This window comes from Paraburkholderia edwinii, from assembly GCF_019428685.1.
In the GTDB taxonomy this organism is placed as follows: Bacteria; Pseudomonadota; Gammaproteobacteria; order Burkholderiales; family Burkholderiaceae; genus Paraburkholderia; species Paraburkholderia edwinii.
On record NZ_CP080095.1, the window covers coordinates 4,539,096 to 4,593,978 of the forward strand.

A 54,883-nucleotide genomic window follows, 5' to 3' on the forward strand; every position below is an offset into this window, starting at 1 on the left:
AATCGTCGGCGAGTTCGTGCAACGCGTTTTCGATCTGGCGCGCCGGCAATTCGGCAAGCGGCCCCGTCGACGTCGCCCAGACCGAGTAGTCAATGCGCGTGCTCGGCTCCTTGTCGGATGCGCCGTCGTCCGAGCGCAGCGCGACGTCGATCTGGCCACGCAGCGAACCCACCCCGCCCGCGCGCGCCTTGAAGTTCAGCGTGCGGTGCGGCTTGTCGGCTGCCGTGCCGTTGTCGCTCGCAACGTGAGCGCGCACTTCGTAGTGCGCACGTAATGGCCCAAGCGGCACGGTCAGCGTCAGCGCGTATTCGCCGCCCGCGAGACGCGTGAACGACTCGCAGTTGTCGAGACTCGCGCGCAGCAACGCGAGATCCTGCATCGCGTCCCAGACTTCAGACTGTGCAAGCGGAATTCTTAGCGCGTTCGTTAGTTCCATGGCCGCCTCCCGATAAGCTCGTCACCGCGGGATCAGGATGTCTGATCGATGCGGTCGACGCGCGACGCGTAAAACGCCAGATAGCCTTTGATATCTTCGGCTCCGTTGATCGGGGCCTCGTAACTCCATGCGGCGTTTTCCACGATTCCGTCCTCAGTGCGCAAATGAAAATACGATGCGTCACCTTTGTGCGGACATCGGGACGTGTGATTCGAACGTTCGAGGCGCGCCATGTTGACGTCGGCGCGCGGGAAGTAGAAGGTGTCCGGCGCGCCGGATTCGGCGACCGTCAGTGCAGCCTGGGTATCGGCGAAGGTGACGCCTTGATGGATCACCCGAACCCGGTGCGGATTGCGCGAGATGTTGACCAGCGGCCCGCACGACGCGGCACCATGCGGAGCCGGCTCGCCGGCCGCGCCATTGCGCGCGCCGCCGCGCTGCTGCGTGGCGTCGCGGCCCTGGCCGCCGTTGGTCGGAACACCGCTCATGTCACCCGCTCCGGATTGAATCTGATCTCGCTTGCCGCTGCGGCTGCTCTCACTGCTGCGGCGTAATAAGGCAACGCCCAGTGCAGTTGCAGCAAGTCGCGGACCTTTCACGCAACACACGTCTGCAAAGCAAAAAGCCACGGACCGCAGGCCCGTGGCTCAATTATCGATCAAACCGTCGCCGGTTGCGCGCGTTCCCGCACACTAGCAACAATTCGCTTCAGTTCGCTTGCATCGGTGCTTGCATCCTGTTTTCAACCGTCGACTGGCGCCTGACAGCCACGCAGGCGCCGCGCGCTTTGCTTACTGGCTTCGCCAGTAGAAAGCCGCCTTGGCGGTGCCCTTCGCCGGCACGGTGACGGTCTTCGTCTGCGCGTCGTCTTTATACGACGCCTGCACTGTGTAACGCCCCGGGCGCAATTTGACGAGCATATATGGGCCGCGCGACGTCGTATCGAGCACGTCGCCGCTATGCGCGTCGGAGATCTTCACGCGGACGTCGGCCAGATAGTCGGAACCCGGGCCGGTAAAGCGCAGCGATAGTGGCCAGCTATGCTCTGCCGAGCGCAGCGCGTGCGATTCGTCGAGGCCGACGCCGCCCGAGGTGAACGACACGTCGCCTTGCTGCTGGATCTGCGGCAGCCCGCCGCCGTTGACGTTGCCGGCGCTCGTGTTGTCCGTCGTGGTGCCGCCAGTGACACCGCTTGCATTCTGCGCAAATGCGCTCGAGACCAACCCTGCAGACAATGCCGTCGCGGCAACCACGGACGCGACTGCGGCCATGCGACGATGAAAATGGCGCGGAGAATGCTTCATTGGTCAGCTCCTTTTTCGGGCTTCCCCGAACAGTGGAAATCTAACCAGAGCAGCAAATGGCATACCCGCTTGCCGCTCCTTTTTACCGATCGGCGGGCCGCCGGACACGCGCTGGACCTGCGTGCCCGACAGCGGCGCACCCCCGCCGATCCGCTCGCCCGATCAGCCGAGATCGACCGGCACGAAGATTTGCGCGTTGTCGCGCTGGATCAGCAGCGCCAGGCTGTTACCGGCTTGCGACACCGCCTGCTTCAGCTGGTCGACGTTCGACACCGGACGGCCGTTCACCGCGAGGATCACGTCGCCGGGCTGGATGCCGGCGCTGGCCGCCGCGCCACCCGCCTGCTGCACGAGCAAGCCATGCGTAATCGACTCACCGCTCTTCTCCTGCGGCGTGAGCGGACGCACTGCGACGCCGAGACGCCCTTGCACCTGCGACGACGACTCATCGTTCGACGCGACCTTCGTATCCGACAGCGAGCCGATCGTCACCTTGATGTCCTTCGACGCCTTGTCGCGCCACACCGTCACGTCCGCGCTCGTGCCGGGCTTCAGGTTCGCGATCTGCGCCGGCAGATCCGACGAGTCGGTAACCGGTGAGCCGTTGACCGCGGTAATCACGTCGCCGGGCTGCAGACCGGCCTTCGCCGCCGGGCCGTCCTTGTCGACCGAGCTGACGAGCGCGCCTTGCGGTTGCTTCATTCCGAACGAATCGGCGAGCGTCTGATTCATGCCCTGCACCGCGACACCGAGTCGACCACGGCTCACATGGCCGGTCTTCACGAGATCGTCCTTGACCTTCATCGCCTCGTTGATCGGGATTGCGAACGAAAGACCCTGGAAGCCGCCCGTCTGCGAGTAGATCATCGAGTTGATGCCGATCACTTCGCCTTGCAGATTGAAAAGCGGGCCGCCCGAGTTACCCGGGTTCACCGGCACATCGGTCTGGATAAACGGCGTGTAGTTCTCGTTCGGCAGCGAGCGCGATTTTGCGCTGATGATGCCCGACGTCACCGTGTTCTCGAAGCCGTACGGCGAACCGATCGCGACGACCCACTGGCCGACCTTGCTTGCGCGCGGGTCGCCGATCTTGACGGTCGGCAGATCCTTCGCATCGATCTTCAGCACCGCGACGTCCGACTGCTTGTCCGCGCCGACGACCTTCGCGTGATATTCGCGCTTGTCGGTCAGCTTCACGGTCACCACGTTCGCGCCATCGACCACGTGCGCGTTGGTCAGGATGTAGCCGTCGCTGCTGATGATGAAACCCGAACCGAGGCTCGAGCTCGGCGTATCGGGCGAGTCGCCGCCGTCGTCGCCGCCGGGGCCTTGCATGCCCGGCACATTGCCGAAGAAGTGCTTGTAGAACTGGTAGAACGGATCGCTCGGATCGATCGGCAGCTGGTTACCACCGCCGCTGCCGCCACCACGCAATGCGGTACGCTTCACGACATGCTTCGCGCTGATATTGACCACCGCGGGCCCGTACGTTTCGACGAGGCCGGAGAAATCGGGAATACCGGTTTTGGCGGCCGCTTCGGCCGGCATCATCGCGGCGGCCTGGGCCGGCTGAATGACCTGAGGCGCCTGCATATTGTGGCGCCCGGCCACATAGCCCGCGGACAGCGCAACCGCGACAGCCACGGCAACCGCACTGCGGGAAAGCATTTTGACGTTCATCGTTCTTACTCCAGACAGGGAGAATGATTTCTCGATGTGTCGCAGAGTAAGCGGTGTCTCTTAAAACAATCTTAAACAGACTGTTTCGGAAAATCGCCGTAAAACAAGGCGCTTTTAAAACGTCACCGTGACGAGCAGCCCGCCCGCTTTCGAGTCGCCGAGTGTGACGACTGCGTGATGCTGAAGCGCGATGCGCCGCACGATCGCAAGACCGAGACCGCTGCCTGCGATGTCGGTGCGCACGCGATTCGCGCCTTCTCCCACGCGATAAAAACGATCGAATACGCGCGTGCGTTCTTCAAGCGGAATGCCCGGTCCGCTATCCCCGATCTTGACGACCGGATGTCCGTCTTTCATGAATACGCAAACATCGACGCGTCCGCCGCTCGGCGTGTATTTCGTTGCGTTGTCGATCAGGTTGTTGAAGAGCACGCGCAGCGCTTCAGGGTCGCCGCGCACATGCGCGGTTTCGTTGCGCTCGATGCCGAGATCGACGCCGCGCTTGCCGGCAAGCGGCGTGTAAGCCATCACGCAATCGTGCAATAGCGCATCGAGATCGACCGGCTTCGCCGCTTCGCGGCCATCCGGTTCCGCGCGCGCGAGTGCGAGCAGCTGTTCGGCAAGGCGCGTCGCGCGCGTGACGCCCGCCTGCAGATCGACGAGCGCTTCGCTGCGCTCGGCATCGTCGTGGGCGCGCGCGACGAGTTGCGCCTGGATCTGCACGGCCGCAAGCGGCGTGCGCAATTCGTGCGCGGCATCGGCGACGAACGCCTTTTGTGTATCGAGCGCGGCGGCAAGCCGTTCGAGCAGCCCGTTCAAAGCGCGCACGAGCGGCCGCACTTCGAGCGGCAGACGCGCATCGGGTAATGGATCGAGCGCTTCGGGGTGACGGGTATCGAGCGCGCCCGTCACGCGGCGCAACGGCGCGAGCCCACGGCCGACCACGGCCCACACGGCAACACCGAGCAGCGGCAGCAGCACGATCAGCGGCCATAGCGTGCGCAGCGCGACGTTGGCCGCGAGCCGGTTGCGCACCGACAGCGGCTGCGCCAGCTGCACCACGTTGTCGCCGACAATCGCGCCGTACACACGCCAGTCGCCGCGCTCGGTGCGCTCGGTCGAGAAGCCGAGTTCGGCGCGCGGCGCGAGCGGCGCGCGCGGATGCGAGTAATACATCAGCACGCCATTGCGATTCCAGATTTGCAGCACGATGCCTTCGTCGCCGGTATCGCGCGAACTCAGAATCTGCGAGAACGGTTCGGCGGGCAGCGCCGCCGCGATCTCCTGCAATTGATAGTCGAACAGTTCGTTCGCTTCGGCGAGTGCCTGACGGTAAATGAGCCAGCCCGCGATGCCGACGCCGAGCAGCACGATTGCAAGCAGCCAGAACAACAATTGACGGCGAATCGAACGCATCGTGTCAGGCTTCCTTCGCGATCATGTAGCCCAGGCCGCGTACGTTGCGAATCAGGTCCGCGCCGAGCTTCTTGCGCAGCGCATGGATATACACCTCGACCGTGTTGCTGCCGATTTCCTCGCCCCAGCCGTACATTTTTTCTTCGAGCTGACTTTTCGACAGCACCGCGCCCGGCCGCGCGAGCAGCGCGGCAAGCAAGGCGAATTCGCGCGCCGACAGCGCGACCGGCGCGCCATCGAGTGTGACCTGATGCGAAGCCGGGTCGAGCGTAAGCGCGCCGTGGCGGATCGTCGAATCGCTGCGGCCCGACTGGCGGCGGATCAGCGCACGCATGCGCGCGCCCAGTTCATCGAGGTCGAACGGCTTCACGAGATAGTCGTCGGCGCCCGCGTCGAGACCTTTCACGCGGTCGGCCACCGCATCGCGCGCGGTGACGATCAGCACCGGCACCGACAGGCCGCGCTTGCGCACCGTGCGCAATACGTCGAGGCCGTCGCGCTTCGGCAACCCGAGGTCGAGCAGCATGAGGTCGTACGGCTCGCCCGTCACGGCGTTGAGCGCGGCTTCGCCGTCCTGCACCCAGTCGACTGCGAAGCCTTCGCCGCGCAGCGCTTTGCGTACGCCTTCGGCAATCATCCGGTCGTCTTCGACAAGCAGTATGCGCATGGCTTTCGTAATCCGCGGTGGAGATGCTGCATTCTAGCGCCCGCTTACGAAAGCTCGCGACGAGCGGCTTTTTTGCGCAGCGACACGGCAACTCTCTACAATGAGCGCTTTTGCGCGGCACGTGCCGGTGCGATGCGCTGCGATTCGATCGGGCCGCGCGTGATCGCGACGCCATCGCGAGCGCGCTTGCAAGCAGGAATACGCAAAAAGCGGCATGCGCACGGACAAGCCGCCCGGACGTAGTTGCATTTGCGCTTCATCCGCGCACATCGCGCTTGCGCTCACGTTGCTGGCCGCACACAATCCTCGGCGTGGGCGTCGCGCGCCGCTGCAAGAACTGAATACGAAAGCTTTTCCTAAGATCGACCGTACATGACGCCCGCTTCACCTTCTGCCCTCTCCGAGCGCTCCCGTAGCTCCCGCCGCCCTGCCCGCGTTTCTTCGTACGCACGATTTTTGTCACGTAGCACAGCCGTTCTGTTCGCGTGCGCGGCACTCGTCTGCGCAGCACCCGCGGAAGCGCGCAAAAAAACCGAGCATCCGTCGGTCAACGTGACGACCGTGCTGCCGCCCGCGGTCATGGCGGGCCTGCAGCGCGCGCATGTGCCGCTTTCGTCGGTCAGCGTGGTCGTCGAAAAAGTCGGCGACCGCACGCCGATGCTCGCGCTAAACGCCGGCAAGCCGATGATGCCCGCCTCCACGATGAAGCTCGTCACGACCTACGCGGGCCTGTCGATGCTCGGCGCCGATTACCGCTGGCGCACGACCGCCTACGCGGACGGCAATATCGATCCGAACGGCGTGCTGCACGGCAATCTGTACATTCAAGGCACCGGCGACCCGAAGCTCGTGCCCGAAGAACTGATCGATCTGGTGCAGAAGATTCACGGCGCAGGCATCACCGGCATCGATGGCGCGCTCGTGCTCGACAAGCGTTTCTTCGATCCGTCGACGCGCGATCTGCCCGCCTTCGACGACGACACCGAGGCGCCGTACAACGTCGGCCCGGACCCGCTGCTTTATGCATTCAAGTCACTGTCGTTCACACTGACGCCGTCGCCGGACGGCAGCGTCGCGATCGACGTGTTGCCGGCGCTCGCGCAACTGCAGATCGACAATCACCTGCACGCAACCGGCGGCCCGTGCCGCGGCACGTTGAACGCGCTCAATCCGGTGGTGACGCCTGAAGCAAGCGGCATCGTCACTGCATCGTTCGACGGCAACTACCCGCTGCGCTGCGGCGACCGCACGATTAACGTCGCAACGCTCGATCATTCGGCGTTTTTTGCAGGCGGCTTCCTCGCGTTGTGGAAGCAGACCGGCGGCACGTTCAACGGCACGACGCGCGAAGGCGCGGTGCCGGTCGGCGCGCGGCTCGTTGCCACGCATCTGAGCCCGACGTTGTCGGATATCGTTCACGACATCAACAAGTTCAGCAATAACACGATGGCGCGCAACCTGTTCCTGACCATTGGCGGCGTCGAGAGCAAGCCGCCCGCGACGCCCGCGAAGTCGATCCGCGCCATTCAATCGTTCATGCAGGGCAGCGGGCTGCCAACCCAGTATCTGACGCTCGAGAACGGCTCGGGCTTATCGCGCAACGAGCAGGTCACGGCCCTCTCGCTTGCCGATGTGCTGCAGTCGGCCAATGCGAGCCCGGTCGCGCAGGTGTTCGTCGATTCGCTGCCGATTGTCGGCGTCGACGGCACGATGCGGCATCGGTTGACGCGTGAGCCTGTCAACGGCAATGCGCATATCAAGACCGGCACGCTGCGCGATGTGCGCGCGATTGCCGGTTACGTGGCCTCCGCCGATGGTTTCAGCTATGTCGTCGTGAGCCTGATCAACGATCCGCGTGCGGAGGCCGCGCGCGCCGCGCACGACAGCCTGCTCGAATGGGTCTATCAGGGACCGCAGGCTGCATTGACCGAATCGCTCGCCGAACCCGTTTCCGCGCCGGTCACCGAACCGCGTCGCAACAAGCTAAGGAAAAACCCGAAGCGCGGCGCGCATTGAGGAATCCTTCTAGCAATGCGTACGCGCGCGCCGCCGCGAAGCGTGTACGCTGTCGGGCAGCGCTTATCGCGGCGCCAGTCGTCACGCTTGTTGCCCCCTTGTCGTCACGCATTGCCGCGATCAAGCGCATATGAAAATCAAACTACAACGATCGCGCCAGCGGCGGCATGTGACGATGTGACGGCATGCGGTCGCGCGCGCCTCGGAGGGAGACGTCAATGCCATTCAAACCAGCACCGCGTGCGCTCGCGCATGCCTTTGCGACCGTCCTCGCGCCGCTGCAGCCGCAGCTACCCGTTTGACCGGGCAGCCTGCGCGATCCACGTGGTTGCACACAAGTATCCGCTCGACATGCCGTTCAACCGGACGAGCACGCGTTCCGGAACAGATTCCGCGATGACGCCCGCATCACGCGCGCGGCACACCGACCTTGCGGCATAGGGCGTCCATGCCCACTACATAAACGAGAAGACCGGAGACAACATGAAGCATGCATCACAGCCATCCCGCCTGCAGCGCGCCGCGCAGATCGGTATCGCAAGCGCGGCGTTTGCGGTGCTTGCCGCATGCGGCGGCGGCGACGGTGGCGGCAGCAGTACCAGCAACGCGAGCAGCGCGCCGGCGGGCGGTGTCAACCTGCAGGTCGTGTCGTTCGGCACGAGTCTGTCCGACGCAGGCACCTATTCGCCGGTCATCATGGCGAACTTCGGCGGCGGCCGATTTACGACGAACCCGGGCGAAGTCTGGACGCAGAAGGTGGCCGAGTACTACGGCGGCACCTTGACGCCTGCTTATCTCGGCGGCTTCGGTCAACCGCTCGTCGCATCGACGGGGCTCGACTATGCACAAGGCGGATCGCTCGTGATCGGTGCGAACGGCATCGGCCATGCGCCCGCGAACCTGCCGCCGTACGCGCAAGCGACGACCGTGCCGCTCGTGACGCAGGTGCAAAACTACCTGTCCGCGCATGGCAGCTTCAATCCGGGTCAACTGGTGCTCGTCGAAGGCGGCGCGAACGATGTGCTGGTCGCGGCTCAGACCGCGGAGGCGACGATTCAGGCCGCGGTCGCGCAGGGCGTCGATCCGAATACCGCGACCGTTCAGGCCGTCACCGCGCAGGCGAATACGCTGGTCGCGACCGCGCAGCAAATGGTTCAGCAGGTGATCGCGCCGATTCTCGCCGCAGGCGCGACGCACGTCGTGGTCGCGAATGTGCCCGATATCTCGATTGCGCCGCTCGGTGTCGCCTCCGGTCCGTCGGGGCAGCAACTGTTCAAGACGCTGGTCGGTGCGTTCAACCAGTCGCTTGCGGGCACACTCAGCGCGACGGGGCTCATGAGCAAGGTCATCTACCTGCAGACCGATGTGTGGATCGACTCTGTGGTCGCAAACTACCAGGCGAACGGCTTCACCGTATCCAATACGGGCACGGCGTGCAAACTCGCCGAGATGCAGGCCGCGGCGCAGCAGTTTGGCGAGTCGGACCCGAGCGCGTTCGCGTCGTCGCTGTTCTGCTCACCGCAGTTGTACACGGTGGCGGGCGCGGACCAAAGCTACATGTTCGCCGATACGATTCACCCGACCACGCATCTGCATGCGCTCTTTGCGGCAAACGCCGAGCAGGCGATTGCTGCGACGGGGCTAGGGAAGTGATGCTTCGGGGGTAGCGAGTAGCGCGCGTGTCGATGCGCGCGGTATGTCGTCCGCGCGTGTCACGTCGAATAAAAAGGCCCAGCCGGTTCATTCATCTGGCTGGGCATTTTTTTGATCGTTCCGCCTGAAGAAGTGCAGCGGCTTCGATGCTTCCGCCGCGCTGTGCGCTCGTTCTCGCCGTCGGCCGTCTACTCGGACGCTGACGCCTCGAACGCAGCAGCAGCCCGTCCAAGCCGATCGTTGACCGCGATCCACTCGATCGTATCCGGCAGCTGCTCGATCAGAATGCGCGCGACGTTCGCCCGATCGAGCGCGCGCAACAGCCCATACAGATCGCGCGCATAGGCATGCGGGTCTTCGGGCGCGGCAACGAAGTGCACGCCATCGGCATCGGCCCAACGCCCGGCGCGCGACGCCCGCGCGACCAGTGCGACGCGCTCGCCCGCGTCGCGCGCGGCCGCGAGCAGCGGCTCGAGCGCGTCGAACGGCAAGAGCGCGAGCGGCGTGCGCGGCGCGTAGTGCGCCTTCAGCGTGCCGGACGCACGCGGCGCCGTCGCATCGGAGCCGTCGGGCAGCCGCGGCAACTCGCCGAGCACCTCGGCAATGTCTTGCGGCGTCACGTGCCCAGGCCGCAGCAGCGCAGGAAAACCGCGCGACAGATCGACGATCGTCGACTCGATGCCGACCTTCGACGCTCCGCCATCGAGCACATGAATCGCCGAGCCGAATTCATCTCGCACATGCTGCGCCGTCGTCGGGCTCACATGACCAAAGCGGTTTGCCGACGGCGCCGCCACGCCGCCGTGTCCGCCGCGGCGCGCGCTGAACGCGTCGAGCAGCGCCTGCGCGACCGGATGCGACGGACAGCGCAAGCCGACCGAATCCTGCCCGCCGCTGACTGCGGACGGAATATGCGCGGCGCGCTTCAGAATCAACGTGAGCGGGCCCGGCCAGAACGCATCGATGAGTCGTTGCGCATCGGCCGGCAATTGCTCGACCCAGTAGCGCGGGTCGCCATGCGGCGCGAGATGCACGATCACGGGATGATTCGCCGGCCGCCCTTTTGCCGCATAGATGCGTGCGACAGCCTCAGGGCTTTCTGCATCGCCGCCGAGACCGTAGACGGTCTCGGTCGGAAACGCGACGAGTTCGCCGGCATCGAGCAGGGCCGCCGCGTGTTCGATTTGCGCGGCGTCGATCGGCGTGCCGTGATTGCCACGCTCGTCGCCACTACCCACGCTATCGCGAGCCTTAGGCGAGCCCGCCATACCGCCAGGCTGTTTCGGTTGATCCGGCATGATGGAAAACCGCTTCAGCTCGTCGGAATATGCAGCAGCCGCGCGCAATCGCGAGCGGCCGTGCGCGCTTCTTCGAGCGTTGCCGCGGTGAAGTTCACGTGGCCCATCTTGCGGCCCGGACGCGCCTCTTCCTTGCCGTACAGATGCAGGCGCGCTGCCGGCATCGCGGCGACTTCGTGCCACGGCGGCGTCACGGCCGCACCGCAATGCGCGCCGCCCGTCGCGGTGCCCGCGCTCTTTGCGGCCTTGGCGCTATCAGGAAACCACACGTCGCCGAGAATATTGAGCATGACCGCCGGCGAATGCTGACGCGTGTCGCCAAGCGGCATCGCCGTCATCGCGCGCACCTGCTGCTCGAACTGGCTTGTCGCACATGCGTCGACCGTATAGTGGCCGGAGTTGTGCGGCCGCGGCGCCATTTCGTTCGCGACGAGCGAACCGTCTTCGAGCACAAAGAACTCGACGCACAGCACGCCGACATAGCCGAGCTTCTCGGCAATCTGCAGCGCCGCCTGCTGCGCTTGCGTGACGAGCGTCGCGCTCGCGTCGGGCGCGGGGACGATCGTATGCGACAGCACACCGTTGCGGTGCGTGTTCTGCGCCAGGGCGTATACGGCCGACCCGCCGTTCGCGCCGCGCGCAATCAGCGCCGACACTTCGAACTTGAGCGGCAACCGCTTTTCGAGCACGCAGGCGACGCCGCCCAGCGATGCATGCGCCTGCCGCACCTCGTCGGCATTGCACACGCGCACCTGGCCTTTGCCGTCGTAGCCGAGCCGCGCGGTTTTCAGAATGCCGGGCAGCACCGCTTCGAGCGCCGCATCGTCGAGCGCGGCAAGCGCATCCGACGATTCGATCACCACGTGCGGCGCAACCGGCACACCCGACGCGGCGATAAAACGCTTCTCGGCGATCCGGTCCTGCGCGACCGCGACGCAGCGTCCGGCCGGGCTCACGAACGTCGTGCGCGCAAGGAAATCGAGGCTCGCGGCCGGCACATTCTCGAATTCCGTCGATACCGCCGCGCACAGACGCGCGAGTTCGGTCAGTGCCGCTTCGTCGTCGTAGGCGGCGCGCAGATGCTTGTCCGCAACCGCGCCGGCCGGGCTCGTTTCGTCGGGATCGAGCACGGCGACGCGATAGCCCATCGCCTGCGCGGCGAAGCAGAACATGCGGCCGAGCTGGCCGCCACCGACCATGCCCAGCCATGCGCCGGGCAGAATCGGTGAAACCGGGGTGTTGTCAGAACTCATGTTGATGGTCGCATCCGGATCCGATGGTTTCACAGCGCGGGCAGCACCATCGCATGCGCCGCCTGGTTCTGGCGCACGCGGAACGCGGCCAGCTTGTCCGCGTATTCGGGCAGCGTGCCGCTCAGGATCGACACCGCGAACAGCGCCGCATTCGCCGCGCCCGCTTCGCCGATCGCAAACGTCGCGACCGGCACGCCCTTCGGCATCTGCACGATCGAATGCAACGAATCGACGCCCTTCAGATACTTGCTCGCCACCGGCACGCCGAGCACCGGCACCGTCGTTTTCGCGGCGAGCATGCCGGGCAGGTGCGCCGCGCCGCCCGCGCCGGCGATGATCGCGCGCAGGCCGCGCTCGCGCGCGCTTTGCGCATACGCGAACATCTCGTCGGGCATCCGGTGCGCGGAGACGACCTTCGCCTCGTACGGCACGCCGAACTCCTGCAGCATCGCGACTGCATGCTTCATCACGTCCCAGTCGGAGCTGGAGCCCATCAGCACGCCGACGAGCGGCGCGTCGTGAGCGTGAGTGCCGACTGCGGTGCCGGCGGCGGTTTTAACTTCACTCATGTTCCACAGATTCCTTCATGCGTCCTTCAAGCGAGCGTCTGCCCGGTCAGCCGCTCGAGCGCTTCGCGGTATTTGTCCGCGGTCTTCGCGACCACATCGTCGGGCAGCTTCGGCGCCGGCGGTTCCTTCTTCCACGGCTGCGTTTCGAGCCAGTCGCGCACGAACTGCTTGTCGAACGACGGCGGGTTGGTGCCGACCTTGTACTCGTCGGCCGGCCAGAAGCGCGACGAATCGGCCGTCAGTACTTCATCCATCAGGTACAGCTTGCCGTGGTTGTCGAGGCCGAATTCGAACTTCGTATCCGCGATGATGATGCCGCGCGTCGCGGCGAAATCGGCGGCTTCCTTATACAGGCGAATCGAAATGTCGCGGATCGTCGCCGACAGTTCCGTGCCGATGCGGCGTTCCATTTCGTTATAGGTGATGTTCTCGTCGTGATGGCCCATCTCGGCCTTCGCTGCCGGCGTAAAGATCGGCTCGGGCAGCTTCTGCGCGTTCTGCAGGCCCGGCGGCAATTCGACGCCGCAGATCGCGCCCGTCGCCTGATAGTCCTTCCAGCCGCTACCGGCCAGATAACCGCGCACGACCGCTTCGACGAGAATCGGCTCGAGCTTCTTCACGACGACCGCGCGACCCTTCACCTGCGCCACTTCGTCCGCAGCGACGACCGTTTCGGGCGCGACGCCCGTCAGGTGATTCGGCACGATGTCCTTGAGCTTCTCGAACCAGAAGTCGGCCATCTGGTTCAACACGCGGCCCTTGTCCGGAATCGGCTCGCCCATGATGACGTCGAACGCCGAAAGACGGTCGGTCGTGACGATCAGCAGCTTGTCGTTGCCCACCGCATAGTTGTCGCGGACCTTGCCGCGGCCGAGCAGCGGCAGCGAGCGAAGCGTGGATTCATAAAGGGTAGACATCGTCGTGGCTCGTAAAAATAGTGCTGAAAATGAGGCAAAAACACTGCCCTGACAAATGGTGCAACGTAATTCACATCGCAAAGGGAAAACGCCGTTCCCCGGGCCAAGCGGGAACGGCGATGCCACTTCAAACTACGCGGCGCGCGGGCGGAAAGCGCTGCAATCCGTGCTGCAATCCGCGCGCGTGCTGCTTGAACCTGCTTAAACCTGCTTGAGCCCGCTTAAGCCGCCTTAGCGAACCACCTGCGCGAGCTCGCCCGCCTTATACCGATCCGCCATCTTATCCAGCGCGACCGGCTTGATCTTGCCAGCCTGGCCTTCGCAACCGAACGCGACAAAGCGATCCAGACACACCTTCTTCGCGGCTTCACGCGCCGGCTTCAGGTAATCGCGCGGATCGAACTTCGACGGGTTCTGCGCGAAGTAGCGGCGGATCGCGCCGGTGATCGCGAGACGCAGATCGGTGTCGATATTGATCTTGCGCACACCGTGCTTGATGCCTTCCTGAATCTCTTCGACCGGCACGCCGTACGTTTCCTTCATGTCGCCGCCGAACTCGCGAATCTCGGCGAGCAGGTCCTGCGGCACCGACGACGAACCGTGCATCACGAGGTGCGTGTTCGGAATGCGCTCGTGAATTTCCTTGATGCGCTGGATCGACAGGATATCGCCGGTCGGCTTCTTCGAAAACTTGTACGCGCCGTGCGAGGTGCCGATTGCAATCGCGAGCGCGTCGCACTGCGTAAGCTTCACGAAATCGGCGGCCTGCTCAACGTCAGTGAGCAGTTGCTCGCGCGTCATCGTGCCCTCGGCGCCGTGACCGTCTTCCTTGTCGCCCTTCATCGTTTCCAGCGAACCGAGCACGCCCAGTTCCGCTTCGACCGTCACGCCGATCGAATGCGCTGCTTCGACAACCTTTCTCGACACATCGACGTTGTACTCGTACGACGCAACCGACTTGCCGTCCGCTTCGAGCGAGCCGTCCATCATCACGCTCGTAAAACCGCTGCGGATCGCCGCCATGCACACGGCCGGCGATTGCCCGTGGTCCTGGTGCATCACGACCGGGATATGCGGATACGACTCGACCGCCGCTTCGATCAGATGACGCAGGAACGGCTCGCCCGCATATTTGCGCGCACCCGCCGACGCCTGCATGATGACCGGCGAGCCGACCTGATCGGCCGCTGCCATGATCGCCTGCACCTGCTCCAGGTTGTTCACGTTGAAAGCCGGCAAACCGTAGCCGTTTTCCGCCGCGTGGTCCAGCAATTGACGCATTGATACGAGAGGCATTTGCTACTCCTTGGATTTCAAACGAAAACCTTTGCCCGCGGCATCACTGCATCGAAAGTGCAATTTTACGTGAAGCAGGCCGCGTTCCCGTGCGCACCGGACCAGCGTCGCGCGTCGTGCGTTCGACGCGCGCCTGCCGTGGGGTGCGCCGCCTCTCCCGGGATCGGCGGCCCGCCTCGCGATGCCGTTGTGAACTGCCGTGGCCATTGCGTTGCATGGCGATCCGGCAGCCGGTTGCGGGCGTGATTCTTTTAAGTGTCCTTGCCGCAGCGCGTTCTTTGCCGCGCTGCGCTTCTCGTCCCGCACGGTTGCCCGTGCGGGTTTCCTGCATCCTGCAATGACTTTTTCAACAATCAGTACGGCTCGCCAACGCGCACGATCTTCAGCGTATTCGTGCCGCCTGCCTGGCCCATCGGCTCGCCGACCGTCAGCACGACCATATCGCCGCGCGCCGCATAGCCCTTGCTGACCACCACTTCGAGCGCCTGCTGCAACGCGATGTCGCGGTCCGTCGAGCTATCGAGATGCAGCGGGTTCACGTTGCGGTAGATCTGCATCGCGCGCTCGCTGCCGATGCGCGGCGTCAGCGCGAAGATCGGCACGTGCGTCCAGTGACGCGACATCCACAGCGCGGTCGAGCCGGAGTCCGTCAACGCGACGATCGCCTTGGCGCCGAGGTGGTAAGCGGTGAAGAGCGCGCCCATCGCGATCGACTGATCAATGCGCGTGAACGTGCGGTCGAGGAAATCGCGGTCGAGTTCGACATGCTCGGACTTCTCCGCTTCGACGCAGATTGCCGCCATCGTTTCGACGGTCTGCACCGGGTATTTGCCCGCCGCCGATTCCGCCGACAACATCACCGCGTCGGTACCGTCGAGCACCGCGTTCGCGACGTCGGACACTTCGGCGCGCGTCGGCACCGGCGCGTGGATCATCGACTCCATCATCTGCGTCGCGGTGATCACGAACTTGTTCGAGTCGCGCGCCATTTTAATCATGCGCTTTTGCAGCGCCGGCACCGCCGCGTTGCCCACTTCCACCGCGAGGTCGCCGCGCGCGACCATGATGCCGTCCGACGCGTCGAGAATGCCTTGCAGCGCGGGAATCGCTTCCGCGCGCTCGATCTTCGCGATCATCTTCGGCTTGATGTTGTACGGCGCGCCCGCGATATTCGCGAGCTGCCGCGCCATTTCCATGTCGGTCGCGTTCTTCGGGAACGACACCGCCACGTAGTCCGCGCCGAGCGACATCGCCGTGCGGATATCCTCCATGTCTTTCGCGGTCAGCGCGGGCGCGGTCAAGCCGCCGCCCTGGCGATTGATGCCCTTGTTGTTCGACAGATCGCCGCCGATCTTCACGACCGTGTGGATTTCGCTACCGATCACGCGCGACACGTTCAGCACGATCAGGCCGTCGTTGAGCAGCAGCACATCGCCCGATTTCAGGTCGCGCGGCAGGTCCTTGTAATCGAGACCGACGCGCTCGTCGTTGCCGAGCTCCTCGTAACCGGCATCGAGAATGAACGTATTGCCCGCGACCAGCGTGACCTTGCTGTTCTCGAACTTGCCAACGCGAATCTTCGGGCCTTGCAGGTCGGCCATCAGGCCGACTTCGCGGCCAACCTGACGGGCCGCTTCACGTACGAATTCGGCACGCTGACGGTGATCGTCGGCCGTGCCGTGGGAAAAATTGAGCCGCACCACATCGAGGCCTGCCTCGATCATTTGTTTCAGCGTTTCCAGCGTGCTGGAAGCCGGGCCGATGGTAGCGACAATCTTGGTGGCGCGATGCATGAGTCTCCTCGTGTGGGTTGAATCGCTGGGAAGTGCGCTTTGTGTCGGATGCGGAGGCTGCGCGCCGACGGTTACTACCGGGGCGATTGCGCCGTTTGTGCTGCTCGTCCTGCCGCGTATTACGGGAGCGGCGGCCGGCATCGGCGTCGGGTTATGGGGTGCTGCCGCGCGGTGGGCCGCGCTATTCGTATTCTGCGTGTTCTGGTTACTGCTGTTTCGGCTATTGTGCGCCGGCGCATGTTGCGCTGGCGTGTACGACGCTGCGGCGGGCTGCGCCGCAACGTCGGACGCATCAGCGACGGCCACGTCGACATCGACCGCCGTTTGTGCTTCCGCCGCCGCTGCATCGGCCGCCTGCTGCGGCAGCGCGTCCTTTGTTTGTGCTGCGCGCTCTCCTGCCGTTGATCCCGCACGCGACGAGGCGCGCGTTTTTCGAGTGGTATTGCGAGGAGAGCGCTGCGCCACGGTCAGGCCCGCGATTCGAGAACTTCGACGGCCGGCAGCTTTTTACCCTCGAGGAATTCGAGGAAGGCGCCGCCGCCCGTCGAGATATAGCTGACCTTGTCGTGGATGCCGTACTTGGCGATCGCCGCGAGCGTATCGCCGCCGCCGGCAATCGAATACGCGGACGACTTCGCGATCGCGTCGGCGAGGGTTTTCGTGCCGTTGCCGAACTGGTCGAACTCGAACACGCCGACCGGGCCATTCCAGACGATCGTGCCGGCCTTGCCGAGCTGCGCGGCCAGCACCTTCGCCGTTTCCGGGCCGATGTCGAGAATCATGTCGTCATCCTGCACATCGGCGACCTGCTTGATTTCGGCCTTCGCGGTCGGCGCAAATTCCTTCGCCGTGACGACATCGGTCGGGATCGGCACCGATGCGCCGCGCGCTTTCGCCTGCTCGATGATGGCCTTCGCTTCGTCGACGAGATCCGCTTCCGCGAGCGACTTGCCGATCTTCAGGCCCGCAGCCAGCATGAACGTGTTGGCAATGCCGCCGCCCACGATCAGCTGGTCGACCTTCTCGGCCAGCGATTTCAGGATGGTCAGCTTGGTCGACACCTTCGAGCCGGCGACGATCGCGACGAGCGGCCGCTTCGGCGCGCCCAGCGCCTGACCGAGCGCTTCGAGCTCCGCGGCGAGCAACGGACCCGCGCAGGCGACGGCCGCATGCTTCGCGATGCCGTGCGTGGTCGCTTCGGCGCGGTGTGCGGTGCCGAACGCGTCGTTCACATAGACGTCGCAGAGCTTCGCCATTTTTTGCGCGAGTTCGTCCGAGTCTTTCTTTTCGCCCTTGTTCGTGCGGCAGTTTTCAAGCAGCACGACCTGGCCTGGCGCAACGTTCACGCCATTTTCGACCCAGTGCTGCACGAGCGGCACGTCGCGGCCAAGCAATTCAGCCAGACGCTTCGCGACCGGCGCGAGCGAATCTTCCGGCTTCAGTTCGCCTTCGGTCGGGCGGCCCAGGTGCGAGGTGACCATCACGGCCGCACCGGCATCGAGCGCGGCCTTGATGCCCGGCACCGAGGCGCGGATGCGGGTGTCTTCTGTAATATTGCCCGCGTCGTCTTGCGGGACGTTGAGGTCGGCGCGAATAAACACGCGTTTGCCGGACAGCTTGCCTTCGGCGATCAGATCGGAGAGACGCAATACGTGGCTCATGGACATGTGTATGCGAGTTGATTGGAAGGCGGTTGGCGGACGATACGCAGGCGGCCAGGAGCGGCGGCAAGAACGGCGAGATCGTTCAATGGAAGATGGTCGCGGTACGTGCTGCGGCGCTGCTGTGGCTCTGCCGTGACCCAACCAGGCAGCCGGGTTGCAGGCTGCGTTCGGATGCGAGCGGGTCCACCGAAGGCTGCCATTTTAACCGATACGCTCTCCGTTTCGATCCGCACCCGGCTGATTGACAATATTCGGGAAACGCTTGCCCTACACCGCACGTGAACTCCGCACAATTATTTTTTCGCCGGGCTTTCAGCCGCGTTTTGCCGTCCGGCCCTTGTACACGGCAAGCGCACCAGCAGCCTTACAACAACTGCCTCAGAGCAACAACCGCAGCGCCGTAAAAACCAGCATGCCGACAATAATCGTCTCGACCATGCTGCGACGCAGCAAATACCAGAACAGACCCGCGAGCGTCGCGTAGAAGTCGTGATTCGTGAGAGCGAACGACACGCCTTCGTCCGTCACCAGCACGTCGGGCAGCACGACGGCAATCAACGCCGCGGCCGGCGCATAGCGCAGCATCCGCTGCACGCGCTCGGGCAGCACGGTGCGCTCACCGCCGATCAGAAATAGCGCGCGCGTCAACGCGGTGACGAGCATCATGCCGAAAATCGCCAGCCAGATCTGCGTCGCGGTCATTGCGGATCTCCAGCGCTGTTGCGGATGCGGCGCAAGTCGGCGCGCTCGACCATGAGGTCGGTTGCGCTGCCCGCCGCGATTGCCGCGATGACGGCGATCGGCAAGCCCAGCCGATACGGCAGATCGAACGCGATCAGCGAAGCGATGCCCGCGACCGCGACGGCCGCAAGCGTCGAACGGTTCGCGATCGCCGATACCATGATCGGAATCAGGGCGAGCGTGCCGGCCAGGCTCAAGCCCCAGTTGTCCGGAAAGAGGCTCGCGAGCAGGATGCCGATGATCGACGACACCTGCCACGACAGCCAGCTCGCCACGGCCATGCCCCAGAAGAACGGTTCCTTGCCGGGCACGTAGCCGGTTGCGAACGCCTTCTTCTGGAATAGCAGGTAGATGATGTCGCCGTTGAAGTAGCCGACCAGCAGTCGCCGCCATAACGGCAGATACGCGAAATGCGGCGCGAGCCCGGCGCTGAAAATGACGAAACGCGTGTTGACCATCGCGGCGGTCAGCAGCACGGTCCAGATCGGCAGCTTCGCGGCCAGCAAAGGCAGCACCGCCAGCTGCGACGAGCCCGCATAGACAAGCAGCGACATGCCGAGCGCCTGCGGCACCGTCATCACCGATTTGCTCATCGCGATGCCGGTGACGAGCCCCCACGAGAAAATCGCCATCAAGGTCGGGGAATAGGTGCGCAGACCTTCGTGAAAGGCGCGGCGATCGGGTTCGGACAGGCGAGCGAGCATCAGGAGGAAGACGCCGGCACGCCTTGCGGCACGTCGGCAAAAAAGCGCTACCGGGAGGTTGCAACCCACGTTGCGGACTGCGCTGCGGCCCGGGTCGGGCACGGGTTGCAGACCGTGTTACAGCACGGGTTGCGGCACGATAGCGAATGCGAATTCATGTTATGCGTGCGCGGAATTATAGCGTCCGGTCTGCTCGGGAATGTCCGGTCGGCGTATAAAAGACGCTAAAATAATAGTCTTCACCGCCCCACAGGCACTGCGATCAGCCCGATTTCATTTGTCGTTTCGCAGCGCCGCCCGGTGGCAAAGCTCCTGCAACCGCATTATTTCGAATCATTCGCTACAGCACCGCCCTGGAGAATCGTATGTCAATGGCCGACCGCGACGGCAAGATCTGGATGGATGGCAAGCTCATCGACTGGCGCGACGCCAAGATTCATGTGCTTACCCACACGCTACACTACGGCATGGGCGTATTCGAGGGCGTGCGCGCCTACAAGACTGCCGACGGCGGCACCTCGATCTTCCGCCTGAAGGAGCACACGAAGCGGCTCTTCAACTCGGCGAAGATTTTCCAGATGGATGTGCCGTTCGACCAGGAAACGATCTCGGCCGCGCAACGCGAAGTCGTGCGCGAGAACAAGCTCGAGTCGTGCTATCTGCGTCCGATCGTCTGGGTCGGCTCGGAAAAGCTCGGCGTGTCGGCGCGCGGCAACACGATCCACGTCGCGATCGCCGCGTGGCCGTGGGGCGCCTACCTCGGCGAAGACGGCATGACGAAGGGTATCCGCGTGAAGACGTCGTCGTTTACGCGTCACCACGTGAACATCTCGATGGTCCGCGCAAAGGCGTCGGGCTGGTACGTGAACTCGATCCTCGCGAACCAGGAAGCGACGGCCGACGGTTACGATGAAGCGCTGCTGCTCGACGTCGACGGCTATGTGTCGGAAGGCTCGGGCGAGAACTTCTTCCTCGTCAACAACGGCAAGCTGTACACGCCGGACCTGTCGTCGTGCCTCGACGGCATCACGCGCGAAACGGTCATCACGCTCGCGCAAGACGCGGGCCTCGAAGTGATTCAGAAGCGCATCACGCGCGACGAAGTCTATACGTGCGACGAAGCGTTCTTCACGGGCACGGCAGCGGAAGTCACGCCGATCCGTGAACTCGACAACCGCACGATCGGCGCCGGCACGCGCGGCCCGATCACCGAGAAGCTGCAGTCGGCATTCTTCGATGTCGTGAACGGCAGGAGCGCGAAGTACGCGCACTGGCTCACGAAAATCTGATAAGCCTGATTCAAGCGCAAACCTGAGCGGGCGCCGCGATTCGCTTTTCGAAGCCGTCCCGGTGCCCGGCATCCCGCATAGACGAGAAAGCCCCATGAGCGAAATCAAGGAAATGCCGCTGGTCGAACTGTCGGCAAAAGATCTGCCCGCTTACTGCCCGAATCCGGCGATGCCCCGCTGGAGCATGCATCCGCGCGTGTTTATCGATGTCACGCACGGCGAAGCGCGCTGCCCGTATTGCGGCACGCGCTACAAGCTGCGCGACGGCGAAGTGGTCAAAGGCCACTGAAGCCGGTGGGTGGGCAGGCCGCGCGTGCGCCCGGCATGAGCACACGCGTCGCTGGCAGTGTCGGCGCCTGAGCGTGTGGCTGTACGCGCGCTTGGGCGTGTGCTTGTGCCTGTACCCGCGCCTGCGCTTTTGCGGCTGCTTGCAACTAGATTACGACGCGCCTCATTCAACGCGTCGGTCACAACGCTTCTTTCAAATTTATAACCCGAACGCCGCACGCGTCACGCGCGCGGCGATTCTTTTCGACATCGGAAAATTATCCTGATGCGTCGCGCGTTGGTTATCGCACCGAACTGGATCGGTGACGCGTTGATGGCGCAGCCGTTTTTTGCGCGCCTCGTGAAACTTCATCCGCGCATCGTGATCGACGCGGTCGCGCCCACCTGGGTCGCGCCCGTGCTCGAGCGGATGCCCGAGATCCGCGACGTCTACGCGACCGACCTCGCGCATGGCAAGCTGCAGATGCTGCGCCGCTGGCAGCTCGCAAGCGACCTGCGCGACGTCGGCTACGACGCCGCCTATGTGCTGCCGAATTCGCTGAAGTCGGCGCTCGTGCCGTGGCTGGCGGGCGTGCCGCTGCGCATCGGCTATACCGGCGAAAGCCGGTACGGCTTGCTGAACGTGCGTCACGCGAATCCGCGCAAGGACGAACGCCCGCCGATGGTCGGCCACTACGCCGCGCTCGCCTACGCGCCCGGCGCGAAAGTGCCTGACGATCTGCCCGTGCCGCGGCTCGACGCCGATCTGAACGAGGCGTCGCGCGTATCGGCGCGCTTCAATCTCGATACGCGCGTGCCACTGCTCGTGTTCTGCCCCGGCGCCGAATACGGTCCCGCGAAACGCTGGCCGCCCGAGCACTTCGCCGGGCTCGCGCAGATGGTCGGGCAGTCGTTCCCGTACACGCAGATCGTCGCGCTCGGCTCGCCGAAAGACGCGCCGATCGCCCAGGCCATCGCCGACCGCGCGCCGAATGTGCGCAACCTGTGCGGCCAGACGGCGCTCGGCGAGGCGTGCGCGCTGATCTCGCGGGCCAATGCGGTCGTGACGAACGATTCCGGCCTCATGCACGTGGCCGCCGCGCTGCGCCGGCCGCTCGTCGCCGTGTTCGGATCGACTGATCCGCGCCACACCCCGCCCCTGTCGGACCTCGCAAAGGTACAATGGCTGCATCTCGAATGTAGTCCATGCTTCGAACGAGAATGTCCGCTCGGCCATTTGAATTGTCTGCGGCAACTGAGCGCAGAGCAGGTATTCGACGATTTACGCGGTATGTTGATCGCGCAACGGTAAAAAGCGCGGTAAAAAACGCGCGGTGCGGCGCGATGGCCGCGTGAATTAAGGCAACTGCGCGACGCAATAGCGCCACGCAATAGCGCCACGCAACAGCACCATGCAACGGCGCATGCGGCATATATGCCACAGCAGTGACGTCCGCGAAGCTGCCGGGCTGCACGAGCGGCACGTCATGTGCGCGTCTTGCGGCGCGGGCATTCTCGCGGTTGTCCGCGTGGGCCCTTCCCGGTGTAACGACTGCGGCCCGTCGATGCCCGTATGACCTGCAACCGCGCACGCCGCGCCTAACAGACTGACGAGCCATGCCACGTTTCGCCCACATCTTCGAAGCCGCTGCGGATACCCTCAACGCCTTTTACGAGGCGGTCGCGGAGGTCAACATCGAGAGTCTGATGGGCCTGTGGATCGACGAAGAGTTCGTCACCTGCATCTGCGCGGACGGCTCGCATCTGCATGGCCTCGAGAACATCCGCGCCGGGCTGACGGCGCAACTCGAGATGGAGCCCGTATCGATCGAGCCGCTCGACATTCGCGTTTACGACAGTCTCGGCACCGTGGTCTATGCGATTGCCGAGGCGCACCGGCCCGCCAACCCGGCGGCCATACCCTCGATGGTGTTTACCACCTACGTGATGGTCCACGAACGTGGGGAATGGCGCATTGCGCATATTCATGCGAGTGCGATGCCGAACGAAACGGCCGCGCAATTCGCTGCCAAAATGAGACACGGCCAGGGGCCACTGCACTAAGCGGCGGCCGCGCGCCCTCCCTCAGCCGGTACCAGAATGAGCACGACCCACGAAAAACACGCTTCCACCACGCTTGACCGCGCCGCAGAGACGGTCGCAGCAACGGTCGAGGCGACGGTCGATCTGCTCTATCGCGCGCCGCTGTGGCTGCCGAACAACCATGCTCAAACCATCGTACCGGCGCTGTTCGGGCGCCGTCCCGCGGTGAACTATCACCGGGAGCGCTGGGATACGCCGGACGGCGACTTTATCGACGTCGACTGGCTGGTTCACGATACCCACCGCACACCATCCGACGACGCACCGCTTTTCGTGCTGTTTCACGGGCTCGAAGGCAGCTCGACGTCGCACTATGCGCTCGCGCTGACGGACGCCGCGCACCGGCGCGGCTGGCACGCGGTGGTGCCGCACTTTCGCAGCTGCAGCGGCCCGCTTAACCTGCTGCCGCGCTTTTATCACCTTGCCGATAGCGATGAAGTGGACTGGGTGCTGCGACGGCTCGCCGACGCGCATCCGGGGCCGATCGTCGTCGCGGGCGTGTCGCTGGGCGGCAGCGTGCTGCTGCGCTGGCTCGGCGAGCGTCGCGAGGACGCCTCGTTCGTCACGGCCGCGGCGGCGATTTCCGCACCGCTCGACGTGCATGCGGGCGGTCGCGCGCTATCGCAGGGCTTCGGCATGGTCTACACGCGCAACTTCCTGAAGTCGCTGAAGCAGAAGGCTCAGAGCAAACTCGCGCAACACCCGGGCATCTACGATCTGAACTCGATGCTGGCGTGCCGCACAATGTACGACTTCGACGATATCGTCACGGCGCCGCTGCACGGCTTCCGCAACGCCGACGACTACTGGACGCGCGCCGCGACGCGGCCCTGGCTCAGCGAAATCACGGTGCCGACGCTCGTGCTCAATGCGCGCAACGATCCGTTTTTGCCGGGCGCGGTGCTGCCGTCGCCGCATGAGGTGTCGCGCGCGGTCGAACTCGATCAGCCCGCGCACGGCGGCCACGTCGGCTTTATGACCGGGCCGTTCCCCGGCAAGATCGACTGGCTGTCGCGACGGATTCTCGGTTACTTCGCGCCGCTCGTCGCTTAGGCTACGGGCAACGGTCACGCACGCATCATGGATGAAATCGTTAAACAGGCGCTCGCGAAATGGCCAAACGTGCCGCATTGCACGGGCTGGCTGCTGCTCGACCGGCGCGGCACGTGGCGCATGCGCGATGAGGCCGCTCAGGCGCGCGGTGCGCTCGGCGAGCCGATCCGGCACACGGCGCTGATCGGGTTTATCAATCGCAATTACGAGAGCGATCCGCACGGGCAGTGGTTTTTTCAGAACGGGCCGCAGCGCGTGTATGTCGAGCTCGTTTATACGCCGTGGATTGTGCGCCTCGCCATCGACGCCACGAGCGGCGCGCTGACGCTCACCGATCATACGGGGCAGCCATTCGCGCCCGCCGCGGTTTATGTCGATGACGACGGCGGGGTGCTGTTTGCCGGCGATGCCGGCGACGTGTCGGCGGCGCCTCGTGTGGCGGCGCTTCATGATCACGATCTCGATCTCTTTTCCGAGCATGCCGAACTATCGGCGGATGGGCTGAGCGGCAAGTTCGATTGGCGCGATGGGCGTGCGTTGCCGTTGCAATCGGTCGCGCGCGCGGATGTGGAGGCGCGGTTTGGGTTTGTGGCCAGTCCGGCGGGGCGGGCTTCGGCCGCGCCTGCGGCTGCGGGAACCCGCAATGCTGCGGGCGAATCCGGCAAAACCTGAGCGAAGCCACGCGGCACGCATGAGCAATACGTCGCCCGGATTCGGGCTCGCTCGTTATCAACTCTTCTCGTCTTCGCGCTCTTCCTTATACCGCGCTTCGAACTCATGCAAGCGTGCGTCGATGGTCGATAGATCGTAGTAACCCGCGGTCTTGATATCGCGCGCCTCCTTCAACTGCCGGATTGCCGACGGCCACGCGCCTTCGAGCGCGAATTGCTCGGCGAGCGCCCGGTGCTGGGTCAGCGCGTCGCCGGCGCCGGCGCTCGCCTGCGCGAGATACAGCCACCAGGCCGGCTGCTGCGGATCCGCTTCGGTCTCGCGCTGCGCCTGCGCTTGCGCTTCCTTGAAGCGCCGCGCCGTGAGCAGCGTGCGCAGATGCATCTCGATGGCCGCATGCGACTTCGGCCAGCGATCTTGCGCGAGCTGCGCGAGGCGTAGCGCATCGTCGTTGCGTCCGGCGCGGCGGGCAATGTCGGCCGCGAGCACGTCGAGGCTCGGCGAGCTGCGCGCGGTGCTGCCTTCGCTGCGCGCGCTCGAATTGAACGCCTCGCGTGCTTTCGTGAGCGACGCGGTTGCATCGTCGTAGCGTTCGAGCAGCGTCTGCGCGTAGGCGATGCCGTACCAGTTTGCGGCGACGTTCAGCGCGGTCCGATCTTCGATTTCCGAGCGCATCCGCACGATTTCGTCCGCGTAGTCGCTGCGCGAATGGTCCTGCAGCACGCGCGAGCGCGCCCGCACAAAGCCGTATTCCGGCGCCTGGTGCGGCTGCCGGTAGCGCGAGCGGCGCGCGCGGTCGGACATGTCGGCGATCCGTTCGCCGGTCAGCGGGTGCGTACGCGCGTAGGCCGGCGCGCCCGCATCGCTCATCGACGCGCGGTCGAGCCGTTCGAAGAACGACACCATGCCGTACGGGTCGTACCCGGCGCCCGACATCAGCTGAAAGCCGATGCGGTCGGCCTCGTGCTCGGCCGCCCGCGAAAAGCGCAACTGGTTGTCGACCGCATAGGCCTGCCCGCCGAGCGCGATCGCGGTACCGAGGTCGCCGCTATGCGCGAGCACGCCGGCCAGTATGCCGAACAGCGTGCCTGCGAGTGCCGCATACGTGCTTTTTTCGCTCGCGGCAATCATCCGCGCGATATGCCGCTGCAGCACGTGACCCATTTCGTGGCCGATCACGCCGGCGAGTTCCGATTCGGTCTGCGTCGCGACGATCAACCCGGTGTTGACGCCGATAAAGCCGCCCGGCAGCGAAAACGCGTTGATCTGCGGATCTCGCATCGCGAAGAGGTCGAAGTCGGGCCGGTATCCGCCGATAAATTGCGCGCTGGCCGCGGCCGCGAGTTTGCCGGAGACCGAGTTCAGGTAGTCGCGCACGAGCCAGTCGCCGATATAGTCGGGGTCGCGCCGGACTTCGCGCATCACGCGCTCGCCGAGCTTGCGCTCGGCCTGAGGCGTGAGCGACCCGCCCGAGCCATCGCCGAGGTCGGGCAGTTGCTGCGTGGAAATTGGCGCGCGCAGGCTCGAATTGCCGCCGGCGTTGCCGGAGAAGCGCGATTCCGCGCCGCCATAGGTGCCGAATATGCCCTGCGCGATGTCAGGCGGCAGCTCGGGGGACGCGTACTGTTCGAGAGGACCGGATTCGAGCGGCAAGCTCGTGCTCGCGGCTTGCGCGAGCAAGGGTTGCGGTGCGGCGAGCGCGACGGACAACAACGCGGCAAGAATCCGTTTCGAACGCATTGGTGGTGCGCGAGTTCGCGTGGTTGAAAGTGCGGGACGAAGCGCACGGCCCGCGGCGTGTTGGTTTTTGCTGCTCGTTTTTGCTGCTCGTTTTACTACGCGTTTTTGCTACGTGTTTCGACTGCCCGTTTGGATGGGCTCGCACGATTGTAACCAGACGCCTCGCCCACGGCGACCGTGCGAAGACAGGCCGCATATGGTCAAATTCTAGCGCGCGGCGCCAAAGCGCAATTCAGTAGACGGCACAATATGGTTTTACCGGTGTCCGTGCGGGTGCTGCTGCCACCGCACACTGCGATCGTCGGCGCCAATCTGTTAGCAAGAGGGAGCGGAGTACAACCATGCCAGAACTTACCCATTTCGACGCGGCCGGCCAGGCGCATATGGTCGACGTCGGCGGTAAAGAGGAGACCCAACGCATCGCGATCGCGCGCGGCACGATCAGGATGCTGCCTGATACGTTCGCGCTGATTCGCGACGGCAATGCGAAGAAAGGCGACGTGATCGGTATCGCGCGCATTGCGGCGATTCAGGGCGCGAAACGCACGGCAGATCTGATTCCGCTATGTCACCCGCTTGCCTTGACGCGCGTGACCGTGAATTTCGAGCTCGACGACAAGCTGCCCGGTGTGCATTGCACCGCGCAAGTCGAAACGCGCGGACGGACCGGCGTCGAGATGGAAGCGCTGACCGCGGTGCAGGTCGGGTTGCTGACGGTCTACGACATGTGCAAGGCCGTGGACCGCGGAATGACCATCACCGACGTGCGCGTGCTGGAAAAGCATGGTGGGAAGTCGGGCGATTGGGTCGCCCCGGTTTGATCAACCGTCTTCGTCATCACCCTCGTCGTCCTGATTGATGTCTTTCGGCGGCGTCCCATACTTTTTCACAAGGTCCGCCTTGAAACCCGCGAGCGTCTTCTGTTCGTCGCACAGGCTATACAGCGAAGCCAGTTGCGACGGCCAGTCGTTGAGTTCTTCCGCGAAGAGCTTCAGACGCTCGACCGTATCGAACGCGCCTTGCATGTCGCCATTCAACGCCTGCAGCACCGCATAGCGGCGCAACACGGTTTCGCCCGGCAACAGCGCGATCGCCTGCTTGTGCATCTCGAGCTTGTACGGCAGGTTCATGCTGTTCATCGGCAGCAGCGTGGCCATCCCGTACTCGCCCCACGCGCCGAACAGGATCGACGGATGCGCCTCATACTCCTCGGCCGGGTGCGAGCCGTAGTACAGCACTTCCGCACGGTTATAGTCGCGCAGCACCGGATAGAGCGCGGCAAGCCCAAAGAACACGACGACCGAATAGATGCCGAGCGATACGCCGCCCGACACCCATCGCAGCGGCTTCGTATCGAGCAGCCCGAGGATAAACATCGACGGCAGCAGGAAGAACATGTACTGCTGCGGATACTCGACCAGCGCGTGCATGACGAGCACGCCGATGATCGCGAGCCCGAACACGCGAGCCGCCGTATGCGGTGCGAGCAGCACACGGACCAGCCACGCAAGCAAGCCGATCAGCACGATCGCGAAGCCGATCACACCGGTTTTCGCGAGCAGATCGATAAAGATATCGTGCGAATTGTTCGCGATCTCGACGTGGCCCAGTTCGCGCACGTAATCGAACTGGTAGCGCGGAAACTCACCCCAGCCGACGCCAAGCAGCGGATGGCCCTTGAACATGGTCCATCCGTATTTCCATAGCGCGAGACGCGGCGCAATTTGCCCCGCTTCCCTGAAGCGGTCCGCGGCCGACACCGCGAGGTCGAGGTGGTAGCGCACATTCGCCCAACGCACGATGACGTTGACGAGCACGAACAGCACTGCCAGCGCAAACGGAATCAGCCATTCCCGATCGCTACGGCGACGCTCCGGGTGGCGGCGCTTTTCGGCAAACGCCATCCACCAACCGGCAACAACGATCACGCCGGTTTGCAGCCACGGACCGCGCGAAACCGTCAACGCGAGACCCAACGAAAATATCGACGCCAGTACCGCCCAGACGATCACGTTCAAACGCCGCGTCTGCGCGAGGAACATCGCGCCCGCCATGCCGAATGCGATGCAAGTGGCCAGGTGATTCGCCTGCGCCATGTTGCCGAATGGACGGCGGTCGACCGTGATGTTGTACGCAACGACGAGCGGCGTGACCTTCACTTCGAGATGAAACAGCTGGATCAACTGGCAGAACACGGCAAAGAGCGCACCGATGATCAGTGCGCCGGCGCCGACACATAACACGGTCTCAGTGAGCTCGGCGCGATTGAATCCGAAGCCGATATGCACCGCCATAAACGCGGCAAGCAGGAACCCCGCGCCAAGCCAGTTCATCGACGGTTGCGCGAGGGGCAGTGCGAACGTTTGCGCGATCAGCACAATGCCGAACCCGAGCGGCACGAGCGCCACCGCCGGTGTGCGGAACGGAATGCGCGGGTGCGAGCTCCAGACCATCAGTGCGACCGCCGCGCCGGTCAGCAGATACAGAGACAGCGCGGTGTATTCCGCGTAGAACGTCGGGATCGGGTATGTATGGTTGACGACCGCATACGGCAGGATCAACGCACAGACCAGCAGGAACAGCGAAAGATAGCGTGCAAAAGTCGTGGGCATGAGCAATGTGAGACGTCGGCAACCGGCGCACTATACAAAAGTTTCCTCCCGCTGTGCGCCGGCTGTGCCGAAATACGCCGATGGGATTAACTGACCATGGCGCTATTGCAAGAACCGTGCATCAGGCGCGGCATTCAGGCGGAGCGAGATTCGACGGCAGCGTCGCGGCCTCCGCAGGCAACGGTCCCGCACCCGGCGCCGGCAACGACGATGCGTTCTTTCCGCCCGCAAAACATTCCCACGTCAACGCGCCCGGCTGCGCGGCGCCTTTCGCGAGGCCGACGCGCGCGGTCGGTGCATCCGCGCTGTCCGGCACCGACGGGACGAGCACGAGTGTGTTCGACGCCTCCGGCGCAACGCGTGTGGTGAAGGCGACGGTGATCTGCCCGCTGTCGTCGTCGACGTGAATCGTCTTCACGTTGCGCGTGCCCGGCGGCGACGTGTAGCCGCCTCCAAATGCGTTGCCGCTCGACGCGTTTTCGGCAACCGAGAGCCGCGCCGACACAGCGAGCGACAAGCCTTCCCCGACGCGGCTGCGCGCCAGATAGTCCTGATACGCGGGAATCGCGTATGACGCGATCACGCCGACAATCGCAAGCACGATCATCAGCTCGATCAGCGTAAAGCCATAGGCCGCGTAACAGGTGCGGGCGAGCCCGGAGGTCCATTGCCATCGGCCGTCAGGCGGACCGAAGCGGCGGCGTGCAAAAAGCGAAGACAGCGAAGCAAGTGAATAGGCAGCGACAGTAGCGATCATCGGCATAACTCCTCGAAACGAAAACGCCTGCCCCGGACATCAGGACAGGCGTGAAATCGTAGCGAGTTGCAGCGAGCTTACACAGTCAGCCGAACGGCATATATTCACGGCGCAAAAACTGCCGTAGAGTGGCGGCCGTGAACGCAGAGGCAGATTCGTTAGTGCGTCGAGTGACCGGCGAGACGGGCGTTGCGGCGCTTGACCAGATGGCCGGCGAGCACCACGAACAACGCACACGCGATGCTCATGCCGTACTCGGCAGCCGGCAAGTCGAGCACCGGCCAGCGGTCGCCGGCCGGGTCGTTGATGATGAGCCCGCCCGCGATCCAGCCGAGCAGCGCGGCGCCGAGCGTGATGACCACCGGGAAGCGGTCGAGCAGCCGCAGCACGAGCTGGCTGCCCCAGACGATCAGCGGAATGCTGACCGCGAGACCGAAGATCACAAGCGCAATGCGGTGCTGCGGGTCGGCCTGTTCCGCTGCGCCGGCAATCGCGATCACGTTGTCGAGGCTCATGACGGCGTCCGCGATGATGATCGTCTTGATCGCGGTGAGCAGCCTGTCGGCAGGCTTGATGTTCGCGTGTGCGTCGTGAGCGGGCGCGAGCAGGCGCACGCCGATCCACAACAACAGCAGGCCGCCCGCAAACTTGAGCAGCGGCACATCGAGCAGCGCGACCGCGAACACGATCAGCACGACGCGCAGCACGATCGCGCCCAGCGTCCCCCAGACAATGCCGCGTGTGCGTTGGGCGGGCGGCAGGTTGCGGCACGCGAGCGCGATCACGACCGCGTTATCGCCGCCGAGCAGGATGTCGATAACGATGATCTGGAAAACCGCGCCCCAATGGAGCGTCGCGAAGAAGTCGAGCATGAAAGCAGGATAGAAGGTTGCGGTAAAGGCGGGCAACAAAAAAGCGAGGGAGCGGCGCTCTCTCGCTTCGTGTGACGGACTTGACGTCTTACGAAAGAATTTCGTAAGAGTAGCAAAAAAATACGCCGGCGTACCTGGGAGGTACACCGGCGTATCGAGATGAAATGCTAGATAAAGCTATGAACCAGCCTGTGAAGCCTTAAGCAGAGAACCAGGAAACCGTGCGCCTTACAGCACCGACTTCAACAGACGCGCCATTTCCGACGGGTTCTTCGTGACCTTGATGCCGCAGGCGTCCATGATCTCGAGCTTGGCTTCAGCGGTATCCGCACCGCCCGAGATCAGCGCGCCAGCGTGGCCCATGCGCTTGCCCGGAGGCGCCGTCACGCCGGCGATGAAGCCGACCACCGGCTTCTTCATGTTGCCCTTGATCCACTGAGCGGCGTTCGCTTCGTCCGGACCGCCGATTTCGCCGATCATGATGACCGCATCCGTATCCGGATCGTCGTTGAACATCTTCATGACGTCGATGTGCTTGAGGCCGTTGATCGGGTCGCCGCCGATGCCGACTGCCGACGACTGGCCAAGGCCCAGCGCCGTCAGCTGACCGACCGCTTCGTACGTCAGCGTGCCCGAACGCGACACGACGCCGATGCGGCCCTTGCGGTGGATGTGGCCCGGCATGATGCCGATCTTCAGTTCGTCAGGCGTGATCGTGCCCGGGCAGTTCGGTCCGAGCAGCAGCGTCTTGCGGTTTTCGCGACGCATGCGGTCCTTGATCTCGATCATGTCGCGAACCGGAATGCCTTCCGTGATGCAGATCGCGAGATCGAGATCGGCTTCGACCGCTTCCCAGATCGCCGCAGCGGCGCCTGCCGGCGGCACGTAAATGACCGACACGGTCGCGCCCGTTTCAGACTTCGCTTCCTTGACGCTTGCGTAGATCGGAATGCCTTCGAAGTCTTCGCCGGCCTTCTTCGGGTTCACACCCGCGACGAACGCTTCGCGGCCGTTTGCGTACTCACGGCATGCGCGCGTATGGAACTGACCGGTCTTGCCGGTGATGCCCTGCGTGATGACCTTCGTGTCTTTGTTGATCAGAATCGACATGTATTGACCTCTGTTCGTTTGGCTTCGCGTCGCCGGCGCCGGGACAGATTCTGTCCAGCCTCGCCGCGCGCTCGCGCCGCCATTCGTATCCGGTGATGAGCGCGGTGGCCTTAAGCCTTCTTGCCCGACGCCGCTGCGACAACCTTCTGCGCAGCCTCTTCCATGCTGTCCGCCGCGATGATCGGCAGTCCCGATTCGGCAAGCATCTTCTTGCCGAGGTCCTCGTTCGTGCCCTTCATGCGCACGACGAGCGGCACCTTCAGCGACACCGCCTTCGACGCCGCGATCACGCCTTCCGCGATCACGTCGCAGCGCATGATGCCGCCGAAGATGTTGACGAGAATCGCCGTCAGGTTCGGGTTCTTCAGCATGATCTTGAACGCTTCGGTGACCTTCTCGGTCGTCGCACCACCGCCGACGTCGAGGAAGTTCGCCGGCTCGCCGCCGAACAGCTTGATCGTGTCCATGGTCGCCATCGCGAGGCCCGCGCCGTTCACGAGACAGCCGATGTTGCCGTCGAGCGAGATGTACGCGAGGTCGAATTTCGATGCTTCGACTTCAGCCGGATCTTCTTCGTCCAGATCGCGGTACGCGACGATTTCCGGATGGCGGAACAGCGCGTTCGAATCGAAGTTGAACTTCGCGTCGAGCGCGATCACCTTGCCGTCGCCGGTCAGGATCAGTGGGTTGATTTCGGCGAGCGATGCGTCGGTTTCCCAGAACGCCTTGTAGAGGCCTTGCAGAATCGCGCGCGCTTGCGGAATCGAAGCGTCGGGCACGCCGATCTTCTTCGCGAGACCGTCGGCTTCCGCGTCGAGCAGGCCCTTCGACGGATCCACGGCAACCTTGTGGATCGCATCCGGGTGCTTCTCGGCGACTTCTTCGATGTCCATGCCGCCTTCGCTTGACGCCATCACGACGACCTTCTGCGACACGCGATCGATCACGAGACCGACATACAGTTCCTTCTTGATGTCAGCGCCTTCTTCGATCAGCAGACGGTTGACCTTCTGGCCTTCCGGACCCGTCTGGTGCGTGACGAGCTGCATGCCGAGAATCTGGTTCGAAAACTCGCGCACCTGATCGAGCGACTTCGCGACCTTCACACCGCCGCCCTTGCCGCGACCGCCTGCGTGGATCTGAGCCTTCACGACCCACACCGGACCGCCCAGTTCCTCAGCGGCCTTGACCGCATCGTCCACCGAGAACACCGGCTTGCCGCGCGGTACCGCGACTCCGAATTTCCGCAGGATCTCTTTACCCTGGTACTCGTGAATCTTCATGCGTGATTCCCTTCAGTCTGAGAGTTGGATAGAACTTCTTTTCCGGCTGTCTCCTCGGCAGCTGCGTGCGCAGCTGGTGCGCCGGCGCTCTGCGCCTCGCGAGGCCGCAGCGAACGCGGCGCATGGCCGTACCAGCGCGGATAGAACTGTCGCACCGCCTCGCCATCGAATCGCAGCGTATGGCAGCGACCCAGCTGGAATGGCGGTTTATCGTTTGAAATTTCGTTTGAACCTGCGCCCGGATGGGCGTTTGAAGGTGTGCCCGATTGCGCATCGGCGCCTGCCTGCCCTGTCTCGCCGTCCTGCTCCGCGCCTGGCTTTGCGGTGTTCCACGCGTCGCCGACAAATGCCTGGATCGCTGCGGTCGGCACCACCGCGCAAAGCTCGGTGAGATGCGTGCAGCCGACGGTGCCGCCGAGCAAACGCGCGGCGTGACGACGGAAGTTATCGAGGAGATTGAGCCCGATGAGGGCGCGGTAGGCGGGATTGGATGCTTCGCAGAGACCTGGATACGGAACCCAGGCCGACGACGCTTCCGCGTCGACGACAGTGAGCTTGCGATCGATCGTGATGCGAAGCCAGAGTTCATGGATCGGCAGGCCGTTGGGCCGGACGCCCGACGCCAGTGCAGTGTCGCGCGGCTTGACGTCGGTGAGGCACGCCTCGATGTCCCACAACCCATCCGCACGCTCATAGGCATCCGCTCGGATTGCGCGGCGATGGCGCAATTGACGGGGCACTGGCGGGGAAAGCGGCATGCGAGGGGACAGGAGGCCGGATTTGGAAACCAGCGGATTTTAGCATATTGAGTTTCGGCGCTTCGGCTTGCCGGGTGCGGATCGGACACGCTTATCCGACCGGCGACCGGCGCGACCGCGCTGGATTTCGCAGCGAAAACGCCAGAACGCCTAGTCGGCGCTCCAGTCGTCGTCGAGGCCCTTGAGAATTTTGGAGACTACCGTTTGCGAAAATCCACGCGAGACGAGAAAGCGCGCCTGCTTGGCGCGCTCCGCGGGTGTTTCGGGAAGCTGGCCGTATTTCTTCTGCCAGACGGCGCGGGCGCGCGTGAGTTCGGTCTCGCGCAATTGCGCGGCGGTTTCTTCGATTAGCGTTGAACCGACGCCCTGCCGCTTCAGCTCGCCGACGATACGGTTCGCGCCCAGACGCGATGCGCGCCGGTGCACAAGGCTTTCGGTGAAACGTGAATCGGAGAGCCAGCCTTCCTGCTCGAGTGAATCGAGCAGCGTGTCGAGCGAATCGCTTTCTTCGACGAATGGCTGCAATTTGCGGGACAGTTCCGCGCGGCTGTGCTCGCGTCGCGACAGGTAGGCGAGCGCACGGCCCTTCAACGAGCGCGTTGGGCGCTGGCGTTGTGAGGCGGTGGAGGAAGAATCCGTTGCGCCAGTGCCAGGCTGGCGGCGCGAACGTGTGTAGGTGGTTTCGCCTTCGGCTGCCGTCGCCGTTGCGGCGCCCGAGGCATGGTCCGCGCGGCGGGAGCCGAAGCGCGGACCCGACGGGACGGCAGGCCCACGGCCTGCCGCCCGGTCATGTGCATCAAAAGACTCGAAGGGATCGAACGCGTCGACGGAGGCGTCGGCGGGGGAATTCCCCCCGTCGAGCGGGCCGCCCGAATCACCGCTTCCGAATCCGGCATTGCCGGACTCAGCCCCCGGTCGGCCCTTGCGCATCACGCGGTGCTTACTCTTCGTCCGCGACTTCCGCGTTGGCGTCCGCGCTGATCACGCCATCAGACGGCATGGCATTGACGCCGAGCGATTCGCGAATGCGGTTTTCGATTTCGCGCGCGATGTCCGGGTTCTCGCGCAGGAATTCGCGCGCGTTGTCCTTACCCTGACCGATACGCTCACCGTTGTAGCTGTACCAGGCGCCCGCCTTGTCGACGATCTTCGCCTGCACGCCCAAGTCGATGATTTCACCCTGACGCGAAATACCCTCGCCGTACAGGATGTCGAAAATCGCTTCGCGGAATGGTGGCGACACCTTGTTCTTCACCACCTTGACGCGCGTTTCGTTGCCGATCACTTCGTCGTTCTTCTTGATCGAACCGATGCGGCGAATGTCGAGACGCACCGACGCGTAGAACTTCAGCGCGTTACCACCGGTGGTGGTTTCCGGATTGCCGAACATCACGCCGATCTTCATGCGGATCTGGTTGATGAAGATAACGAGGCAGTTCGTGCGCTTGATCGTGCCGGTGAGCTTGCGCAGCGCCTGCGACATCAGACGCGCTTGCAGACCCGGCAGCGAATCGCCCATCTCGCCTTCGATTTCGGCCTTCGGCACAAGCGCCGCGACCGAGTCGATGACGATCATGTCGATCGAACCCGAGCGCACGAGCGCGTCTGCGATTTCGAGCGCCTGTTCGCCGGTATCGGGCTGCGACACGAGCAGGTCCGACACATTCACGCCGAGCTTGCCCGCGTACTGGATGTCCAGCGCGTGTTCCGCATCGATAAACGCCGCCGTGCCGCCGAGCTTCTGCATTTCTGCGACGACTTGCAGCGTCAGTGTGGTCTTACCCGACGATTCCGGCCCGTAGATCTCGACCACCCGGCCGCGCGGCAGACCGCCGACGCCCAATGCGATGTCGAGGCCGAGCGACCCGGTGGAAACCACCTGAATGTCTTCGACCGCCTCACCTGCGCCGAGCCGCATGACCGACCCTTTGCCGAACTGCTTTTCGATCTGCGCGAGCGCGGCAGCAAGCGCCTTGCTCTTTTCAGCCGTCAGTCCAGCCGAGCCTTTCTTGCTTTCTTCCATGAATCGTCCTTTGCTATGATGAACGGCGCCTGTGCAGGCTGTGCGCGCCCCTCCCTATAGATACAATCCGGGCGACACGACAGACGCAGATACTGTATAAAAAAACAGTGGTTTTGGCAAGCCCAATTAACCGCCCGATTGACGCAAATCCAACGCAAACCTCCAGGAAAATGAGCGCAACTCGTTGAGCGAAATTCGCGAGCGTGCACGCCTGCGTAAACACGCATGGCCAATCGGCTGCCAACCCCACCACAATCAGGTTTCAAAGAGACGCTGCGCGCCGGACACACCGGTGCCGGCATGACTGCCAGCGCATCATGCGAATTCTTATTGCCGAAGACGACAGCATACTCGCGGATGGTCTGATTCGATCACTCCGCCAATCGGCATACGCCGTTGACCATGTGAAGAACGGCGTCGAGGCGGATACCGCGCTGTCGATGCAGACTTTCGACCTGCTGATTCTCGATCTGGGCCTGCCGCGCATGTCCGGGCTCGAGGTGTTGCGCCGCCTGCGCGCGCGCAATTCGAACCTGCCGGTGCTGATCCTGACGGCGGCCGATAGCGTCGACGAACGCGTCAAAGGTCTCGACCTCGGCGCCGACGACTACATGGCCAAACCGTTCGCCCTCAACGAACTCGAAGCACGCGTGCGCGCGCTCACGCGCCGCGGCGCGGGCGGCGGTCCCACCGTCGTGCGGCATGGGTCGCTGTCGTTCGATCAGGTCGGGCGCATCGCCTATGTGAATGAGCAGGTGATCGATCTGTCCGCGCGCGAGTTGGGCTTGCTCGAAGTGCTGCTGCAGCGGATCGGCCGGCTCGTGTCGAAGGAACAGCTCGTCGATCACCTGTGCGAATGGGGCGAGGAAGTCAGCAACAACGCGATCGAAGTCTACGTGCACCGGCTGCGCAAGAAGATCGAGCCGAGCGGCGTGCGCATCATCACGGTGCGCGGCCTCGGCTACTGCCTCGAAAAAGCCGCGCCAGCGCCCGCCGCCGCACAATCACCTGACCCCGCCGCATCGGCTGCGATGCCGGCGAGTCATCACTTCAAGTAAACCGAAACCAGCGCCATGTCCGCCCGCGCAGATCGCGCCACGGCTGCTCCGGCGCACGCGGCGAACCTCGACGAAGACCGCGACGCCCGCTACGAGAATCCGTTCGCGCCGCCCGACGAAACCGAAGCGGCAGCGGAGACGCGGCCACGGTCGCTATTCGGCGAAATTCTGGACTGGATGCTCGCGCCGCTGCTGTTGCTATGGCCGATGAGCATCGCCGTCACGTACCTCGTGGCGAAGTCGATAGCGAATGCGCCGTTCGACCGCGCGCTGGAAACCGATGCGTACGTGCTCGCGCGACAGATCCAACCGGTGAACGGCGTGGCCGAACTGAAGCTGCCCGATGCGACGAGCGACTTCCTGCGCTCGGACAATATAGACCGCGTGTTCTATCAAGTGCTCGGCACGCGCGGCGAACTCGTCGGCGGCGAGCGCGACATGCCGCTGCCGCACGAGGACGACCGGCCGCAGCCCGGCATCGTCGAATTCCGCGACGACATGCTGCACGGCAACGACATTCGCGTCGCCTACACGACCGTCGAATTCCCGCAGACGCAAGGTGCGCAGCCTGTGCTCGTGCAGGTCGCCGAGACGCTCGATAAACGCAGCGCGCTCGCGAACGACATCATCAAAGGCGTGATCCTGCCGCAGTTCGTGATCCTGCCGCTTGCGATCGTGCTGGTCTGGTTCGGGCTGTCGCGCGGGCTGGCGCCGCTGCATGCGTTGCAATCGCATATTCGCGCGCGGCGCCCGGACGATCTGTCGCCGCTCGAAGCGCGGCGCGCGCCGCCCGAAATCGAACCGCTTGTCACCTCGTTCAACGATTTGCTGACGCGCCTCGAGCAAAACATGGAGCTGCAAAAGCGCTTTATCGCCGACGCCGCGCATCAGATGAAGACGCCGCTCGCCGGCTTGCGCACGCAGGCCGAACTCGCGCTGCGCCAGGACGTGCCGGCCGAAGTGCAACGCTCGCTGCAGCAGATCGCGACGAGTTCCGAGCACGCGGCGCGGCTCGTCACGCAATTGCTTGCATTAGCGCGCGCGGAAAACCGCATGTCGGGCCAGGTGTTCACACCGGTCGAAGTCACCGATGTCGCGCGCCATGCGGTCCGCGACTGGGTGCAGGCCGCGCTCGCGAAACAGATGGACCTCGGCTACGAAGGCCCGGACGTACCCGTCGAAGTGGAAGGCAACCCCGTGATGCTGCGAGAGATGCTGTCGAATCTGATCGACAACGCGATCCGCTACACGCCGCCCGGCGGACGCGTGACGGTGCGCGTGCGCGAAGAGCCGCCGCACGATGCGCCGCATTGGGTTCATCTCGAAGTGGAGGACACGGGCCTTGGCATCCCGGCCGCGGAACGCGAGCGCGTGGTCGAGCGCTTCTACCGGATACTGGGCCGCGAAGGCGACGGCAGCGGTTTGGGCCTCGCGATCGTCCGCGAGATTGCGACGATGCACGGCGGCACGCTGACCATCGACGACAACGTCTATCAGGCGTCGCCACGGCTCGCCGGCACGCTTGTGCGGGTCAGTTTGAGGGCACGCGGACGCGCACGGGACTTACCCTAACTGTCAGGAAACCCCGAAAAAGACCACCGCATCAAATCCGCACGTTATGCGAAATTTACGCGATGATCGATGAACTTAAGAGAACATAGAGGCAATTTCTAGAATCCACCGGCAACACAATCAGACAAATCTGAGTCAGTAGGCCGTAAGTTTCCACTCCAATAATCGGGGGCACGGATCGCCCGACCGGGGGACCGCGCACACATATCAAGAGTGGAGGGACGACATATGGCTACCGTAAGCGGGCAGGTCTCGCACGCGCCGATGACAGCCGATGAGAAGCGGGTGATCTTCGCATCGTCGCTGGGCACGGTATTCGAGTGGTACGACTTTTATCTGGCCGGCTCGCTTGCAGCCTTCATCAGCAAGAGCTTCTTTTCCGGCGTCAATCCGACCGCGGGCTTCATCTTCACGCTGCTCGGCTTTGCCGCGGGCTTCGCGGTGCGTCCGTTCGGCGCCCTGGTGTTCGGGCGCCTCGGCGACCTCGTCGGCCGCAAGTACACGTTCCTGATCACGATCGTGATCATGGGTCTGTCGACTTGCGTGGTGGGCTTCCTGCCGGGCTATGCGTCAATCGGCATTGCGGCGCCGGTGATCTTCATCGCGATGCGGCTGCTGCAGGGTCTCGCGCTCGGCGGCGAGTACGGCGGCGCGGCGACATACGTCGCGGAGCACGCACCGGCGAATCGGCGCGGCTTCTATACGTCGTGGATCCAGACGACGGCGACGCTCGGTCTGTTCCTCTCGCTGCTGGTGATTCTCGGCGTGCGCACGTGGATGGGCGAAGAGTCGTTCGGCGCGTGGGGCTGGCGCATTCCGTTTATCGCCTCGCTGATTCTGCTGGCGATATCGGTGTGGATCCGCTTGCAGCTGAGCGAATCGCCGGCGTTCCTGCGGATCAAGGCGGAAGGCAAGACGTCGAAGGCGCCGCTCTCCGAAGCGTTCGGCCAGTGGAAGAACCTGAAGGTCGTGATCCTCGCGCTGGTCGGCTTGACGGCCGGCCAGGCGGTGGTCTGGTACACGGGCCAGTTCTACGCACTGTTCTTCCTGACGCAGACGCTGAAGGTGGATGGCACGAGCGCGAATATCCTGATCGCGCTGGCGCTGTTGATCGGCACGCCGTTCTTCGTGTTCTTCGGCTCGCTGTCGGATCGTATCGGCCGCAAGCCGATCATTCTGGCCGGTTGCCTGATTGCGGCGCTCACGTACTTCCCGCTCTTCAAAGCGCTCACGCACTATGCGAACCCGGCGCTCGAGGCGGCGACGCAGAAGTCGCCGATTGTCGTGATCGCGGACCCGAACGAGTGCTCATTCCAGTTCAACCCGGTGGGCACGTCGAAGTTCACGAGCTCGTGCGACATCGCGAAGAGCGCGCTGTCGAAGTCGGGCCTGAACTACGAGAATGTCGCGGCGCCGCCGGGAACGGTCGCGCAGATCAAGGTCGGCGACACGGTGATCAACGCGTATGACGGCAAGGCAGCAGACGCGAAGGAACTGGGCAAAGCCTTCGACGGCCAGCTGAGTTCGACGCTGAAGGCAGACGGCTATCCGCCGAAGGCCGACCCGGCGCAGATCAACTGGGTGATGACGGTGGTGATCCTGACCATCCTCGTGATCTACGTGACGATGGTGTACGGGCCAATCGCCGCGATGCTGGTGGAGATGTTCCCGACGCGGATTCGCTATACGTCGATGTCGCTGCCGTATCACATCGGCAACGGCTGGTTCGGCGGGTTCCTGCCGGCGACCGCATTCGCGATCGTGGCGGCCAAGGGGAATATCTATTCGGGGCTGTGGTATCCGATCATCATCGCGCTCGCGACGTTCGTGATCGGGCTGATTTTTGTGCGGGAGACCAAGGACTCGAATATTTACGCACAGGACTGACGAGGCGGGTATGCCGGTGCCGGCTGGTGGCGCAGGCGCTGGTGTGCCTTTCTTTGCCAGCTTTGTGGTGTGAATCGAGGGTCCGTCTGATAAGGGGTCTCGGTGGGGGTTGACGACCCCTGCCGACCTCCCTATAATCTTCCCTCTTACGGCGAATTAGCTCAGTCGGTTAGAGCGACGGAATCATAATCCGCAGGTCCGGGGTTCGAATCCCTGATTCGCCACCAGCTTTAAAGCAAAAGCCCGCAACTCTCACGAGTTGCGGGCTTTTTCGTTTGGCGCGCGATGAGTCATGCGCGAATGACGCAAGCTGCTGTACTCGTTTCGAAATCGCTTCGCAGGGATGCTGACCGTCACGCTAAAATTTCAGCCTTCGCGTTGAGCCTCGAGCTGACGATGAAGAAACCGGAGGCTGCCGATATCGCTCTATCGGACATGACTTCGGAGTTCGAGGTCGTTTTAGGGGGATAGAAAAATATGGCGCTGCCTTACTCGCCCAAGGTCGGGGAAGTCCTGGAGTGCGACTTCGGCGATTTTCCGAAAGACGAGAATGGAAAGATCGATCAGGAAAAGCTGACGCTGAATGGGCGAATGCCGCCGGAGATGGTCAAAAACCGACTTGTCGTTGTCCTGAACTCCAAATTCAATGGCGCGTGCGTCGTCGTTCCGATTTCTTCCCTGAAAGACCAGGACAAGATCGCGCGAAAATGGCATGTCCACATCGATCCCAAATTGATCGATGGGCGACCGCATTTCACCCCGAAGGACAGTTGGGCAAAAGCAGAGCATGTTCAGCATGTCAGCAAGAACCGGCTGTCCAAAATTCAAGGTGGGAAATCGCAGTATTTGCCGAGAGAAGTGGTGACGCTGATCCAAACGGCCGTGATACGCGCGATTGGCGCGCAATCCCTCTTGCCAAAGCCTGAGCCAATATCAGCGGCGACCACGCCCATCACGGATACCGCTGCCGAGTCGCCTGTGGCAGAGGTCGACGTAGCTTGACAAGTGGGAGGGGCGACCGCATACTTTCGCTGATGCCCTTTGAGGCCTGTATTACGGTGTCTCCCGCAGAGGACTGCAAAAGCCCGGTCGAAAGACCGGGCTTTTGTCATTTCAGTGTCCCGATTCACTCGACGTCGAAGCGCTTCGGCAACTCCCCTAACTGCCGGAACACTGCCAGCCAGTCCTCGAGATGCCACGTCTGCGCAATCCGCCCGTCACGCATCCTGTGAAACGAATGGATCGCGAAATGGATGTGTTTCGAGGTCGCTTCAATACCGAGCAGCTTCCCGGTTTGCGTGCCCGTTACCTCGGCGCGGACACCGACGCGGTCGTCATGAATAAGAAGGTCGAGAATGCGAATCTTCATGTCCGGCAGCGCGGTGACGATGTTCTCGAAAACCTTGCTCATCTTCTCCGGGCCTGGGACGGCATGAGGAGGCTCGGGGATGTATTCCCAATCGCTCGTCACGACCTCGCGCAGCAGCGAGATGTCCTTCGTGGAAAACGCCAGATAGAACCGCTCGATCGTATCTCGCACCGCCTGTTCGCTGGATGAAGTCATGTCGCCGCTCCTGAGCCATTCAACAACGCGGAGTACCGGTCGATGATGCCGCCGTCGCCGGCTCGTTGCTTCAGTCTGACTCGTAGCATAGCTTGCGCTCTCTCCGATTGCAGTGAAGAAACGTGACTGGCGAACAAGGCCTCGACGAAATAGGCGTCATCTCATCGCGGGCTCAGTTTCACATCGGATGGCGCTTACCCCGATGTGCCGGCAACGTTGTCGATCAGGAGAAGCAGGTCGTCTTCATCGGGCCGCGTACCCCATTTGCTGTGCCCCGAAACCGACGCGATAGCGATCCATGAATGAGGCGGAAACCACTCCAGTCGGAGCGTGTCGCCACTCACAACACGCAGACGACCGGTGTCACATAAAAACTCCGCGCTGACGGTTTCGCCGTCGACGGTCTTGCTTGCGGTGACTGACATCCACTCAGGCATTGTGTCCTCCACGGCGAATTTCATCAGGGCCTCTGTGCCCGGTCTCAATTTGACCGGTTGCAGTACAGAGGAGATGAGGCGCATTCTAGGAGCGGGAGAACAATGCAGGTGCGACTTAACGTTCGGTTCTGTAACTGCGCGTAACGTGGTCTGACGCACGAGGCTGGCGCGGCCTGTTGATCGAGGGACTCCGTCATGGAACGCATCGACTTCTTTACAGCGCTTCGACAATTGTCTGCTGCGGCGGAGATTCTAGCCAAGGCCGGTCCCGACGACATGCGCGCGGACGGCGTTCGACTGCTCGCGTTTTTTCGTATGTTCGACGGGTCTGGCAATCGGGTTGAGCCGGTCGGTGTAGCGTTCGATGACGCGCTCTTCGTGCAGACGGCGCAGGCTGCACTTGCGTTGGTTGGTCGGAACGAGTTTGCGGCGGCGCGTGCACTGCTTGAGCAGGCGCAGTCGCTTTTAGATGAATTGAACGCTTAGCGCCTCTATCAACAACCGTCCAACGCGACCGACTCAAGCGCCCTCTACAGCGAGCTACTAGCCGTAACGACGCTTCATCCAATAACGCTGCCAGAGCTTGAGAAGCATCACATAGACGGCAATGGCCACGACCAAATCAATTACGATCATTGCCACGATGTAGAACATCTCGTAATCATCCACGCCAAAACTCTGGGATATCACGATTAGATAGTGCTGCTGTTGCCGCGTCATGGGCATCGGGTAAGTATGGACATATCGGCCCGCCAGCAAGAACAAAGCACAAAACAGAAGTATCTTGAACGCTCTACGGACAAGTGTCGCCATCTGCAATTACCTCAATCCAACCATATGCACGTATTCCCGAGTCACCGGCGAGAACAGTCGAAGTCTGCAGCAACGCTTGTCGAAGCCTGCGAAAGTCAGCAAGGCTTTGCAGCGTGATGCACCCGTATGAATGTCCGCCCCCTCCAACGGGATGCAATCGGAAATTGCCGCGCTTCACGCCATTGACCCACGTCCAGTCGTCGATCGAAGCGTCATCACGATACAGAGCGAACCATTCCGAATGATTCGATGGCGCACCCATCACCGTGTTCCACGTGTCTCTGGTCCATGCTTCCACGCGGGATCCGATGCCCCCGCTGGGGCGATCAACAATCCAGTACTTGCCGGCCGGCAAAGGCCCCTTGCCTGCGACGGCCGTACAACCACCCCGGTTACGGTAGATGTCATCACCCGAGAAAGCCATGAATGTACCCACGCCAAACATCGTCACAGGCGAAAGCGGCTCGTTATTAACGATGAATTTTCCTTGTAAGGCCATACGATGCTCTTAACTATGACCGCTCGGTCCAATCGTCGGTGAACTTGATGTTTCCGTCCGTGTAATGCCAGGTAATGCGGCTGTACATCATGGAGATCGTTTCCATGTGATTGAGCTGCGACGTCGCGGACAGCCTCGTATTCGACATACCGGGATTAACTCCGGCGACCTTCACGTCCTCCATCAACATGATGAAATACACTTCCTCCCGACCGGCATCGTTGATTCGATACCATTTCAACTCCGCGGATTGAAGCGTTTGACCGGTGGCAACGGCTCGATACAGATATGGGCTCGCGGAATCGAATTCCTTTTCGATTGACATGGGTGAGTGCGAACGAGGGCCGGTGATTTTCCCGACGTTGCTATCGACTGGCAGATTCAAGCCGTGCCCAAAGCCAATTACCTCAATGCTCCCCTCTCGGCCTTGCACCGTTGAAGATCCTTTAATGTCTGCGCCGCCATCGTCTTTCAGCCACATGTGAGCAGGAATCGGCATTCTGTTTCTGGTCCTCGATTTATTGATGATCACGGGTTCCCGTGCAAGACCACAACGCTATCGCAGCCCAAATCCACACACGTCAAGATTCGTAAAGATGGATCTCGCAATACTCCCCGTTCACCGGCCGTGTGTCGCCTCACCAAAAATCAACTTTGCTGATCCACCAAGCGAGCGCGAACGCCAGAAGAGGAACACGAGCACCCCCACCACCATCTGCGCCGCCACCACAAACGCCACACACCCCGCCCACCCCCAAGCCTTCCACGCAGTCACCGGCAGCATCGCCCCCAGACTCCCGCCGAAATAGTAGAACGACAGATAAATGCCAATCGCCGTCGACCTCGCCGCCCCCGACATCTGCGAAATAAACGAATTGGCCGACGCCTGTTCGACGAACACCGCAGTCGACCCAAGCGCGAGCCCAAGCAGAATCACACTGACGCTATCGGAGAGCGTCAGCAGCGCACCCAACAACGCAAGCACAACCGCTGCAAGCGCAGTCGTTCGCGGCCCGCGATATCGCGCGACTCGTCCCGCAAGCGGCGTCACCACAACCGCAACGAGAAACACCGCGTAGATCGCGCCGATCTGGACGGTATTGAAGTTAAACGGAGCTTCAACAAGCCGCAGCCCGATAAACGTGAACGTCGCGACTTGCGAGGCGAGTACGCATGCGCCAACGAGAAACGAAGCCAGCAAAGGACCACTCTTTAACAGCGTCCATTTCGAAGTCTCCTTTGCATCGTCGTTATTGAATCGCGCCGCATTGGCACGAGAAGCGGGCAAACACGTGTAGATCACCACGCCAGTCGCAACACAGAGCCACGCAATCACATCCAATGCATGACGCCAATCAGCAAACGACGTCAGCGAGTTCGTGACGAATCGCCCAGCAAATCCACCAAGCGTCGTACCCGCGACGAAGAGCGCATTGACCTCCATCGCCTCGTCACGACCAAACAGCTCGCCGGTATACGCAACTGAAATCGCAAAGACAAACGGCATCAACACACCTGCCGCAAAACGCGCGGCAAGAAACGACGAAAAGCTCGTCGCATGCGCGGACCAGATCACAGGCAACGCAGCCGCCACCGCGGCAAACGAGATCACCTTCCGCCTCTCGAACCGCGCAGACAGCCGACCGACGAATGGAGCGATAATCGCGACAGCAAGCGTGGTCACGCTAACGCCTTGCCCGGCGCGTTCCGCACTCACATTGAACGTGACAGCGAGCTCACGCAAAATGCCCTGCGTCGCATAGAGATTGAGAAACGCAGCAAGCCCGCAAAGAAAAAACGCGATCCGAACCGTTCGATTGCCCACTGATATTTTCCCGTTTGACTTATGGACAGTCTGATCGCCCCACTTCGCGCACGCCAATACCGTTTCTGTCGTCATTGATACCGGATCGATAAATATGCTCGATTTGCGCCGCCTGCGTTACTTCGTGACCATCGCCGAGGAATTGCACTTTGGCCGCGCAGCGACGCGCCTGCGTATCGCGCAGCCTCCGTTGACGCGCCATATCACAGCGCTCGAAACCGAACTCGGCATACGCCTCTTCGAACGATCGACTCGAGCGGTCCGACTAACACCCGAAGGCACGTTGTTTCTCGAGCAGGCGCGCGCCGTCCTTCGGGCGGTCGATGAAGCGGAAGAAACCGCACGCAAAATGGCACAAGGCGTCACTGGACGCCTCGTAATCGGATACTCAAGCTCGATTCCGATGTCCGATGTTTTCTCGGACGTCGTGCGCAACGTGAGCCGCAATTTGCCGGAGGTGGAGTTGCTGTTTCGGGAAGTGTCGTCGGCGAGTCAGGTTCAGCAGATTGCCGATGGAACGCTTGATGTTGGATTCGGGTGGTCAGCCGAAAAGGCCGCCAAGGAAGGCATTCAGTCGTTGATCGTTTCCCGGGATCCGCTCGTTGTCGCGGCGCCTTCGACCAGTGCGTACGCGGGCAAAACAGTTATCGATTTTGCCGAACTCGCCGAAGAAACTTTCCTGAACTATCCGCCCGGTTACGGTGCTGCATTAAATACGGCGTTGGATGAACTGTGCTCGCGGGCTGGCTTTACTCCGCGCATGGGTCCAACCGCTTCGCAGATGACGACGCTGATATCGCTAGTGGCTGCGGAACGCGGTGTCGCGGTCGTGCCGAGTTTTACTTCTGCGTTGCAACGATCTGGCGTCGCGTATGTGTCATTGGCTGAACCCTATGTGTTCGAACAGACCATCATCTGGAGTGAACCGTTTTCGTCGACATGCGTTGAGCGATTCATCGAGCTGGTGAAGTCACTCCCGCTGCACCAGGACCCATTGAGCCGGCGCCACTTCATGTGACACCGGACCGCACTGCATGGCGTAGCTTGCTGGTAAGCGGTCACTTGCCGCCCGACCAATTCGCACGCCTCCGCACCATCGCCCTCTCCACTTCCGCCCATACCTCGGCACACCGGATGCGATGGTAGAGAACACCCGCTTCATAAGAAATCCGACCTGCCCACGAACGCTCTCTCTTCGCCAAATTTGCGCTTATTTCAGTCACCACCCAGTCGGGTTCGAACCCAGCCCAAACCGGTGGCACGGGCGTCATCAGGTTAGGCCCACACACGGGAGCCACCTCGCGAAAGAAAATCTGCTTTAAGTCGCTCCACGAGTATTGGTCAATCATCGCGACCTCGCGATCGTAGTCGATTTCATTGTCAACGAAGAATTCGGACATCACTATCCAGATGGACTTCCGCTCTTCCAGACTCACCGGATTCCCCATTCCTGAAATTCCCTCACCTCGTCCAGATATCTATCGTATGCGACGTCGGCAACTGTCGCACCTGCCGTTGACCCGATGATAAGAACCGCAACCGCACAAAACGGTGCACCGGGGCCGCAGATAGTAGATATGGTTAAGCCCGCCAGGAAGGCGCCGATCATTCCTCCTTCGATAATGGTTCCCTGTCTCGCGGTTTCCGTCAGCTTGTCATCTGCGGTCAGAATCGAGTATCCCGCGAGAGCCGCCGATACAAGAATTCCGACCTTCCCGGCCGTGCGTAGCCTTGCGGTCTTCGCAGTTACTACGACGTCGTTCCGCCCAGCGGCCTCAATGGCGGAGTAATAAGCCTGATCTTTCTCAGCCTCCGTGAGGTATCGAAAAGGCTTGGAAAATAGCCGATTCGAATAGCGGTCAAGGATCGTATCCAGAGTGTATCCGTGTGCTTTTTTTGCTTGCGCAGCAGCCAGCCCTTGAGGTGAAGTGACCCGACGCGTTTCTTCCATAATCTGATTGCGCATCGAATTGCAGAACGCTGCTCCCTCGGAAGCAGACATCCGCACCGCGTCAACTTCCTCTTGAACCATCCTGCTTATCCTTCGAATACCTTCTGCGTAGCGGGCTCGAACGGTTGCATCGCTAATCGCGCTGGTCGAAAAATATATCCCGGCAGCTTCAAGCGACTCACGAGCCGATTTTAGAAACGCTCGATCAAGTGAATGTTCCTGCCGCGTCTCATATGGACCATGAAGTACTGTTGAGTTTCCTTGAGCATTTGTCATTTCGTTATCCCATGGCCGCGGAGAGAAGTCGGTCGGTTACAGAATTGCATCCCTGTTTGCTGTCAAGCAGTAGTTCAAGCTTGATACAAGGACTACCAGTGGTGCGAGCAATCCGCACACTGTTTCGGGAATCTAACGTCCCGTACTCCGTCGAACCGTCCGCAAAGTGGGCGATGCATTGCAAGCCCTCATTGCAACCGCCACCTTTCAACGTGAACGCGATCCACTGCTCAGGAGTGTTACCAGCTGATACTGGAGTCTCTCGCGTTTGTTGGAGCGCGCCTCCATCAGTCTCCAGAAATATCCCTGGATTGCGCCCAACGAGTACCCGGTTCCTGCCGCAGGGACACAGTACCTTGTCGCCGTCAACAACCACGTTCCTGCTCTTTTGCGATATTCCTTTACCAGTGCCATATATCTTGTACGTGCCCTTGCAGTTGCCACAGGTTGCCTCGTCGTTAGTCAGTGCGACCCGTTTCCGGTCGTCGTAAATTCCCGACGCAAAGGCGATGACAATTCCACCGGTTGTCGTTGGGTCGCCGTGTCGGACCGCAGCCTTACGCATCGTAACGTCCTCTGTCTGGCGTAGCGGCAACCGGGACATACTCATACGTCGCGTCGAACAGACCGGGAATTTCCTCGCCGACGCGCACGGTGATGCAACACCCGTTCTGTAATGTCTGCGTGATCTTGTCGCCGTTACTGAGACTCGAGCCTACTAGCGCAATCGGCTTGTCATCCGAGATCGCGGCAGAGCCCGCGCCGTCCACGATGCTCGCCTCGCTGCCATCCTCGTAGGTGACGATATCGCCGACGCGCGCGAATGCGAGCCCGTCACACTCGATGTGCGTCGTCGCCTTTGTCACCCGCCCGCCAAGCTCTGTGCGTGCGCCAATAGTCGCGAAGAAATAGGTCGCTTCTTTCTCTTGCTGATCCGGCATGATCTTCTTTCCTTATCATCGATGTCAGTGACTACCGCCTCGAGGTTGCGGTATGCGATGTGCGGCGATCCTCACCCGCGCCTCTTTAATACCGGACGACTTGATCGGAGACAATCGACCGAGATAAGAAATGACAATATTTGACGAAACGTATGCGGCAAGACCCGTCTACGGCGGCACGCCTTAAGAACTTCCTAAGAAGTTCAAATAAGTCTTCGGAGGAAGACCAATATCGCCAAACTCACAATGCTGCCGCATGCCCGCTTCCGCGACGTTTAGCTTCCGTGCTTTTCCAGATCACGCACTCCTATCCGCTTGATCTGCATCAACCCCCCACCCGCCCGATCCTCATACACTCAAACAGAGGCTGGCACCCCTACCGCCCGCCGCTCGAAACGGAGCGACTGCGATGAGCTACAAATCTCTTCTCGTCCATCTCGACAACAGCGAGCACACTCCGCAGCGGCTCGATGCCGCGCTCCATCTCGCGCGACGCTTCCACGCGCATCTGACCGGCCTCTACGCGACGTTCGAACCCGATTCCCGCGCGTTTTACGTCATGGCCGGCACAGCCAGTTATTACGCGGCCCACCAGAGGCGGCGCGAGCAGCAACTCGGCGCGATCGAGCGGCTGTTTCACGCCGAAGCATTGCGCGCCAATCTCGATGCACGATTCGTCTGCATAAATGGCCCCGCGAATTCAGGCGTGCCGCCGCACGCGCGTTACGCAGACCTCATCGTCATGGGTCAGACGGATCCGCAGGATCCCGAATCCTTCATCGACGAAAACTTCGTCGAAACCATCGTGATGTCTGCCGGGCGGCCCGTGCTGCTACTCCCGTACGCAAGCGGCGCCTCGCAGAAATTCGGCGAACGCATTCTCGTCGCGTGGGACGGCAGCCGCGAAGCCGCGCGCGCCGCCTACGACGCAGTCCCTTTTCTCTCGCACGCGAAAAAATGCACGGTCGTCACCGTGCGCGGCACCGAAGGCGAGCCGCCCGGCGAACGATTCGCCGGCGCTGACATTGCATTGACGCTCGCGCGCCACGACGCGGCGGTCGACGTGCTCGACGTCGACGCAAGCAAGGACACGCCGATCGGCGACGTGCTGCTGTCGACCGCATACGATCAGGGCTGCGACATGATCGTGATGGGCGCATACGGGCACTCACGATGGCGCGAACTTGTCATGGGTGGCGCAACGCGAACCATCCTGCAATCGATGACCATGCCCGTGCTGATGTCGCGCTAGACGCCGTCCTTCCAGGGAGCCACACTCATGTACAAAAGCATCCTCGTCGCACTCGACGGCAGCGACACCTCGCATCAGGTACTCGAAGCCGCGCTGCGTCTCGCGCGCGAAAATCACGCGTTGCTGCATCCGGTCTACGTCGTCGATATGCCCACCATCGCGTTCGGCACGCCCGGCTTCAATCCCGTGCCGATACGCGAGGCGATGCGCACCGAAGGCGAACTCGTGATCGCCGACGCGCGCGACCGCATGGCGAAACTGCGCATCAACGGCAGTCCGCGCGTCGTCGACACCAGTTCGCTCAGCGAAGACATCGCGCAGCGTCTCCAGTTATCGGCGATCGCATGCGATGCCGATCTCATCGTAATGGGAACGCATGGCCGGCGCGGCTTCCGGCGGTTCGTGCTCGGCAGCGTCGCGGAACGTGTCGTACGTGGCGCGCCGTGCGCGGTGCTGCTGATTCCATCAAGCGCGCAGCAGCCCGCCGCCGACCAGACCGCGGCCGCATCACACTCCGCGCAAAAGGAGCTCCCATGAGCTACAAGACCTTGCTGGTCCATATCGACGACAGCCGTCACAGCGCAGTACGGGTTGCCGTGGCGCTCGATCTCGCGCAGCGCTTCGACGCGCATCTGATCGGCCTTTACATCGTCAGTCAGGACCTGTTCCAGCCGCTCTTCAAACTCGACGACAGCCTGAATCTGTCCGCGCTCGAACGGCAGCACGTGGAACGCCAATCCAGCGCGCAAGCCGCCTTTCTCGACGCCGCGCAGCGTGCCGCCCGCAACGTCGAATGGCGCGCGCCGCCGGGTCCCGCCATCGAAACGGCGACGCTGCACGCGCGGCATGCGGACCTGCTGATCCTTGGCCAGCGCGATCCGGAAGACCCGGCGTCCTATGTCGCGCGACACTTTATCGAAGACCTGATGATGGAAAGCGGACGCCCCGCGCTCGTGCTGCCGTATGCGGGCAAGGTCACGGCGACGGTCGGCGACAACGTCGTGATCGCGTGGGACGGCAGCCGTGAAGCGGCGCGCGCGCTGTCCGATTCGCTCCCGCTGATCAAACGCGCGCGTTTCGTGACGATCGCGTCGGTCGGACCGCACGGAAACGACAACGCACCGCGCGAGGAACCACCCGCCGCCATCGACGTCTCCGCCTTCCTCGAACGCCACGGCATCCGCGCCTCGTTCTCGTCGACGCCGCCGGTCGCCGGCGTCAGCACCGGCGCGACGCTGCTGAACCGCATCGCCGACCTGCACGCGGACCTGCTCGTGATGGGCGCATTCGGTCATCCGCGCGCGCAGGAGCGCGTGCTCGGCGGCGTGACGCGCACGATGCTCGAATCGATGACCGTGCCGGTGCTGATGTCGCATTGAAGTCGAACCACTGAGGCCGAACGATCGAATAACGGCGCACCGTGCGCACTTTGCGAAAACCGCGAAGCGCGTATGCGCCGTCGCGATCCACCGCGCCGCTCCCGCGCGGTACCCCGCAGTAGCCCGCAATACCCGATTTCCGCTCCCTATTCCTGATCGCACGCACATCCGACCGCAGAGCGGTTAACATCAATGCTGCCCCGTGCAACAGGAAAATAGCCTCTCATGATCCGGGTATTGATCGCCGACGACCACGCAGTGGTGCGCGACGGCCTGCGCCATATCCTGCAGGGCGCGGCCGGCTTCGACGTAGCCGGCGAGGCCTGCGACGCCGCCACGACCGTCGCGCTGACGCGCTCGACGCCCGCCCAGGTGCTCGTGCTCGATCTCTCGATGCCAGGCCGCAACGGCATCGAACTGATCCGACAAATCAAGGACGAAAAGCCCGAACTGCGCGTGCTGGTGCTGACCATGCACGCCGAACAGCAATACGCGGTGCGCGCGTTCAAAGCAGGCGCGTCCGGCTATCTGACGAAAGAAAGCGCGAGCGCCGAACTGGTCGGCGCGGTCACGAAAATCGCCGCGGGCGGCGTCTATGTGAGTCTCGCGATGGCCGAGCGCTTTGCGCAGAGCCTGAACGAACCCACCGATGCGCTGCCGCACCAGCGGCTCTCCGACCGCGAATTCGATGTGTTTCGCCGCATCGCGGCCGGCCAGACGATCACCGAAATCGCGCAGGAACTGTGCGTCAGTTCCAAAACCGTCAGCACATACAAAACGCGCATCCTCGAAAAAATGCAGATGCCGCACGAAGCGGCCCTGGTGCGCTATGCGATGCGGCATCAACTGTTCGACGATCTCGACGAGGTCTAAGCCGAACACGGCACAAAGTTGTAGGAATTGCCCTACACACATTCCCCACGCCCTACACGAACTCCAACCATCGCCGATTTAATTTTGAGATAACGGCGTCGATACTGGCCGTCATGGATACCGGTCAGCCGCTCAACGCTCTGCGCGTCTTTCTCGTCGAAGATGCCGCGTCGGTGCGCCGCAAGATCGCGCTCCTGCTCGGCGCAATCGCGGACGTGCTGGTCGTCGGTGAAGCGGAAGACGGCGAAACGGCGCTGGCGGCGATTCGCCAACACAGCGCTGATGTCGCCGTCATCGATCTGCGCCTGGCCGCCGGCAGCGGCATCGATCTGATCGCCACGCTCACGCAGACGATGCCGCGCGTCATCACGATCGCGCTGACCAACCATTCCGGACCCGCTTTCCGCGCGGCATGCAAGACGGCCGGCGCGCATTACTTCTTCGACAAGACCGCCGAGTTCGACGCCGCCTGCCGCACGATCGAAGCCCTCGCATCGACGCGTTCGACGCGCGTCGCCGACCGATAAGGAGCCGCGCATGTCACCCGAAACCGTTCAGGGCGCCGCGTCGCCCGTGTTACGCGCCGCGGCCGCAGCCACTGCAGCCGCGCCGAAAGCGGTGCACGTCATTCATGTGAAACCTGCTCAGGAACGTCCTCCGGAACGTCCTCAGGAACGCGCTCAAAAGCGCCCCGCCATTGCCCGCTGCTCGGGCTGCTCGATGCGCGGCGTCTGCATGCCGGCCGATCTGACCGCGTCCCAGCTCGCGCAGCTCGATTCGATCATCTGCGCGACGCGGCCCGTGCAGCGCGGCGATGCACTGTATCGCACGAACGACGAATTCGAGAGCATCTACGCCGTGCGCCTCGGCTCGTTCAAAACGGTGGTGATGCATCGCGACGGCCGCGAACAGGTCACCGGATTTCAGATTGCCGGCGAAGCGCTGGGCCTCGACGGCATCTGCACGGACCGCCACAACGGCGACGCGATCGCGCTCGAGGACAGCGTGGTCTGCGTGATTCCGTTTGCGCAGCTCGAGGCCGTGTGCCGCGAAATCCGGTCGATGCAACACCACGTGCATCAGATCATGAGCGGCGAGATCGTGCGCGAATCGTCGCTGATGCTGCTGCTCGGCACGATGACCGCCGAACAGCGTGTCGCCGCGTTTCTGCTCAATCTGTCGAAGCGCTTCAAGGCGCTCGGCTACTCGGCGGCGGAGTTCAATTTGCGTATGACGCGCGAGGAAATCGGCTGCTATCTCGGCATGAAACTCGAAACGGTGAGCCGCATGTTCTCGCGGTTCCAGCGCGAACGGCTCATCGATACGCGCGGCAAGCAGATTCGCATCGTCGATCCGGAACGGCTCGCGAAAGTCTGATGTCCGGCTGGCGTCGACGTCAGCATCTGCGGCAGAGCTCAGCACCCGTCGCCGAAGTCACCGCCGCGCGCACGCGGCAATCGTCCGCAACTCGCACTCGGCCACATCGAAGGCGCGCCGTACCGCCTCCTGCACATTCGCGTGCGAACAGCGCGCCACGGGCCGGTACCGGTCGGCGCGCGACAGCAGCAGCAAGTCGAGACGCGCGTCGTACATCGTCTGCGGACCCATCATGCCCATCGCTTCGATCGCAAGGCGAACCGCCGACAGAATCGCGCTGTAGCGTTCGAGCCGCACGAGCTGCGCGCCCGCCTCGCCTTCGAGCGTACGCGAGCCGGCAAAGCCGAGGTAGACGATTTGCATGCCGACGCCCATACGCACCTCTACAACGCCGGAATGATGACCGGAAAGGCCAGATGGCTCTCGACGTCCCTGACCCCCGGCACGGCTTCGACCGCGATGCAGATCGCCCGTCCCTCCTGCTCCGATTCGATCACGCCCCACAGATGCACGACGCCATCCTTCACGAACACGCTACCCTTCGGCAACGCCCAGCGATAACCGGCGAGCGCGTCGACGACCGCATCGCGCAGCGCCGCGTCGTCATAAGCGCCGACGTCCGCCTCGGCCTGCGTGAATGTCGCGAGCGCGCGAATCAGGTTCGAGCGGCTCACGATGCCGACCAGCCTGCCGTCCTGCAGCACCGGCACGCGCTTGATCCGGTGCCGCTCGAGGGTGTCCGCGATGTCCCTGAGCGTCGTGCTTTCGTCGATCGTGATCACGTTTTCGCTCATCACGTCGCGCACCTTGTGCCCATGCTCTTTTACATAGCGTGCGGCCAGTTCGCGTGTGCCGGCCATAAAATCGAGCCACCACGAGCGTCGCAGCGCATCCGTGCCGGTTTCGACGCGATGCAGCAGATCGCCCTCGCTGATAATGCCGACGATATTGCCGGCCGCGTCGATCACCGGCATGCCGCTGATGCGGTGATCCGCGAGCAGTCTCGCCGCTTCGTGAATCGCGGTGTCGGGCGTGGTGGTCACGACGGGCGTCGTCATGATGTCGAGTGCGCGCATGGCGGTTTCTCCGTTTGATCGCCACAGGCCCTCATGGGTCGCACCTGTAGCGCGGGTCGGGCGGTCGCACCGGCGCATCGCGCGCCGCGTGCCGAGGCATTCGGTGGTGCTCGTGCTGCGAGCCTTGTCTTTTATCTTCCGCTCTTGCGCAGGCAGCAGC

The 54,883-nt window shown here is 62.9% G+C and carries 57 protein-coding genes and 1 tRNA gene (1 of these 58 running past the window's edge); 22 read left to right on the forward strand and 36 right to left on the reverse strand.

Translation table 11 applies throughout. The annotated features are described in order from the left end of the window. The 6 genes from KZJ38_RS20145 to KZJ38_RS20170 form a co-directional block, all read right to left on the reverse strand. On the reverse strand, positions 1–436 hold the 5' portion of the coding sequence (locus KZJ38_RS20145) for an SRPBCC family protein (protein WP_219797910.1). It extends 299 nt beyond the left edge of the window; the window shows 436 of its 735 coding nt (coding positions 1–436); it begins with the start codon at positions 434–436; its stop codon lies beyond the left edge, outside the window. Between the two features lie 32 nt (positions 437–468). Then, positions 469–924 carry a DUF427 domain-containing protein gene (locus KZJ38_RS20150; protein WP_219797911.1) on the reverse strand — a complete coding sequence of 152 codons (456 nt, stop codon included), beginning with the start codon at positions 922–924 and terminating at the stop codon, positions 469–471. A gap of 303 nt (positions 925–1,227) precedes the next feature. Beyond that, on the reverse strand, positions 1,228–1,740 hold the full coding sequence (locus KZJ38_RS20155) for a peptidase associated/transthyretin-like domain-containing protein (protein WP_425518265.1): 513 nt from the start codon (positions 1,738–1,740) through the stop codon (positions 1,228–1,230). A gap of 162 nt (positions 1,741–1,902) precedes the next feature. Next, a complete protein-coding gene (locus KZJ38_RS20160) occupies positions 1,903–3,420 on the reverse strand; it encodes a DegQ family serine endoprotease (protein WP_219797912.1) in 1,518 nt (505 codons plus the stop codon). Between the two features lie 114 nt (positions 3,421–3,534). Continuing rightward, positions 3,535–4,836 (reverse strand): ATP-binding protein, encoded by a 1,302-nt coding sequence (locus tag KZJ38_RS20165; protein WP_219797913.1) that lies wholly within the window; start codon positions 4,834–4,836, stop codon positions 3,535–3,537. A gap of 4 nt (positions 4,837–4,840) precedes the next feature. Continuing rightward, positions 4,841–5,503: a response regulator gene (locus tag KZJ38_RS20170; protein WP_219797914.1), complete on the reverse strand. Its 663-nt coding sequence runs from the start codon at positions 5,501–5,503 to the stop codon at positions 4,841–4,843. Between the two features lie 372 nt (positions 5,504–5,875). Here KZJ38_RS20170 and dacB point away from each other — a divergent pair, with 372 nt between their 5' ends. Together dacB and KZJ38_RS20180 are read left to right on the forward strand one after the other, a co-directional pair. Further along, positions 5,876–7,519, forward strand: coding sequence for a D-alanyl-D-alanine carboxypeptidase/D-alanyl-D-alanine endopeptidase (gene dacB, locus KZJ38_RS20175; protein WP_219797915.1), 1,644 nt, complete (start codon positions 5,876–5,878; stop codon positions 7,517–7,519). Positions 7,520–8,002: 483 nt separating this feature from the next. Beyond that, entirely contained in the window at positions 8,003–9,172 is a 1,170-nt protein-coding gene (locus KZJ38_RS20180; RefSeq protein ID WP_219797916.1) for an SGNH/GDSL hydrolase family protein, read from the forward strand. Between the two features lie 188 nt (positions 9,173–9,360). Here the strand turns inward: KZJ38_RS20180 and KZJ38_RS20185 are convergent, their stop codons facing one another. The 9 genes from KZJ38_RS20185 to KZJ38_RS20225 form a co-directional block, all read right to left on the reverse strand. Next, positions 9,361–10,470 (reverse strand): L-threonylcarbamoyladenylate synthase, encoded by a 1,110-nt coding sequence (locus KZJ38_RS20185; RefSeq protein WP_246641567.1) that lies wholly within the window; start codon positions 10,468–10,470, stop codon positions 9,361–9,363. 14 nt (positions 10,471–10,484) lie between these two features. Further along, positions 10,485–11,723, reverse strand: coding sequence for a 5-(carboxyamino)imidazole ribonucleotide synthase (locus KZJ38_RS20190; RefSeq protein ID WP_219797917.1), 1,239 nt, complete (start codon positions 11,721–11,723; stop codon positions 10,485–10,487). Positions 11,724–11,752: 29 nt separating this feature from the next. Further along, positions 11,753–12,292 (reverse strand): 5-(carboxyamino)imidazole ribonucleotide mutase, encoded by a 540-nt coding sequence (purE, locus tag KZJ38_RS20195; protein WP_219797918.1) that lies wholly within the window; start codon positions 12,290–12,292, stop codon positions 11,753–11,755. Between the two features lie 26 nt (positions 12,293–12,318). After that, positions 12,319–13,209, reverse strand: a complete 891-nt coding sequence (locus KZJ38_RS20200; RefSeq protein ID WP_219797919.1) for a phosphoribosylaminoimidazolesuccinocarboxamide synthase — start codon at positions 13,207–13,209, stop codon at positions 12,319–12,321. A 231-nt stretch (positions 13,210–13,440) separates the two neighbouring features. Further along, positions 13,441–14,505 (reverse strand): class II fructose-bisphosphate aldolase, encoded by a 1,065-nt coding sequence (gene fba / locus KZJ38_RS20205; RefSeq protein ID WP_219797920.1) that lies wholly within the window; start codon positions 14,503–14,505, stop codon positions 13,441–13,443. 353 nt (positions 14,506–14,858) lie between these two features. Then, positions 14,859–16,298: a pyruvate kinase gene (gene pyk, locus KZJ38_RS20210; protein ID WP_219797921.1), complete on the reverse strand. Its 1,440-nt coding sequence runs from the start codon at positions 16,296–16,298 to the stop codon at positions 14,859–14,861. 467 nt (positions 16,299–16,765) lie between these two features. Then, a complete protein-coding gene (locus tag KZJ38_RS20215) occupies positions 16,766–17,959 on the reverse strand; it encodes a phosphoglycerate kinase (RefSeq protein WP_219800505.1) in 1,194 nt (397 codons plus the stop codon). Between the two features lie 381 nt (positions 17,960–18,340). Further along, entirely contained in the window at positions 18,341–18,664 is a 324-nt protein-coding gene (locus tag KZJ38_RS20220; RefSeq protein WP_219797922.1) for an AzlD domain-containing protein, read from the reverse strand. Continuing rightward, positions 18,661–19,407 (reverse strand): AzlC family ABC transporter permease, encoded by a 747-nt coding sequence (locus KZJ38_RS20225; RefSeq protein WP_219797923.1) that lies wholly within the window; start codon positions 19,405–19,407, stop codon positions 18,661–18,663. The genes KZJ38_RS20220 and KZJ38_RS20225 overlap by 4 nt, the downstream gene beginning before the upstream one ends. Positions 19,408–19,772: 365 nt before the next feature. Between KZJ38_RS20225 and KZJ38_RS20230 the strand changes: the two genes are divergently transcribed. From KZJ38_RS20230 to KZJ38_RS20255, 6 genes are all read left to right on the forward strand, one after another. Next, positions 19,773–20,696 (forward strand): branched-chain amino acid transaminase, encoded by a 924-nt coding sequence (locus KZJ38_RS20230; RefSeq protein ID WP_219797924.1) that lies wholly within the window; start codon positions 19,773–19,775, stop codon positions 20,694–20,696. 94 nt (positions 20,697–20,790) lie between these two features. After that, positions 20,791–20,985, forward strand: a complete 195-nt coding sequence (locus KZJ38_RS20235; protein ID WP_075155855.1) for a zinc-finger domain-containing protein — start codon at positions 20,791–20,793, stop codon at positions 20,983–20,985. A gap of 264 nt (positions 20,986–21,249) precedes the next feature. After that, a complete protein-coding gene (gene waaF, locus KZJ38_RS20240) occupies positions 21,250–22,275 on the forward strand; it encodes a lipopolysaccharide heptosyltransferase II (RefSeq protein ID WP_219797925.1) in 1,026 nt (341 codons plus the stop codon). 305 nt (positions 22,276–22,580) lie between these two features. Beyond that, positions 22,581–23,027, forward strand: a complete 447-nt coding sequence (locus KZJ38_RS20245) for a nuclear transport factor 2 family protein (protein ID WP_219797926.1) — start codon at positions 22,581–22,583, stop codon at positions 23,025–23,027. Positions 23,028–23,063: 36 nt separating this feature from the next. Beyond that, on the forward strand, positions 23,064–24,119 hold the full coding sequence (locus KZJ38_RS20250) for a hydrolase (protein ID WP_219797927.1): 1,056 nt from the start codon (positions 23,064–23,066) through the stop codon (positions 24,117–24,119). Between the two features lie 27 nt (positions 24,120–24,146). Beyond that, positions 24,147–24,791, forward strand: coding sequence for a DUF2946 family protein (locus KZJ38_RS20255; protein WP_219797928.1), 645 nt, complete (start codon positions 24,147–24,149; stop codon positions 24,789–24,791). 57 nt (positions 24,792–24,848) lie between these two features. Here KZJ38_RS20255 and KZJ38_RS20260 read toward each other — a convergent pair whose 3' ends face one another. Beyond that, a complete protein-coding gene (locus KZJ38_RS20260) occupies positions 24,849–26,528 on the reverse strand; it encodes a M48 family metalloprotease (RefSeq protein ID WP_219797929.1) in 1,680 nt (559 codons plus the stop codon). Between the two features lie 341 nt (positions 26,529–26,869). Between KZJ38_RS20260 and moaC the strand changes: the two genes are divergently transcribed. Continuing rightward, complete coding sequence (moaC, locus tag KZJ38_RS20265; protein ID WP_219797930.1) at positions 26,870–27,349, forward strand: cyclic pyranopterin monophosphate synthase MoaC; 480 nt, start codon at positions 26,870–26,872, stop codon at positions 27,347–27,349. On the opposite strand, the gene KZJ38_RS20270 is transcribed toward moaC, so the two are convergent. From KZJ38_RS20270 to recA, 8 genes are all read right to left on the reverse strand, one after another. Beyond that, on the reverse strand, positions 27,350–29,140 hold the full coding sequence (locus tag KZJ38_RS20270; protein ID WP_219797931.1) for a PglL family O-oligosaccharyltransferase: 1,791 nt from the start codon (positions 29,138–29,140) through the stop codon (positions 27,350–27,352). 121 nt (positions 29,141–29,261) lie between these two features. Continuing rightward, positions 29,262–29,897 (reverse strand): pilin, encoded by a 636-nt coding sequence (locus KZJ38_RS20275; RefSeq protein WP_219797932.1) that lies wholly within the window; start codon positions 29,895–29,897, stop codon positions 29,262–29,264. 158 nt (positions 29,898–30,055) lie between these two features. Then, positions 30,056–30,769: a TerC family protein gene (locus KZJ38_RS20280; protein WP_219797933.1), complete on the reverse strand. Its 714-nt coding sequence runs from the start codon at positions 30,767–30,769 to the stop codon at positions 30,056–30,058. Positions 30,770–30,997: 228 nt separating this feature from the next. Then, positions 30,998–31,879 carry a succinate--CoA ligase subunit alpha gene (gene sucD, locus KZJ38_RS20285; protein WP_219797934.1) on the reverse strand — a complete coding sequence of 294 codons (882 nt, stop codon included), beginning with the start codon at positions 31,877–31,879 and terminating at the stop codon, positions 30,998–31,000. Between the two features lie 110 nt (positions 31,880–31,989). After that, entirely contained in the window at positions 31,990–33,162 is a 1,173-nt protein-coding gene (sucC, locus tag KZJ38_RS20290) for an ADP-forming succinate--CoA ligase subunit beta (RefSeq protein WP_219797935.1), read from the reverse strand. Beyond that, positions 33,159–33,920 (reverse strand): DUF2889 domain-containing protein, encoded by a 762-nt coding sequence (locus tag KZJ38_RS20295; protein WP_219797936.1) that lies wholly within the window; start codon positions 33,918–33,920, stop codon positions 33,159–33,161. The genes sucC and KZJ38_RS20295 overlap by 4 nt, the downstream gene beginning before the upstream one ends. 150 nt (positions 33,921–34,070) lie before the next feature. Continuing rightward, complete coding sequence (gene recX, locus KZJ38_RS20300) at positions 34,071–34,850, reverse strand: recombination regulator RecX (RefSeq protein WP_219797937.1); 780 nt, start codon at positions 34,848–34,850, stop codon at positions 34,071–34,073. A gap of 10 nt (positions 34,851–34,860) precedes the next feature. Continuing rightward, complete coding sequence (gene recA / locus KZJ38_RS20305; RefSeq protein ID WP_219797938.1) at positions 34,861–35,943, reverse strand: recombinase RecA; 1,083 nt, start codon at positions 35,941–35,943, stop codon at positions 34,861–34,863. 317 nt (positions 35,944–36,260) lie between these two features. Between recA and KZJ38_RS20310 the strand changes: the two genes are divergently transcribed. From KZJ38_RS20310 to KZJ38_RS20330, 5 genes are all read left to right on the forward strand, one after another. Next, complete coding sequence (locus tag KZJ38_RS20310) at positions 36,261–37,001, forward strand: response regulator transcription factor (RefSeq protein ID WP_219797939.1); 741 nt, start codon at positions 36,261–36,263, stop codon at positions 36,999–37,001. A 15-nt stretch (positions 37,002–37,016) separates the two neighbouring features. After that, positions 37,017–38,573 carry a sensor histidine kinase gene (locus KZJ38_RS20315; RefSeq protein ID WP_219797940.1) on the forward strand — a complete coding sequence of 519 codons (1,557 nt, stop codon included), beginning with the start codon at positions 37,017–37,019 and terminating at the stop codon, positions 38,571–38,573. Positions 38,574–38,801: 228 nt separating this feature from the next. Next, a complete protein-coding gene (locus KZJ38_RS20320) occupies positions 38,802–40,460 on the forward strand; it encodes an MFS transporter (RefSeq protein WP_219797941.1) in 1,659 nt (552 codons plus the stop codon). A gap of 150 nt (positions 40,461–40,610) precedes the next feature. Beyond that, a tRNA-Met gene (locus KZJ38_RS20325) sits at positions 40,611–40,687 on the forward strand. 250 nt (positions 40,688–40,937) lie between these two features. Then, positions 40,938–41,462 carry a type II toxin-antitoxin system PemK/MazF family toxin gene (locus tag KZJ38_RS20330; protein WP_219797942.1) on the forward strand — a complete coding sequence of 175 codons (525 nt, stop codon included), beginning with the start codon at positions 40,938–40,940 and terminating at the stop codon, positions 41,460–41,462. Positions 41,463–41,586: 124 nt separating this feature from the next. Here the strand turns inward: KZJ38_RS20330 and KZJ38_RS20335 are convergent, their stop codons facing one another. After that, positions 41,587–42,024: an ester cyclase gene (locus KZJ38_RS20335; RefSeq protein WP_219797943.1), complete on the reverse strand. Its 438-nt coding sequence runs from the start codon at positions 42,022–42,024 to the stop codon at positions 41,587–41,589. A 194-nt stretch (positions 42,025–42,218) separates the two neighbouring features. Then, positions 42,219–42,485: a hypothetical protein gene (locus KZJ38_RS20340; RefSeq protein ID WP_246641568.1), complete on the reverse strand. Its 267-nt coding sequence runs from the start codon at positions 42,483–42,485 to the stop codon at positions 42,219–42,221. Positions 42,486–42,656: 171 nt separating this feature from the next. On the opposite strand from KZJ38_RS20340, the gene KZJ38_RS20345 reads away from it, so the two are divergent. Then, a complete protein-coding gene (locus KZJ38_RS20345; RefSeq protein ID WP_246641569.1) occupies positions 42,657–42,947 on the forward strand; it encodes a hypothetical protein in 291 nt (96 codons plus the stop codon). A gap of 57 nt (positions 42,948–43,004) precedes the next feature. On the opposite strand, the gene KZJ38_RS20350 is transcribed toward KZJ38_RS20345, so the two are convergent. The 4 genes from KZJ38_RS20350 to KZJ38_RS20365 all read right to left on the reverse strand — a co-directional run bounded on the left by KZJ38_RS20350 (position 43,005) and on the right by KZJ38_RS20365 (position 45,598). Further along, the gene (locus tag KZJ38_RS20350) at positions 43,005–43,274 is read right to left on the reverse strand and encodes a hypothetical protein (RefSeq protein WP_219797944.1); all 270 of its coding nucleotides are present in this window, start codon (positions 43,272–43,274) and stop codon (positions 43,005–43,007) included. Continuing rightward, the gene (locus KZJ38_RS20355) at positions 43,255–43,773 is read right to left on the reverse strand and encodes a DUF2778 domain-containing protein (protein ID WP_219797945.1); all 519 of its coding nucleotides are present in this window, start codon (positions 43,771–43,773) and stop codon (positions 43,255–43,257) included. Before KZJ38_RS20355 ends, KZJ38_RS20350 begins: the two co-directional genes overlap by 20 nt. Before the next feature lie 13 nt (positions 43,774–43,786). Next, positions 43,787–44,272, reverse strand: a complete 486-nt coding sequence (locus KZJ38_RS20360) for an Hcp family type VI secretion system effector (protein ID WP_219797946.1) — start codon at positions 44,270–44,272, stop codon at positions 43,787–43,789. Between the two features lie 120 nt (positions 44,273–44,392). After that, the gene (locus KZJ38_RS20365; RefSeq protein ID WP_219797947.1) at positions 44,393–45,598 is read right to left on the reverse strand and encodes an MFS transporter; all 1,206 of its coding nucleotides are present in this window, start codon (positions 45,596–45,598) and stop codon (positions 44,393–44,395) included. A gap of 94 nt (positions 45,599–45,692) precedes the next feature. Here KZJ38_RS20365 and KZJ38_RS20370 point away from each other — a divergent pair, with 94 nt between their 5' ends. Further along, complete coding sequence (locus KZJ38_RS20370) at positions 45,693–46,616, forward strand: LysR substrate-binding domain-containing protein (RefSeq protein ID WP_219797948.1); 924 nt, start codon at positions 45,693–45,695, stop codon at positions 46,614–46,616. Between the two features lie 40 nt (positions 46,617–46,656). Here KZJ38_RS20370 and KZJ38_RS20375 read toward each other — a convergent pair whose 3' ends face one another. The 4 genes from KZJ38_RS20375 to KZJ38_RS20385 are packed head-to-tail and all read right to left on the reverse strand — an operon-like array spanning position 46,657 to position 48,766. After that, positions 46,657–46,998: a DUF7079 family protein gene (locus KZJ38_RS20375; protein ID WP_219797949.1), complete on the reverse strand. Its 342-nt coding sequence runs from the start codon at positions 46,996–46,998 to the stop codon at positions 46,657–46,659. Positions 46,999–47,030: 32 nt separating this feature from the next. Then, positions 47,031–47,825 carry a hypothetical protein gene (locus KZJ38_RS20380; RefSeq protein WP_219797950.1) on the reverse strand — a complete coding sequence of 265 codons (795 nt, stop codon included), beginning with the start codon at positions 47,823–47,825 and terminating at the stop codon, positions 47,031–47,033. Positions 47,826–47,829: 4 nt separating this feature from the next. Further along, the gene (locus KZJ38_RS37040) at positions 47,830–48,435 is read right to left on the reverse strand and encodes a PAAR domain-containing protein (protein ID WP_343223839.1); all 606 of its coding nucleotides are present in this window, start codon (positions 48,433–48,435) and stop codon (positions 47,830–47,832) included. Then, on the reverse strand, positions 48,383–48,766 hold the full coding sequence (locus KZJ38_RS20385; protein ID WP_219797951.1) for a PAAR domain-containing protein: 384 nt from the start codon (positions 48,764–48,766) through the stop codon (positions 48,383–48,385). Before KZJ38_RS20385 ends, KZJ38_RS37040 begins: the two co-directional genes overlap by 53 nt. 409 nt (positions 48,767–49,175) lie before the next feature. Between KZJ38_RS20385 and KZJ38_RS20390 the strand changes: the two genes are divergently transcribed. The 6 genes from KZJ38_RS20390 (at position 49,176) to fnr (ending at position 53,647) form a co-directional block, all read left to right on the forward strand. Then, positions 49,176–50,018, forward strand: a complete 843-nt coding sequence (locus KZJ38_RS20390; protein ID WP_219797952.1) for a universal stress protein — start codon at positions 49,176–49,178, stop codon at positions 50,016–50,018. Between the two features lie 27 nt (positions 50,019–50,045). After that, positions 50,046–50,555: a universal stress protein gene (locus KZJ38_RS20395; RefSeq protein ID WP_219797953.1), complete on the forward strand. Its 510-nt coding sequence runs from the start codon at positions 50,046–50,048 to the stop codon at positions 50,553–50,555. Continuing rightward, positions 50,552–51,397 (forward strand): universal stress protein, encoded by an 846-nt coding sequence (locus KZJ38_RS20400; protein WP_219797954.1) that lies wholly within the window; start codon positions 50,552–50,554, stop codon positions 51,395–51,397. The genes KZJ38_RS20395 and KZJ38_RS20400 overlap by 4 nt, the downstream gene beginning before the upstream one ends. A 225-nt stretch (positions 51,398–51,622) precedes the next feature. Then, positions 51,623–52,270: a response regulator gene (locus KZJ38_RS20405; protein ID WP_219797955.1), complete on the forward strand. Its 648-nt coding sequence runs from the start codon at positions 51,623–51,625 to the stop codon at positions 52,268–52,270. 113 nt (positions 52,271–52,383) lie between these two features. Beyond that, complete coding sequence (locus KZJ38_RS20410; protein ID WP_219797956.1) at positions 52,384–52,797, forward strand: response regulator; 414 nt, start codon at positions 52,384–52,386, stop codon at positions 52,795–52,797. 10 nt (positions 52,798–52,807) lie between these two features. Next, a complete protein-coding gene (fnr, locus tag KZJ38_RS20415) occupies positions 52,808–53,647 on the forward strand; it encodes a fumarate/nitrate reduction transcriptional regulator Fnr (RefSeq protein ID WP_219797957.1) in 840 nt (279 codons plus the stop codon). Between the two features lie 57 nt (positions 53,648–53,704). On the opposite strand, the gene KZJ38_RS20420 is transcribed toward fnr, so the two are convergent. Then, entirely contained in the window at positions 53,705–54,010 is a 306-nt protein-coding gene (locus KZJ38_RS20420) for a hypothetical protein (protein ID WP_343223840.1), read from the reverse strand. A 20-nt stretch (positions 54,011–54,030) separates the two neighbouring features. Then, complete coding sequence (locus tag KZJ38_RS20425; protein WP_219797959.1) at positions 54,031–54,723, reverse strand: CBS domain-containing protein; 693 nt, start codon at positions 54,721–54,723, stop codon at positions 54,031–54,033. Positions 54,724–54,883 lie beyond the last annotated feature (160 nt).

Excerpts from the sequence above, each read along its gene's own strand:
- KZJ38_RS20280 (WP_219797933.1), bottom strand. The coding sequence starts at position 30,769 with ATGCTCGACTTCTTCGCGACGCTCCATTGGGGCGCGGTTTTCCAGATC.
- recA (WP_219797938.1), bottom strand. The coding sequence starts at position 35,943 with ATGGAAGAAAGCAAGAAAGGCTCGGCTGGACTGACGGCTGAAAAGAGC.
- KZJ38_RS20150 (WP_219797911.1), bottom strand. The coding sequence starts at position 924 with ATGAGCGGTGTTCCGACCAACGGCGGCCAGGGCCGCGACGCCACGCAG.
- KZJ38_RS20270 (WP_219797931.1), bottom strand. The coding sequence starts at position 29,140 with ATGCCCACGACTTTTGCACGCTATCTTTCGCTGTTCCTGCTGGTCTGT.
- KZJ38_RS20160 (WP_219797912.1), bottom strand. The coding sequence starts at position 3,420 with ATGAACGTCAAAATGCTTTCCCGCAGTGCGGTTGCCGTGGCTGTCGCG.
- KZJ38_RS20225 (WP_219797923.1), bottom strand. The coding sequence starts at position 19,407 with ATGCTCGCTCGCCTGTCCGAACCCGATCGCCGCGCCTTTCACGAAGGT.
- dacB (WP_219797915.1), top strand. The coding sequence starts at position 5,876 with ATGACGCCCGCTTCACCTTCTGCCCTCTCCGAGCGCTCCCGTAGCTCC.
- KZJ38_RS20385 (WP_219797951.1), bottom strand. The coding sequence starts at position 48,766 with ATGCCGGATCAGCAAGAGAAAGAAGCGACCTATTTCTTCGCGACTATT.
- KZJ38_RS20165 (WP_219797913.1), bottom strand. The coding sequence starts at position 4,836 with ATGCGTTCGATTCGCCGTCAATTGTTGTTCTGGCTGCTTGCAATCGTG.
- KZJ38_RS20170 (WP_219797914.1), bottom strand. The coding sequence starts at position 5,503 with ATGCGCATACTGCTTGTCGAAGACGACCGGATGATTGCCGAAGGCGTA.
- KZJ38_RS20220 (WP_219797922.1), bottom strand. The coding sequence starts at position 18,664 with ATGACCGCGACGCAGATCTGGCTGGCGATTTTCGGCATGATGCTCGTC.
- KZJ38_RS20250 (WP_219797927.1), top strand. The coding sequence starts at position 23,064 with ATGAGCACGACCCACGAAAAACACGCTTCCACCACGCTTGACCGCGCC.
- moaC (WP_219797930.1), top strand. The coding sequence starts at position 26,870 with ATGCCAGAACTTACCCATTTCGACGCGGCCGGCCAGGCGCATATGGTC.
- KZJ38_RS20155 (WP_425518265.1), bottom strand. The coding sequence starts at position 1,740 with ATGAAGCATTCTCCGCGCCATTTTCATCGTCGCATGGCCGCAGTCGCG.
- KZJ38_RS20295 (WP_219797936.1), bottom strand. The coding sequence starts at position 33,920 with ATGCCGCTTTCCCCGCCAGTGCCCCGTCAATTGCGCCATCGCCGCGCA.
- KZJ38_RS20315 (WP_219797940.1), top strand. The coding sequence starts at position 37,017 with ATGTCCGCCCGCGCAGATCGCGCCACGGCTGCTCCGGCGCACGCGGCG.
- KZJ38_RS20355 (WP_219797945.1), bottom strand. The coding sequence starts at position 43,773 with ATGGCCTTACAAGGAAAATTCATCGTTAATAACGAGCCGCTTTCGCCT.
- KZJ38_RS20420 (WP_343223840.1), bottom strand. The coding sequence starts at position 54,010 with ATGCAAATCGTCTACCTCGGCTTTGCCGGCTCGCGTACGCTCGAAGGC.
- KZJ38_RS20360 (WP_219797946.1), bottom strand. The coding sequence starts at position 44,272 with ATGCCGATTCCTGCTCACATGTGGCTGAAAGACGATGGCGGCGCAGAC.
- pyk (WP_219797921.1), bottom strand. The coding sequence starts at position 16,298 with ATGCATCGCGCCACCAAGATTGTCGCTACCATCGGCCCGGCTTCCAGC.
- KZJ38_RS20390 (WP_219797952.1), top strand. The coding sequence starts at position 49,176 with ATGAGCTACAAATCTCTTCTCGTCCATCTCGACAACAGCGAGCACACT.
- KZJ38_RS20400 (WP_219797954.1), top strand. The coding sequence starts at position 50,552 with ATGAGCTACAAGACCTTGCTGGTCCATATCGACGACAGCCGTCACAGC.
- KZJ38_RS20345 (WP_246641569.1), top strand. The coding sequence starts at position 42,657 with ATGGAACGCATCGACTTCTTTACAGCGCTTCGACAATTGTCTGCTGCG.
- KZJ38_RS20185 (WP_246641567.1), bottom strand. The coding sequence starts at position 10,470 with ATGCCGGATCAACCGAAACAGCCTGGCGGTATGGCGGGCTCGCCTAAG.
- KZJ38_RS20200 (WP_219797919.1), bottom strand. The coding sequence starts at position 13,209 with ATGTCTACCCTTTATGAATCCACGCTTCGCTCGCTGCCGCTGCTCGGC.
- waaF (WP_219797925.1), top strand. The coding sequence starts at position 21,250 with ATGCGTCGCGCGTTGGTTATCGCACCGAACTGGATCGGTGACGCGTTG.
- KZJ38_RS20320 (WP_219797941.1), top strand. The coding sequence starts at position 38,802 with ATGGCTACCGTAAGCGGGCAGGTCTCGCACGCGCCGATGACAGCCGAT.
- KZJ38_RS20375 (WP_219797949.1), bottom strand. The coding sequence starts at position 46,998 with ATGTCCGAATTCTTCGTTGACAATGAAATCGACTACGATCGCGAGGTC.
- KZJ38_RS20405 (WP_219797955.1), top strand. The coding sequence starts at position 51,623 with ATGATCCGGGTATTGATCGCCGACGACCACGCAGTGGTGCGCGACGGC.
- sucD (WP_219797934.1), bottom strand. The coding sequence starts at position 31,879 with ATGTCGATTCTGATCAACAAAGACACGAAGGTCATCACGCAGGGCATC.
- KZJ38_RS37040 (WP_343223839.1), bottom strand. The coding sequence starts at position 48,435 with ATGAGTATGTCCCGGTTGCCGCTACGCCAGACAGAGGACGTTACGATG.
- KZJ38_RS20410 (WP_219797956.1), top strand. The coding sequence starts at position 52,384 with ATGGATACCGGTCAGCCGCTCAACGCTCTGCGCGTCTTTCTCGTCGAA.
- KZJ38_RS20235 (WP_075155855.1), top strand. The coding sequence starts at position 20,791 with ATGAGCGAAATCAAGGAAATGCCGCTGGTCGAACTGTCGGCAAAAGAT.
- purE (WP_219797918.1), bottom strand. The coding sequence starts at position 12,292 with ATGAGTGAAGTTAAAACCGCCGCCGGCACCGCAGTCGGCACTCACGCT.
- KZJ38_RS20350 (WP_219797944.1), bottom strand. The coding sequence starts at position 43,274 with ATGGCGACACTTGTCCGTAGAGCGTTCAAGATACTTCTGTTTTGTGCT.
- KZJ38_RS20425 (WP_219797959.1), bottom strand. The coding sequence starts at position 54,723 with ATGCGCGCACTCGACATCATGACGACGCCCGTCGTGACCACCACGCCC.
- KZJ38_RS20335 (WP_219797943.1), bottom strand. The coding sequence starts at position 42,024 with ATGACTTCATCCAGCGAACAGGCGGTGCGAGATACGATCGAGCGGTTC.
- KZJ38_RS20340 (WP_246641568.1), bottom strand. The coding sequence starts at position 42,485 with ATGAAATTCGCCGTGGAGGACACAATGCCTGAGTGGATGTCAGTCACC.
- KZJ38_RS20370 (WP_219797948.1), top strand. The coding sequence starts at position 45,693 with ATGCTCGATTTGCGCCGCCTGCGTTACTTCGTGACCATCGCCGAGGAA.
- KZJ38_RS20215 (WP_219800505.1), bottom strand. The coding sequence starts at position 17,959 with ATGAGCCACGTATTGCGTCTCTCCGATCTGATCGCCGAAGGCAAGCTG.
- fba (WP_219797920.1), bottom strand. The coding sequence starts at position 14,505 with ATGCCTCTCGTATCAATGCGTCAATTGCTGGACCACGCGGCGGAAAAC.
- fnr (WP_219797957.1), top strand. The coding sequence starts at position 52,808 with ATGTCACCCGAAACCGTTCAGGGCGCCGCGTCGCCCGTGTTACGCGCC.
- KZJ38_RS20190 (WP_219797917.1), bottom strand. The coding sequence starts at position 11,723 with ATGAGTTCTGACAACACCCCGGTTTCACCGATTCTGCCCGGCGCATGG.
- KZJ38_RS20395 (WP_219797953.1), top strand. The coding sequence starts at position 50,046 with ATGTACAAAAGCATCCTCGTCGCACTCGACGGCAGCGACACCTCGCAT.
- KZJ38_RS20180 (WP_219797916.1), top strand. The coding sequence starts at position 8,003 with ATGAAGCATGCATCACAGCCATCCCGCCTGCAGCGCGCCGCGCAGATC.
- KZJ38_RS20260 (WP_219797929.1), bottom strand. The coding sequence starts at position 26,528 with ATGCGTTCGAAACGGATTCTTGCCGCGTTGTTGTCCGTCGCGCTCGCC.
- recX (WP_219797937.1), bottom strand. The coding sequence starts at position 34,850 with ATGCGCAAGGGCCGACCGGGGGCTGAGTCCGGCAATGCCGGATTCGGA.
- KZJ38_RS20230 (WP_219797924.1), top strand. The coding sequence starts at position 19,773 with ATGTCAATGGCCGACCGCGACGGCAAGATCTGGATGGATGGCAAGCTC.
- KZJ38_RS20255 (WP_219797928.1), top strand. The coding sequence starts at position 24,147 with ATGGATGAAATCGTTAAACAGGCGCTCGCGAAATGGCCAAACGTGCCG.
- KZJ38_RS20330 (WP_219797942.1), top strand. The coding sequence starts at position 40,938 with ATGGCGCTGCCTTACTCGCCCAAGGTCGGGGAAGTCCTGGAGTGCGAC.
- KZJ38_RS20310 (WP_219797939.1), top strand. The coding sequence starts at position 36,261 with ATGCGAATTCTTATTGCCGAAGACGACAGCATACTCGCGGATGGTCTG.
- KZJ38_RS20245 (WP_219797926.1), top strand. The coding sequence starts at position 22,581 with ATGCCACGTTTCGCCCACATCTTCGAAGCCGCTGCGGATACCCTCAAC.
- sucC (WP_219797935.1), bottom strand. The coding sequence starts at position 33,162 with ATGAAGATTCACGAGTACCAGGGTAAAGAGATCCTGCGGAAATTCGGA.
- KZJ38_RS20380 (WP_219797950.1), bottom strand. The coding sequence starts at position 47,825 with ATGACAAATGCTCAAGGAAACTCAACAGTACTTCATGGTCCATATGAG.
- KZJ38_RS20275 (WP_219797932.1), bottom strand. The coding sequence starts at position 29,897 with ATGATCGCTACTGTCGCTGCCTATTCACTTGCTTCGCTGTCTTCGCTT.